The organism is Streptomyces sp. NPDC034037 (genome assembly GCF_055575715.1).
In genome coordinates this window covers 1-55,658 of sequence record NZ_JBVISC010000011.1, presented here as the reverse complement: position 1 = coordinate 55,658, position 55,658 = coordinate 1, and the positions used below count along the sequence as shown (strand labels likewise).

General features: G+C 71.3%; 55 protein-coding genes and 5 tRNA genes (1 of these 60 running past the window's edge). 21 read left to right on the top strand and 39 right to left on the bottom strand.

Going from position 1 to position 55,658, the window contains the following annotated elements; all coding sequences use genetic code 11:
- From ACZ516_RS30135 to nsdA, 3 genes are all read right to left on the bottom strand, one after another.
- Window positions 1–315 carry the 5' portion of a P-II family nitrogen regulator gene (locus ACZ516_RS30135; protein ID WP_358589193.1) on the bottom strand. It extends 24 nt beyond the left edge of the window, so 315 of the gene's 339 nt are visible here — the first part of the coding sequence; it begins with the start codon at window positions 313–315; the stop codon falls past the left edge of the window.
- Complete coding sequence (locus tag ACZ516_RS30130; RefSeq protein WP_469012694.1) at window positions 312–1,670, bottom strand: ammonium transporter; 1,359 nt, start codon at window positions 1,668–1,670, stop codon at window positions 312–314. Before ACZ516_RS30130 ends, ACZ516_RS30135 begins: the two co-directional genes overlap by 4 nt.
- 331 nt (window positions 1,671–2,001) lie before the next feature.
- The gene (gene nsdA, locus ACZ516_RS30125; RefSeq protein ID WP_469012692.1) at window positions 2,002–3,474 is read right to left on the bottom strand and encodes a transcriptional repressor NsdA; all 1,473 of its coding nucleotides are present in this window, start codon (window positions 3,472–3,474) and stop codon (window positions 2,002–2,004) included.
- A gap of 431 nt (window positions 3,475–3,905) precedes the next feature.
- On the opposite strand from nsdA, the gene ACZ516_RS30120 reads away from it, so the two are divergent.
- The gene (locus ACZ516_RS30120) at window positions 3,906–4,568 is read left to right on the top strand and encodes a bifunctional DNA primase/polymerase (protein WP_358589199.1); all 663 of its coding nucleotides are present in this window, start codon (window positions 3,906–3,908) and stop codon (window positions 4,566–4,568) included.
- A 156-nt stretch (window positions 4,569–4,724) separates the two neighbouring features.
- Here ACZ516_RS30120 and ftsY read toward each other — a convergent pair whose 3' ends face one another.
- On the bottom strand, window positions 4,725–5,945 hold the full coding sequence (gene ftsY / locus ACZ516_RS30115) for a signal recognition particle-docking protein FtsY (RefSeq protein ID WP_469012690.1): 1,221 nt from the start codon (window positions 5,943–5,945) through the stop codon (window positions 4,725–4,727).
- A gap of 198 nt (window positions 5,946–6,143) precedes the next feature.
- Here ftsY and ACZ516_RS30110 point away from each other — a divergent pair, with 198 nt between their 5' ends.
- Together ACZ516_RS30110 and ACZ516_RS30105 are read left to right on the top strand one after the other, a co-directional pair.
- Window positions 6,144–7,589 (top strand): purine-cytosine permease family protein, encoded by a 1,446-nt coding sequence (locus ACZ516_RS30110; RefSeq protein ID WP_361083244.1) that lies wholly within the window; start codon window positions 6,144–6,146, stop codon window positions 7,587–7,589.
- 139 nt (window positions 7,590–7,728) lie between these two features.
- A complete protein-coding gene (locus tag ACZ516_RS30105) occupies window positions 7,729–8,712 on the top strand; it encodes an LLM class flavin-dependent oxidoreductase (protein WP_361083242.1) in 984 nt (327 codons plus the stop codon).
- 52 nt (window positions 8,713–8,764) lie between these two features.
- Here ACZ516_RS30105 and ACZ516_RS30100 read toward each other — a convergent pair whose 3' ends face one another.
- From ACZ516_RS30100 to ACZ516_RS30085, 4 genes are all read right to left on the bottom strand, one after another.
- Window positions 8,765–10,189: a sugar porter family MFS transporter gene (locus ACZ516_RS30100; protein WP_361083240.1), complete on the bottom strand. Its 1,425-nt coding sequence runs from the start codon at window positions 10,187–10,189 to the stop codon at window positions 8,765–8,767.
- A 236-nt stretch (window positions 10,190–10,425) separates the two neighbouring features.
- Window positions 10,426–13,992, bottom strand: coding sequence for a chromosome segregation protein SMC (gene smc / locus ACZ516_RS30095; RefSeq protein WP_469012688.1), 3,567 nt, complete (start codon window positions 13,990–13,992; stop codon window positions 10,426–10,428).
- A 213-nt stretch (window positions 13,993–14,205) separates the two neighbouring features.
- Window positions 14,206–14,409 (bottom strand): hypothetical protein, encoded by a 204-nt coding sequence (locus tag ACZ516_RS30090; protein WP_030787543.1) that lies wholly within the window; start codon window positions 14,407–14,409, stop codon window positions 14,206–14,208.
- A 407-nt stretch (window positions 14,410–14,816) separates the two neighbouring features.
- On the bottom strand, window positions 14,817–15,098 hold the full coding sequence (locus ACZ516_RS30085) for an acylphosphatase (protein ID WP_358589777.1): 282 nt from the start codon (window positions 15,096–15,098) through the stop codon (window positions 14,817–14,819).
- Window positions 15,099–15,267: 169 nt separating this feature from the next.
- On the opposite strand from ACZ516_RS30085, the gene ACZ516_RS30080 reads away from it, so the two are divergent.
- Both ACZ516_RS30080 and ACZ516_RS30075 read left to right on the top strand, forming a co-directional pair.
- Window positions 15,268–16,194, top strand: a complete 927-nt coding sequence (locus ACZ516_RS30080) for a CAP domain-containing protein (RefSeq protein WP_469012685.1) — start codon at window positions 15,268–15,270, stop codon at window positions 16,192–16,194.
- 77 nt (window positions 16,195–16,271) lie between these two features.
- Window positions 16,272–16,652 carry a winged helix-turn-helix transcriptional regulator gene (locus tag ACZ516_RS30075; RefSeq protein WP_469012683.1) on the top strand — a complete coding sequence of 127 codons (381 nt, stop codon included), beginning with the start codon at window positions 16,272–16,274 and terminating at the stop codon, window positions 16,650–16,652.
- Here the strand turns inward: ACZ516_RS30075 and mutM are convergent.
- The 9 genes from mutM to ACZ516_RS30030 form a co-directional block, all read right to left on the bottom strand.
- Complete coding sequence (gene mutM, locus ACZ516_RS30070; RefSeq protein ID WP_358589783.1) at window positions 16,625–17,485, bottom strand: bifunctional DNA-formamidopyrimidine glycosylase/DNA-(apurinic or apyrimidinic site) lyase; 861 nt, start codon at window positions 17,483–17,485, stop codon at window positions 16,625–16,627. The two genes, ACZ516_RS30075 and mutM, sit on opposite strands and share 28 nt — an antisense overlap.
- A gap of 66 nt (window positions 17,486–17,551) precedes the next feature.
- Window positions 17,552–18,370 carry a ribonuclease III gene (gene rnc, locus ACZ516_RS30065; protein WP_469012680.1) on the bottom strand — a complete coding sequence of 273 codons (819 nt, stop codon included), beginning with the start codon at window positions 18,368–18,370 and terminating at the stop codon, window positions 17,552–17,554.
- Between the two features lie 7 nt (window positions 18,371–18,377).
- A complete protein-coding gene (rpmF, locus tag ACZ516_RS30060; protein WP_026165248.1) occupies window positions 18,378–18,551 on the bottom strand; it encodes a 50S ribosomal protein L32 in 174 nt (57 codons plus the stop codon).
- A gap of 2 nt (window positions 18,552–18,553) precedes the next feature.
- On the bottom strand, window positions 18,554–19,237 hold the full coding sequence (locus ACZ516_RS30055; protein ID WP_358589787.1) for a YceD family protein: 684 nt from the start codon (window positions 19,235–19,237) through the stop codon (window positions 18,554–18,556).
- Window positions 19,238–19,366: 129 nt separating this feature from the next.
- Window positions 19,367–20,470, bottom strand: a complete 1,104-nt coding sequence (locus tag ACZ516_RS30050) for a cell division initiation protein (protein WP_469012679.1) — start codon at window positions 20,468–20,470, stop codon at window positions 19,367–19,369.
- Window positions 20,471–20,569: 99 nt separating this feature from the next.
- Entirely contained in the window at window positions 20,570–21,049 is a 480-nt protein-coding gene (gene coaD / locus ACZ516_RS30045; protein WP_358587932.1) for a pantetheine-phosphate adenylyltransferase, read from the bottom strand.
- Between the two features lie 26 nt (window positions 21,050–21,075).
- Window positions 21,076–21,669 carry a 16S rRNA (guanine(966)-N(2))-methyltransferase RsmD gene (gene rsmD / locus ACZ516_RS30040; RefSeq protein ID WP_469012677.1) on the bottom strand — a complete coding sequence of 198 codons (594 nt, stop codon included), beginning with the start codon at window positions 21,667–21,669 and terminating at the stop codon, window positions 21,076–21,078.
- 52 nt (window positions 21,670–21,721) lie between these two features.
- Window positions 21,722–23,968, bottom strand: coding sequence for an ATP-dependent DNA helicase RecG (recG, locus tag ACZ516_RS30035; protein WP_361083225.1), 2,247 nt, complete (start codon window positions 23,966–23,968; stop codon window positions 21,722–21,724).
- A gap of 61 nt (window positions 23,969–24,029) precedes the next feature.
- Window positions 24,030–25,715 carry a DAK2 domain-containing protein gene (locus ACZ516_RS30030; protein WP_469012675.1) on the bottom strand — a complete coding sequence of 562 codons (1,686 nt, stop codon included), beginning with the start codon at window positions 25,713–25,715 and terminating at the stop codon, window positions 24,030–24,032.
- A 239-nt stretch (window positions 25,716–25,954) separates the two neighbouring features.
- Between ACZ516_RS30030 and rpmB the strand changes: the two genes are divergently transcribed.
- Entirely contained in the window at window positions 25,955–26,140 is a 186-nt protein-coding gene (gene rpmB, locus ACZ516_RS30025; protein ID WP_016642993.1) for a 50S ribosomal protein L28, read from the top strand.
- 89 nt (window positions 26,141–26,229) lie between these two features.
- Here the strand turns inward: rpmB and thiD are convergent, their stop codons facing one another.
- Together thiD and ACZ516_RS30015 are read right to left on the bottom strand one after the other, a co-directional pair.
- Window positions 26,230–27,024 (bottom strand): bifunctional hydroxymethylpyrimidine kinase/phosphomethylpyrimidine kinase, encoded by a 795-nt coding sequence (gene thiD, locus ACZ516_RS30020; protein ID WP_469012674.1) that lies wholly within the window; start codon window positions 27,022–27,024, stop codon window positions 26,230–26,232.
- A complete protein-coding gene (locus ACZ516_RS30015; protein WP_469012672.1) occupies window positions 27,021–27,989 on the bottom strand; it encodes a thiamine-phosphate kinase in 969 nt (322 codons plus the stop codon). The genes thiD and ACZ516_RS30015 overlap by 4 nt, the downstream gene beginning before the upstream one ends.
- A gap of 209 nt (window positions 27,990–28,198) precedes the next feature.
- On the opposite strand from ACZ516_RS30015, the gene ACZ516_RS30010 reads away from it, so the two are divergent.
- Entirely contained in the window at window positions 28,199–28,432 is a 234-nt protein-coding gene (locus tag ACZ516_RS30010; RefSeq protein WP_016642988.1) for an Lrp/AsnC family transcriptional regulator, read from the top strand.
- A gap of 20 nt (window positions 28,433–28,452) precedes the next feature.
- A complete protein-coding gene (locus ACZ516_RS30005; protein ID WP_358587920.1) occupies window positions 28,453–28,950 on the top strand; it encodes a DUF3515 domain-containing protein in 498 nt (165 codons plus the stop codon).
- 26 nt (window positions 28,951–28,976) lie between these two features.
- Here ACZ516_RS30005 and ACZ516_RS30000 read toward each other — a convergent pair whose 3' ends face one another.
- Genes ACZ516_RS30000 through ACZ516_RS29990 form a run of 3 tightly spaced genes read right to left on the bottom strand, consistent with a single transcriptional unit; the run spans window position 28,977 to window position 32,012 of the window.
- Complete coding sequence (locus ACZ516_RS30000) at window positions 28,977–30,158, bottom strand: D-alanine--D-alanine ligase family protein (protein ID WP_361083218.1); 1,182 nt, start codon at window positions 30,156–30,158, stop codon at window positions 28,977–28,979.
- A gap of 34 nt (window positions 30,159–30,192) precedes the next feature.
- Complete coding sequence (locus tag ACZ516_RS29995) at window positions 30,193–31,221, bottom strand: NAD(P)H-dependent glycerol-3-phosphate dehydrogenase (RefSeq protein ID WP_361083216.1); 1,029 nt, start codon at window positions 31,219–31,221, stop codon at window positions 30,193–30,195.
- On the bottom strand, window positions 31,218–32,012 hold the full coding sequence (locus ACZ516_RS29990) for a lysophospholipid acyltransferase family protein (RefSeq protein WP_361083214.1): 795 nt from the start codon (window positions 32,010–32,012) through the stop codon (window positions 31,218–31,220). The genes ACZ516_RS29995 and ACZ516_RS29990 overlap by 4 nt, the downstream gene beginning before the upstream one ends.
- 149 nt (window positions 32,013–32,161) lie before the next feature.
- Here ACZ516_RS29990 and cofC point away from each other — a divergent pair, with 149 nt between their 5' ends.
- Window positions 32,162–32,797: a 2-phospho-L-lactate guanylyltransferase gene (gene cofC / locus ACZ516_RS29985; RefSeq protein ID WP_358587908.1), complete on the top strand. Its 636-nt coding sequence runs from the start codon at window positions 32,162–32,164 to the stop codon at window positions 32,795–32,797.
- Between the two features lie 13 nt (window positions 32,798–32,810).
- Window positions 32,811–33,014 carry a hypothetical protein gene (locus tag ACZ516_RS29980; RefSeq protein ID WP_361083210.1) on the top strand — a complete coding sequence of 68 codons (204 nt, stop codon included), beginning with the start codon at window positions 32,811–32,813 and terminating at the stop codon, window positions 33,012–33,014.
- Window positions 33,015–33,110: 96 nt separating this feature from the next.
- Here ACZ516_RS29980 and ACZ516_RS29975 read toward each other — a convergent pair whose 3' ends face one another.
- The 4 genes from ACZ516_RS29975 to leuC form a co-directional block, all read right to left on the bottom strand.
- A complete protein-coding gene (locus tag ACZ516_RS29975; RefSeq protein WP_358587905.1) occupies window positions 33,111–33,818 on the bottom strand; it encodes an HU family DNA-binding protein in 708 nt (235 codons plus the stop codon).
- A 162-nt stretch (window positions 33,819–33,980) separates the two neighbouring features.
- The gene (locus ACZ516_RS29970) at window positions 33,981–34,217 is read right to left on the bottom strand and encodes an SCO5555 family protein (protein ID WP_358587902.1); all 237 of its coding nucleotides are present in this window, start codon (window positions 34,215–34,217) and stop codon (window positions 33,981–33,983) included.
- A 250-nt stretch (window positions 34,218–34,467) separates the two neighbouring features.
- Window positions 34,468–35,061 carry a 3-isopropylmalate dehydratase small subunit gene (gene leuD / locus ACZ516_RS29965; RefSeq protein ID WP_469012666.1) on the bottom strand — a complete coding sequence of 198 codons (594 nt, stop codon included), beginning with the start codon at window positions 35,059–35,061 and terminating at the stop codon, window positions 34,468–34,470.
- A 5-nt stretch (window positions 35,062–35,066) separates the two neighbouring features.
- Window positions 35,067–36,491 (bottom strand): 3-isopropylmalate dehydratase large subunit, encoded by a 1,425-nt coding sequence (gene leuC / locus ACZ516_RS29960; RefSeq protein WP_361083204.1) that lies wholly within the window; start codon window positions 36,489–36,491, stop codon window positions 35,067–35,069.
- Between the two features lie 181 nt (window positions 36,492–36,672).
- Between leuC and ndgR the strand changes: the two genes are divergently transcribed.
- Window positions 36,673–37,389 carry an IclR family transcriptional regulator NdgR gene (gene ndgR, locus ACZ516_RS29955; protein ID WP_058942291.1) on the top strand — a complete coding sequence of 239 codons (717 nt, stop codon included), beginning with the start codon at window positions 36,673–36,675 and terminating at the stop codon, window positions 37,387–37,389.
- Window positions 37,390–37,500: 111 nt separating this feature from the next.
- Here ndgR and ACZ516_RS29950 read toward each other — a convergent pair whose 3' ends face one another.
- Window positions 37,501–37,986, bottom strand: a complete 486-nt coding sequence (locus ACZ516_RS29950; protein ID WP_469012665.1) for a DUF4188 domain-containing protein — start codon at window positions 37,984–37,986, stop codon at window positions 37,501–37,503.
- 121 nt (window positions 37,987–38,107) lie between these two features.
- Here ACZ516_RS29950 and ACZ516_RS29945 point away from each other — a divergent pair, with 121 nt between their 5' ends.
- On the top strand, window positions 38,108–38,758 hold the full coding sequence (locus ACZ516_RS29945; RefSeq protein ID WP_469012662.1) for a MerR family transcriptional regulator: 651 nt from the start codon (window positions 38,108–38,110) through the stop codon (window positions 38,756–38,758).
- Between the two features lie 65 nt (window positions 38,759–38,823).
- Here ACZ516_RS29945 and ACZ516_RS29940 read toward each other — a convergent pair.
- From ACZ516_RS29940 to ACZ516_RS29900, 9 genes are all read right to left on the bottom strand, one after another.
- Window positions 38,824–38,896: transfer RNA gene (locus ACZ516_RS29940), tRNA-Glu, on the bottom strand.
- Between the two features lie 22 nt (window positions 38,897–38,918).
- Window positions 38,919–38,990, bottom strand: a tRNA-Gln gene (locus ACZ516_RS29935).
- A 24-nt stretch (window positions 38,991–39,014) separates the two neighbouring features.
- A tRNA-Glu gene (locus ACZ516_RS29930) sits at window positions 39,015–39,087 on the bottom strand.
- 62 nt (window positions 39,088–39,149) lie between these two features.
- A tRNA-Glu gene (locus ACZ516_RS29925) sits at window positions 39,150–39,222 on the bottom strand.
- A gap of 41 nt (window positions 39,223–39,263) precedes the next feature.
- Window positions 39,264–39,335, bottom strand: a tRNA-Gln gene (locus ACZ516_RS29920).
- An 88-nt stretch (window positions 39,336–39,423) separates the two neighbouring features.
- The gene (locus tag ACZ516_RS29915; protein ID WP_361083428.1) at window positions 39,424–40,152 is read right to left on the bottom strand and encodes an HAD family hydrolase; all 729 of its coding nucleotides are present in this window, start codon (window positions 40,150–40,152) and stop codon (window positions 39,424–39,426) included.
- A gap of 85 nt (window positions 40,153–40,237) precedes the next feature.
- Window positions 40,238–41,716 carry a glutamate--tRNA ligase gene (gltX, locus tag ACZ516_RS29910; RefSeq protein ID WP_469012660.1) on the bottom strand — a complete coding sequence of 493 codons (1,479 nt, stop codon included), beginning with the start codon at window positions 41,714–41,716 and terminating at the stop codon, window positions 40,238–40,240.
- Window positions 41,709–42,506: a fumarylacetoacetate hydrolase family protein gene (locus tag ACZ516_RS29905; protein ID WP_358698020.1), complete on the bottom strand. Its 798-nt coding sequence runs from the start codon at window positions 42,504–42,506 to the stop codon at window positions 41,709–41,711. Before ACZ516_RS29905 ends, gltX begins: the two co-directional genes overlap by 8 nt.
- A 179-nt stretch (window positions 42,507–42,685) precedes the next feature.
- Window positions 42,686–42,886 (bottom strand): hypothetical protein, encoded by a 201-nt coding sequence (locus ACZ516_RS29900; protein WP_358589751.1) that lies wholly within the window; start codon window positions 42,884–42,886, stop codon window positions 42,686–42,688.
- A 576-nt stretch (window positions 42,887–43,462) separates the two neighbouring features.
- Here ACZ516_RS29900 and ACZ516_RS29895 point away from each other — a divergent pair.
- From ACZ516_RS29895 to ACZ516_RS29860, 8 genes are all read left to right on the top strand, one after another.
- Window positions 43,463–47,323 (top strand): sensor histidine kinase, encoded by a 3,861-nt coding sequence (locus tag ACZ516_RS29895; protein WP_469012656.1) that lies wholly within the window; start codon window positions 43,463–43,465, stop codon window positions 47,321–47,323.
- A 9-nt stretch (window positions 47,324–47,332) separates the two neighbouring features.
- Window positions 47,333–47,746, top strand: a complete 414-nt coding sequence (locus tag ACZ516_RS29890; RefSeq protein WP_030787430.1) for a roadblock/LC7 domain-containing protein — start codon at window positions 47,333–47,335, stop codon at window positions 47,744–47,746.
- 143 nt (window positions 47,747–47,889) lie between these two features.
- Window positions 47,890–48,291, top strand: a complete 402-nt coding sequence (locus ACZ516_RS29885; RefSeq protein WP_358589646.1) for a DUF742 domain-containing protein — start codon at window positions 47,890–47,892, stop codon at window positions 48,289–48,291.
- Window positions 48,272–48,871, top strand: coding sequence for a GTP-binding protein (locus ACZ516_RS29880; protein WP_469012654.1), 600 nt, complete (start codon window positions 48,272–48,274; stop codon window positions 48,869–48,871). The genes ACZ516_RS29885 and ACZ516_RS29880 overlap by 20 nt, the downstream gene beginning before the upstream one ends.
- 340 nt (window positions 48,872–49,211) lie before the next feature.
- Window positions 49,212–52,430, top strand: a complete 3,219-nt coding sequence (locus ACZ516_RS29875) for a nitrate- and nitrite sensing domain-containing protein (RefSeq protein WP_469012652.1) — start codon at window positions 49,212–49,214, stop codon at window positions 52,428–52,430.
- A 10-nt stretch (window positions 52,431–52,440) separates the two neighbouring features.
- Window positions 52,441–52,854 carry a roadblock/LC7 domain-containing protein gene (locus ACZ516_RS29870; RefSeq protein WP_062779227.1) on the top strand — a complete coding sequence of 138 codons (414 nt, stop codon included), beginning with the start codon at window positions 52,441–52,443 and terminating at the stop codon, window positions 52,852–52,854.
- Window positions 52,855–52,949: 95 nt separating this feature from the next.
- On the top strand, window positions 52,950–53,540 hold the full coding sequence (locus tag ACZ516_RS29865) for a DUF742 domain-containing protein (RefSeq protein WP_358589643.1): 591 nt from the start codon (window positions 52,950–52,952) through the stop codon (window positions 53,538–53,540).
- Window positions 53,521–54,105: a GTP-binding protein gene (locus tag ACZ516_RS29860; protein ID WP_030361923.1), complete on the top strand. Its 585-nt coding sequence runs from the start codon at window positions 53,521–53,523 to the stop codon at window positions 54,103–54,105. Before ACZ516_RS29865 ends, ACZ516_RS29860 begins: the two co-directional genes overlap by 20 nt.
- Window positions 54,106–54,278: 173 nt before the next feature.
- On the opposite strand, the gene ACZ516_RS29855 is transcribed toward ACZ516_RS29860, so the two are convergent.
- The gene (locus tag ACZ516_RS29855) at window positions 54,279–54,554 is read right to left on the bottom strand and encodes a hypothetical protein (RefSeq protein WP_469012650.1); all 276 of its coding nucleotides are present in this window, start codon (window positions 54,552–54,554) and stop codon (window positions 54,279–54,281) included.
- Between ACZ516_RS29855 and ACZ516_RS29850 the strand changes: the two genes are divergently transcribed.
- Window positions 54,549–55,064 (top strand): LysR family transcriptional regulator substrate-binding protein, encoded by a 516-nt coding sequence (locus ACZ516_RS29850; protein ID WP_469012649.1) that lies wholly within the window; start codon window positions 54,549–54,551, stop codon window positions 55,062–55,064. The genes ACZ516_RS29855 and ACZ516_RS29850 overlap by 6 nt on opposite strands.
- Before the next feature lie 48 nt (window positions 55,065–55,112).
- Here the strand turns inward: ACZ516_RS29850 and ACZ516_RS29845 are convergent, their stop codons facing one another.
- Both ACZ516_RS29845 and ACZ516_RS29840 read right to left on the bottom strand, forming a co-directional pair.
- Complete coding sequence (locus ACZ516_RS29845) at window positions 55,113–55,307, bottom strand: acyl-CoA carboxylase subunit epsilon (RefSeq protein ID WP_358589636.1); 195 nt, start codon at window positions 55,305–55,307, stop codon at window positions 55,113–55,115.
- Window positions 55,308–55,355: 48 nt separating this feature from the next.
- The coding region (locus ACZ516_RS29840; RefSeq protein ID WP_358589634.1) for a carboxyl transferase domain-containing protein at window positions 55,356–55,658 on the bottom strand (303 nt) is incomplete at its 5' end.

Here is a 55,658-nt window from a genome sequence, read left to right as displayed (position 1 = left end):
CCCCGTGCGCACCCGGATGGCCGTGTCGACCGGGACGCTCCAGACCTTGCCGTCGCCGATCTTCCCGGTGCGGGCGGCCTTGACCACGACCTCAAGGACCTGATCGGCGTCGTCGTCCTCGACGAGTACCTCGATACGGATCTTCGGCACGAGGTCCACCGTGTACTCGGCGCCCCGGTAGACCTCGGTGTGTCCGCGCTGGCGTCCGTACCCGCTGGCCTCGGTGACCGTCAGGCCCTGGACGCCGAAGGCCTGCAGCGCCTCCTTGATCTCGTCGAGCCGGTGCGGTTTGACGACCGCCGTGATGAGCTTCATGCGTCCACCTTCTTGTTCCGCTGAACCTGGGTGCCGGCCACGACCGGGCCGGGGAGCGCCGTCGTACGCGGGGCGGTGCCGCCGCCCGCGCCGCTGAAGTCGTAGGCGGTCTCGGCGTGTTCGATCTGGTCGATGCCCGCGACCTCGTCATCCTCGCCGACCCGCATGCCGATCGTCTTGTCGATCAGGAGGGCGAGCACCGCCGAGGCGACAAAGGAGTACGCGAGGACGGCGCCGACGCCGGCGAGCTGCTTCCCCAGCTGCTCCAGGCCGCCGCCGTAGAACAGGCCCCGCGCCTTCGACTGCCCGCCGCCGGTGGCGAAGAACCCGACGAGGAGGGAGCCGGCGATCCCGCCGACCAGGTGGACCCCGACGACGTCGAGCGAGTCGTCGAAGTCGAACCGGTACTTGAGGCCGACGGCCATAGCGCACAGCAGACCGGCGATCGCGCCGATGGCGATGGCGCCGAGCGGCGAGCAGGAGCCGCCGGCCGGGGTGATGGCGACGAGGCCGGCGACCGCGCCGGAGGCCGCGCCGAGCGTGGTGAAGGCGCCGTGGCGGATCTTCTCGTAGGTGAGCCAGGCGAGCATGGCCGCGGCGGTGGCGACCTGCGTGTTGACGAACATGAGCGCGCCGACGCCGTCGTCGTTGCCGAGCCAGGAGCCGGCGTTGAAGCCGAACCAGCCGAACCACAGCAGGGCCGCGCCGAGCATCACGAGCGGCAGGGAGTGGGGTCGCATCGGGTCCTTCTTGAAGCCGACGCGCTTGCCGATGACGAGGATCACGCCGAGCGCCGCGGCACCGGCGTTGATGTGCACGGCCGTGCCGCCCGCGAAGTCGATGACGCCCATCTCGAAGGCCCAGCCGCCGGTGCCCCACACCCAGTGCGCGACGGGGAAGTACACGACCGTCACCCACAGGGCGACGAACAGCGCCCAGGCGGTGAACTTCACGCGGTCCGCGAGGGCGCCGCTGATCAGCGCGGGCGTGATGACGGCGAACATCAGCTGGAAGACGGCGAAGACGTAGACCGGGATGGTGTAGCCGTCCCAGAGCTGGTTGATGCCGAGGCCGCTGAGCCCGACGTAGTCGCCCTCCCAGCCGAAGAGGCTGCCGTGGTCGGTGCCGAACGCGACGGAGAAGCCGTACAGCACCCAGAGGATGGTGACGATCCCCAGGCTGATGAAGCTCATCATCAGCATGTTCAGCGTGCTCTTGACGCGGACCATGCCTCCGTAGAAGAAGGCCAGTCCCGGTGTCATGAGCATCACCAGGGCGGAACAGATGAGCATGAACCCGGTGTTCGCGGCAGACAGCTCGGGGGCGTCTGCGGCGATCGTGATGCCTGGGGGCATCGGCGTCTCCTCGTCGTATGCGGCCCGTGCGGGCGAAGCCTGTGCGGTACCGAGGGGGCCCGTGCTCCTGGGGAGGTCGGGGCTGTGGGCCGGTTATGCGCCAAGAGATTGGCGCAGCGCGGTTTCGGCGGGCGCCCCTCGATGTTTCACCTCGGTGACGAAGAGGTCGTGCGTGTTACGCGTCCATGAACTGCCGGGTCACGCGGGGTGCGGTTTCCTACCCTGCCCACGGCACGAGAACCGGCCGCGGCGGCCATCCGGCTGACCTGGCGGGGGAGCCGAGTCGGGCGTTCGGGATGGTCTCCGCGGCCGGGGCCGGTCGTGCCGGGACTCAGACCGCCTCCGCGGTCTCCGGCATCTCGATGGCGAGACGTTCGGTGAAGCGGACGACTTCGGAGACGTCCCCGAAGTCCCGTACGGCGGTGTCGACGGTCTTGCGCAGGCGGGTGTTCACCCGCTCGGAGCGGACCTTCTTGGCGATGTCGAGGGCCTGCCCGGCGAGGACCGTGCACTGCTCGGGCTCGCGTTGCAGCAGGTGGACGGTGGCCTTGCCGATGAGGTTCAGGGCGTAGGAGCGCTGGTGCTCGGCGTCCGCCCCGAAGAGTTCCACGGCACGGTCCATGACGGGCTCGGCGAGCGAGGCGTACGTGGGGCTGCGGCCCGCCACATAGGCCAGGTCGCGGTACGAGTGGGCGTTCTCGCCGTTCAGCTCGGCCTCGGAGAAGAAGCGGATCCAGTCCGGCTCGGGCTCGTCGAACTCCTCCGCGTCGGCGAAGGTGTCCTCGGCCATCCGCACGGCCCGCTTGCACTTGCCGGGCTGGCCCATGTTGGCGTAGGCGCGGGCCTCCATCGCATACAGCATCGCCTGGGTGCGCGGGCCGGCGCAGTCCCGGCTGCCGTACTGCGCGAGGTGGATCAGTTCGAGCGCGTCGTCCGGCCGGCCCAGGTGGATCATCTGGCGGCTCATGCTGGAGAGGATGTACGACCCGAGGGGCTTCTCGCCCGCTTCTTTCGCGGCGTGCAGGGCCAGGACGAAGTACTTCTGGGCGGTCGGCTGCAGGCCCACGTCGTAGCTCATCCAGCCCGCCAGCTCGGCCAGCTCGCCCGCGACCTTGAACAGGCGCTTGGCGGTGGCCGCGGACTGGGGCTCCTGCAACAGGTCCGTCACCTCGTGCAGCTGGCCCACGACGGCCTTGCGCCGGAGCCCTCCCCCGCACTGGGCGTCCCACTGGCGGAACATCACCGTGGTGGACTCCAGCAGGTCCAGCTCGGGCTTGGACAGGCGCGCGGGGCGGCGCTGCGCGGCGGGCTCGGGCTCCTCGCGGGGCGCCGGCGGCGAGGGCACGAGCCAGCGCTGCATGGGCTCGATGAGGGCGGGTCCCGCGGAGAGGGCGAGGGAGGTGCCGAGGAAGCCCCGGCGGGCCAGCATGAGGTCGCTGCGCGAGAACTCGCTGATGAGCGCGACGGTCTGCGGCCCGGTCCAGGGCAGGTCGACCCCGGAGGAGGCGGGGGTGCGGTGCGCGGCGCGCAGCCCCAGGTCCTCGACGGCGACGACGCAGCCGAACCGCTCGGAGAACAACTCGGAGAGGATGCGCGGGATCGGCTCGCGGGGATTCTCGCCGTCCAGCCAGCGGCGCACCCGGGAGGTGTCCGTGGAGATGTGGTGGGCGCCCAACTGCCGCGCCCTGCGGTTCACTTGGCGCGCCAGCTCGCCCTTGGACCAGCCGCTGCGCGCGAACCAGGACGTGAGCATCTCATTGGGGCGCTTCTCAGCGTTCGTACCGCTTCCGCCACTGCCGCCCACTGGAACGCCCCCATCCTTGAAGACACCGCGCGCAATCCGCGCTGCGCACTGTCCAAGCCCTAACAGAATGCCGCCTGTCTCGGCCGTCCGTCCGGAGAATGTCACCCGTCGAACAGGAAACCGACTTGCCTCCGGCATACCCGCGGGTGCTCGAAATCCGAGGGACGTGTACCCAAAGTAATCCTACGATCACTGCTCCGGCGAGGGCGATCGCGGAAACGCCACCATTCGCCACCCCTTCGAATGAACTCCCGTCCCACTGCGCGCGATTGACTTGACACCGGACGACGGAAAGTGGCGGAAAGGAGTGCGCCGGGGCGCATGTAGCCGGGCGCACCACCCCTGAGACCACCAAGCGCCGTCTCAAGAGCAGAGGGTCACGTTCCGATTCCCTCACGTAACCGCGGCACGCTCGACCCGTTGGAGGGGGCATGGGCTTCACGATCGGCGGCACCCGGGGGACCGACAGGCTCCGGACCGGTTCAAAGCGGCGCGGCCGCCCCTCGGACTGCACGGCGGTGGCGGAGTACACGGGGCTGTGGGGCTGGGCCGCGGTGCCCGGTGCCCGCGCCCTGGACGGCGCCTGCTCGTGCGGCACCCCGGACTGCGCCGCCCCCGGTGCGCACCCCTTGGGCTTCGCCCCGGAGGTCCCGGCCGGGGCCACGCTCGACGAAGTGGCGGACGCCTGGGCCGAGTTCCCCGGCGCCGCCGTGCTGCTGCCGGTGGGGCGGGCCTTCGACGTGATCGAGGTGGCGGAGACGGCGGGGCGGCGGGCGCTGGTCCGGCTGGAGCGGATGGGCCTGCCGCTGGGGCCGGTGACGGTCACGCCCGAGGGCCGGGCGCAGTTCTTCGTCGCCCCGGGCGCCGCCGCCGAACTCCCCCGGCTGCTCTACCGCATGGGCTGGGACGACGCCGACCTCGACCTGCACGGCCTCGGTCCGGGGGAGCACATCACGGCGCCCCCGTCCGACCGCGGCGGTCTCGGCCCCGTCCGCTGGCTGCGCTCCCCCGCGCTCGACACGGCGACGGTCCCGCCGCAGGCCCGGCTCCTGCTCGGCACGCTGGCGTACGTGGCGCACCGCTCCCCGGCGTAGACGCCGGAAGGGCCCCCTCGCGCCTGCGCCGTGCGAGGAGGCCCTGCTGTTCTTGCGTACGCCCCTGAGGGGCGCGAGTACTGCGCGACCGGCCACGACGCGCCCGCGGCGCATCCACGGGCGGGCCGCGGCCGACGCGCCTGACGTCCCGCCGGCTTAGTCGCCGATCAGCGCGTCCACGAACGCCTCCGGCTCGAACGGCGCCAGGTCGTCCGCGCCCTCGCCGAGGCCGATGAGCTTGACCGGCACGCCCAGTTCGCGCTGGACGGCGACGACGATGCCGCCCTTGGCGGTGCCGTCGAGCTTGGTCAGGACGATGCCCGTGATGTCCACGACCTCGGCGAAGACCCGCGCCTGCACCAGGCCGTTCTGCCCGGTCGTGGCGTCCAGGACCAGCAGCACCTCGTCCAGCGGGGCGTGCTTCTCCACGACGCGCTTGACCTTGCCCAGCTCGTCCATCAGGCCGGTCTTGGTGTGCAGGCGGCCGGCCGTGTCGATGAGGACGACGTCCGCGCCCTCGGCGATGCCTTCCTTGACGGCGTCGAAGGCGATCGACGCGGGGTCGCCGCCCTCGGGGCCGCGGACCGTGCGGGCGCCGACGCGCTCGCCCCAGGTCTGCAGCTGGTCGGCGGCGGCCGCGCGGAAGGTGTCGGCGGCGCCGAGGACGACGGAGCGGCCGTCGGCGACCAGGACGCGCGCGAGCTTGCCGGTGGTGGTGGTCTTGCCGGTGCCGTTCACCCCGACGACCATCACGATGCCGGGCGTCTCCAGGCCCGACTCGGTCCGCACGGTCCGGTCGAAGTCCGTGCCGGCGCCCGTGCCCAGCAGCGCGATCAGCTCTTCGCGCAGCAGCGTGCGCAGCTCGTCCGGAGTGCGGGTGCCGAGCACGCGCACGCGCTCGCGCAGCCGCTCGACCAGCTCCTGGGTGGGTGCGACGCCGACGTCCGCCGTCAGCAGGGTGTCCTCGATCTCCTCCCAGGTGTCCTCGTCGAGGTGCTCGCGGGACAGCAGCGTGAGCAGCCCCTTGCCGAGCGCGTTCTGCGAGCGGGAGAGCCGGGCGCGCAGCCGGATCAGGCGGCCGGCGGTGGGCTCGGGGGTCTCGATCCGCGGGGCGGCCGGTTCCTCCACGACGACCGGGGCCGTCGCCGAGGGCTCGACGAGCGGGAGTTCCACCTCCTCGATCGTGCGGCGCGGTTCGTCGCGCGGCGTCTCGGCCTCGTCGCCGACCTTCGGTTCGGCGGGAGGGGCGGTGATGGTGGGCGCGGAGGACGGGGCCTGCGAGGGCAGCTGCTTCTTCTTGCGGCTGCCGATCACGAGCCCGCCGAGCGCGCCGATCACGACCACGGCGATGACTACAGCAAGGATGACGATTTCCATAACCCACCCAGTATCCGCCATGGCCCTCCCGGGGGCCCAGATTGTGTCTTCCTCCAAAGAACATATGCCCCTAGAAGCCACTACTCGGATTAAAGTACGATGGATGTCCCCGCATCAACGCGCGTAGAGTCCATCGCGATTACCCCCACCGACGGATCGCGACGTTGCGAGCCGAGCGAGAGGCACGGACCCACCCCCATGAGCAGCACCACCGCCGAACCCGAAGGCGCCCTCGAAACACGCGGCCTCGAACCCGTCCCGGACGCCGAGCGCACGGGCCGCACCCGCGAGCTGTTCCCCACCTGGGTGGCGGCCAACATCAGCGTCCTGCTGCTCACCATGGGCGCGGGCCTGGTGGTCTCCAACGGCCTGAACTTCTGGCAGGTCCTGGTCGTCGCGCTCGTCTCCCCCCTGCTGAGCTACGGCATGGTCGGCCTGATCTCCATCTCGGGCAAGCGCGGCGGCTCGCCGGGCATGACGCTCTCGCGCGCGGTCTTCGGCCAGCGCGGCAACCTCTTCCCCGGCGCGCTGATCTGGGTCGCCCGCTGGGGCTGGGAGACGATCAACGCGGTCACGGGCGCCTACGCGATCATCACGGTCCTGGACATCTGCTTCGGCGTTCAGTCGAGCACCTGGCTGACCGTCGTCACGCTGGTCGGCTTCGTCTCCTGCACGTTCCTGATCAGCGGCCTCGGCCGCAAGATCCTGCACATCTGCAGCACGTGGTCGACGTACGCCTTCGGGGCGTTCAGCGTGCTGGTGCTGATCTACCTCCTGGCCGAGACCGACTGGTCGGCCGTCTTCGACAAGCCCGCGGGCTCCACCGCGATGATGGTCGCGGGCGTCGGCACCATCGCCGCCGGCGGCATCAGCTGGGTTCCCACCGGCCCCGACTTCACCCGCTACCTCCCGCGCAACGCCTCGAACAGGCCGCTGGTCGGCCACGCGGTCGGCGGCGCCGCCATCGTGGTCGTCCCGATGGTCCTGATGGGCGCCGTCATGGCGGTCTCCGCGCCGAAGCTCTCCACCGCGCAGGACCCGGTCTCCTTCCTCGGCTCGCTGCTGCCGACGTGGATCGCGGTGCCGTACCTGATCATGGCCCTGGTCGGCATGCTGCTGATCAACTCCATGTCGATGTACTCCGCGGGCTTCACCGCGATGACCCTCGGCATCAAGGTCCCGCGCGCGTGGGCGGTCAGCGTGAACGCCGTCATCAGCCTGGTCTTCGGCTACATCCTGATGAACGTGGCCACCAGCTTCATGGGCTCGTTCATCTCCTTCCTCACCCTGCTCGCCGTCGCCTTCTCCGCCTGGATCGGCGTCTTCGGCGTCGACATGCTGCGCCGCACGACGTACGACGGCCGGGCCCTGATGGACACCGGGCGCACGAGCGCCTACTGGTACAAGGCGGGCTTCGCCTGGCAGGCCATGACCGCGTGGGCGCTCGCCCTGATCGCGGGCCTGCTCTTCACGAAGGTCGACTGGTTCAGCGGTCCGCTCGCCACGTCCTGGATCGGCCGCCACGGCCTCGGCTGGCTGGCCACGATCCTCGTCGCGGCCGTGCTGTACGCGCTGCTGCCCAAGACCCCGCCGGTCGAGAAGGACGCGGCCGGCAAGGGCGAGACGGAGCTGGTCTCCGCCTGAGGCCCGGCGCCCCGCGGCCGCCCGATCCCCGCCAAGTTCCGCGCGGGGCGGGGCGAGTCCCGTACGAGGCTATCCATCTGACATCACGTCAGCTAACGTCCCCCTTCGCCGCCCACGCACGGTGAAGGGGGACGTTCCCATGCCCACCACAGTCGTACGGTTCAACCTCGTCGATCCCGCGCCGACGCCCGCCTCGCTCAGCGAGCGTTACCAGGCGGCGCTGGAGATGGCCGCGTACGCGGACGACCGGGGTATCGCCACCATCCAGACCGAGGAGCATCACGGCGCCGGGAACAACTGGCTGCCCTCCCCCTTCGTCTTCGCCGGCGCGGTCCTCGGGGCGACGCGGCGGATCGCGGTGACGGTCTCCGCGATCATCGGCCCGCTGCACGATCCGCTGCGGCTGGCGGAGGACGTCGCCGTCCTCGATCTGCTCAGCGGCGGCCGGCTGGTCACCGTGGCGGGGATCGGCTACCGGCCCGAGGAGTACGAGCGGGCCGGCGTCGACTTCAGGCACCGGGGGCGGCTCCAGGACGAACTGCTCGACACGCTGCTCAAGGCCTGGACGGGCGAGCCGTTCACCTTCCGCGACCGCACGGTGCGCGTCACCCCGCGCCCCTTCACCCAGCCCCATCCGCTGCTGCTGGTCGGCGGCTCATCGAAGGCGGCGGCCCGGCGCGCGGCCCGCCTCGGTCTGCCGTTCTTCCCGAGCGCGCACCTGCCCGACCTGGAGGCGTACTACCACGAGCAGCTGGCGGAGCACGGCACCGAGGGCTGGACGATGATGCCCGCCGCGAAGACCCCGCTGCTGCACATCGCCGACGACCCCGACCGCACCTGGGCCGAACAGGGCGAGCACTTCCTCCACGAGGCCCGCACCTACGCCTCCTGGCAGTCCAAGGACATCCGCTCGGCGGTGAGGTCGGCGGCGACCACGGTGGCCGAGCTGCGCGCGGAGGGCGTCTACCGCGTCCTGACGCCCGAGGAGTGCGTGGCGTACGCGCAGGAGGACGCGGCGAGCCTCGTCCTGCATCCGCTCGTCGGCGGGATGCCGGTGGACGAGGGGTGGCGCAGTCTGCACCACTTCTGCGAAAACGTACTGCCCCGGCTGAAGGACAAGTGAGCACGAGTCCGTCGGCCGGGGCAGCTTCCTGATGAGGAGGGGGCAGCGGGGTTTAGCCCATCTCCTCCAGGGCCTTGCCCTTCGTCTCCTTGACGAACTTCATGACGAAGGGGATCGAGATCGCGGCGAACGCGCCGTAGATGATGTACGAGCCGCTCAGCGACCACTCGGACATGCTCGGGAAGGTCTTGGTGATCGCGAAGTTGGCGAGCCACTGCGCGGAGGCGGCCACACCGAGCGCGGCGGCGCGGATCCGGTTGGGGAAGATCTCGCCGAGCAGCACCCAGACGACCACACCCCAGGACAGGGCGAAGAAGAGCACGAAGGCGTTGGCGGCGATGATCGCGGTCAGGCCCTGCGCGTTGGGCAGCGAGACGTCGTCACCGGAGCCGGTCCGGTAGGAGAACGCCCAGGCCATGGTGAACAGCGCCGCGGCCATGCCCGCCGAGCCGATGATCGCCAGCGGCTTGCGGCCGATGCGGTCGACGAAGATCATCGCGATGACCGTGCCGACGATGTTCACGATCGAGGTCTCGAACGAGTACAGGAACGAGCTGGAGGGGTCCTTGCCGATCGACTGCCACAGCTGGTTCGAGTAGTAGAAGATCACGTTGATGCCGACGAGCTGCTGGAAGACCGAGAGGCCGATGCCGATCCAGACGATCGGCAGGAAGCCGACCTTGCCGAGCAGGTCCTTGAAGGACGGCTTGTGCTCGCGGTGCAGGCCGTGCTCGATCTCCGCGACGCGGGCGTCCAGGTCGATGGCGTGGCCCTCGACCTCGCCGAGCACCTTCTTCGCCTCGGTCTGGCGGTTGGCCGAGACCAGGAAGCGCGGCGACTCGGGGATGATGAAGGACAGCAGGCCGTACAGGACGGCGGGGATCACCATGACGCCGAGCATCCACTGCCAGGCCTCCAGGCCCATCAGCTTGCCGCGCTGGTCGCCGTCGGCCATGTTCAGGATGCCCCAGTTGACCAGCTGGGAGACGGCGATGCCGATGACGATGGCGGCCTGCTGGAACGAGGCGAGCCGGCCGCGGTAGGCGGGGGGCGCGACCTCGGCGATGTAGGCCGGGCCGATCACCGAGGCCATGCCGATGCCGATGCCGCCGATCAGGCGCCACATGGTCAGGTCCCAGGCCGCGAAGGGCAGGGCGGAGCCGATGGCGCTGGCCGCGAAGAGCAGGGCCGCGATCTGCATGCACCGGATGCGGCCGATGCGGTCGGCGACCCGGCCGGCGACGGCGGCACCGACGGCACAGCCGAGCAGCGCGGTGGCGATGATCCAGCCGAGCGTGTTGGCGTCGACGTCGAAACGGTGCTGGATGGCGACGGTCGCGCCGTTGATCACCGAACTGTCGTAGCCGAACAGGAAGCCACCCATCGCGGCCGCCGCCGTAATGAAGATGACATGGCCGAGATGGTCCGGATGGGCCTCTCTGGCTCCGGACCCTGGCGCCTGCGATGTGCTGGTCACATGTACTCCTCGGGCCACCGGCTGCACTGCCGGGGGTGGGGGCGAGCTCTTCAAGTGGCGCACAACTTCACGCCGCCCACCACCTGAAGGTAAAAGCAACGTTGCAGAGACTATGCCTTCAAGTTTCGAAGTCAATAGTTGTTGAGCTGTGAATTTTCAGGCACCGTGAGGCTGCTCATGTTCAAGTCTTGAAGGCAGTTCCTCGTTGACGGCAGGGCGGAGCGAGCCGGCGGCGGCTAGCGGAGCCGCTGGCTGATCACCTTGGAGACGCCGTCGCCCTGCATCGAGACGCCGTAGAGCGCGTCCGCGACCTCCATCGTGCGCTTCTGGTGCGTGATCACGATGAGCTGCGAGGCCTCCTGGAGCTCCTGCATGATCCGGATCAGCCGCTGGAGGTTCGTGTCGTCCAGCGCCGCCTCGACCTCGTCCATGACGTAGAACGGGCTGGGCCGCGCCTTGAAGATCGCGACGAGCAGCGCCACGGCCGTCAGCGACCGCTCCCCGCCCGAGAGCAGCGAGAGCCGCTTGACCTTCTTGCCCGGCGGCCGGGCCTCGACGTCCACGCCTGTCGCGAGCATGTTGTCCGGGTCGGTCAGCACGAGCCGTCCCTCGCCGCCGGGGAACAGCCGCGAGAAGACGCCCTCGAACTCCCGGGCCGTGTCCCGGTAGGCCTCGGTGAAGACCTGCTCGACGCGCTCGTCGACCTCCTTCACCACTTGGAGGAGGTCGGCCCTCGTCTTCTTCAGGTCCTCCAGCTGCTCGCTGAGGAACTTGTGGCGTTCCTCCAGCGCCGCGAACTCCTCCAGGGCCAGCGGGTTCACCTTCCCGAGCTGCTGATACGCCCGTTCGGCTGACCTGAGCCGCTTCTCCTGCTCGGCGCGGTCGAACGGCACCGGCCTGTTGCGCGGGTGCTCCGGATCCTGCGGCAGCTCCTCCCCCTCGGCGGGGGGCGAGGGCGGCACGAGCTGGTCGGGGCCGTACTCGGCCACGAGCCCCGCCGGTTCCACACCGAGTTCCTCCAGTGCCTTGGCCTCCAGCTGCTCGATCCGCAGCCGCTTCTCGGCACCGAGTACCTCGCCGCGGTGGACTGAATCCGTCAGTTTGTCGAGTTCCGCCTTCAGCTCGCGTCCCCGGCCCCGCTCGGCGGCCAGCTCCCGCTCCCGCACATCCTTGGCCCGCTCGGCCGCGGCGCGCTCCTCGTCGGCGCGTACGAGGGAGACCTCGACGTGGGCGAGGAGCTGGCGCCCTGCGGAGGCGACGGCTTCGGCGACGGCGGCCTCATGGCGCAGCCGTGCCGTGCGCTGCTCGGCACGCGCGCGTGCCTCGCGCTCGGCGCGGGCGGCCCGGTCCAGGGAGTCGGCCCGCCCGGCGAGCCCCTTCACCCGCTCCTCGTGCGTACGCGCCTGCAGCCTGGCCTCCATCTCGGTCTGGCGGGCGTTGGCCCCGTCGGCGGCGAGCCGGTCGCGCACGGAGGTGTCGGGCTCCTCCTCCCCACCCTCGGTGGAGGCGGCCGCCTCCTCGGCCACCGCGAGGCGCTCCGCGAGTTCCTCGGCCTCCTCGACCGCGCGCTCCAGCGCCTCCTGGGCCCTGGCCGCCGCGGCGGCGGACCGCTCGGCCTCGCCCGAGGCGCCCCGCGCCTGCCCCGCGAGCCGCCCCAACTGCTGGGCGACGGACGACTTCTCCCGGTCGGCGGCCCGGCGCCGCTCCCCCAACTCCTCCACGAGGGCGGCGCATGTCGCCCGCCGCTCCGCGGCCCGGCTCTGCTCCGCCGCCAGTTCCTCGCACCGCACGGCCAGTTCGGCCAGCTCCGCCGCGGCCTCGTCCACGGAGGCCCGCACCTCCAGCAGGCTGGGCGCCCCGGCGGAGCCGCCCTGCGCGAAGTGCGCGCCGAGCAGGTCGCCCTCGGCGGTGACGGCGGTCAGCTCCGGGTGGACGTAGACGAGGTCCTCTGCGTCCTCCAGCGTGTTGACGGCCACGATGCCGCGCAGCAGCCGCCGCACGGCCGGCATCAGCTCCTCGGGTCCCCGCACGAGATCCGCGACGTACGGCGGACCGCCGGCGCGCCGCTGTCGTGCCTCGTCCGGGGCGCCGGCCAGCAGCAGCCCCGCCCGTCCCGCGTCCTGCTTGCGCAGCAGCCGGATGGCGTCGGCCGCGGCGCCCGGTCCGCTCACCGCGAGGGCGTCGGCGCCGGCGCCGAGCGCGGCGGCGACCTGCACCTCGTATCCGGGGGCGACGCTGAGGAGTTCGGCGGCGGGGCCGAGGAGCCCCGTCAGCTGGTCCTTGGCGGCGAGCAGCGCGCCGGTGCCGTCCTTGCGCCGCAGTCCGAGGGCGAGCGCCTCGCGGCGGGCGGCGACCGCGGCCCGCTCGCGCTCGGCGGCGGTCGCCTCCTCCCGTGCCGCGGTGAGCGCGGCCTCGGCCTCGGCGAGGTCCCGCTTGGCCGCGTCGTGCCGCGCGCCCAGCTCGGCGTCGTCCGCGTCGAGCCCGTCCACCTCGGCCTTGAGCTGCTCGTACTCCTCCTGGGCGCCGACCGCGCGCTCGGCGGCCTCGTCCCTGGCCACGGCCAGCCGGTCGATCTCCGCCTGGGCGGAGGCGGCGCGCGAACGGGCCGCGTTGACCTGGCCGCCGAGGCGGGCGAGGCCCTCGCGCCGGTCGGCGATGGCCCGGGCCACGTCCTTGAGCCGCCGCTCCTCGACCGCCAACTGCCGCTCCAGCTCGGCGCGGTGGGCGACCGTGTCGTCCAGGGCCCGCTCGGCGGCCTCCAAGGCGGCGGTGAGCTCGGCCTCCTGTTCCCGGATCCGCGCGGCCTCGCGCTCCATGTCCTCGGGGTCGCGTCCGCGCCGCTCCTCGGGGGGCGCGGCGGTGGCGCTCCTGACCCGGGCGTCGGCCAGCGAGACGGTGCCGCGCACCCGTTCGGCGAGCTGCGAGAGTTCGTACCAGGTCTGCTGGGCCCGCTGGAGGCGCGGGGTGAGGCGCCGCACCTCTTCCTCCAGCTGTGCCTCGCGCTGGAGGGCGGCCTTGAGCAGGGACTCGGCGCGTTCCTTGCGTTCCTTGAGGGCGGCCTCGTCGGCGATCTCGGCGTTCAGCGCCTCGCGCAGCCGCATAAGGTCGTCGGCGAGCAGCCGCAGCCGGGCGTCGCGCAGATCGGCCTGGATGACCGCGGCCCGGCGGGCCACGGCGGCCTGCCGGCCGAGCGGTTTGAGCTGGCGGCGCAGCTCGTCGGTCAGGTCCTGGACGCGGGCGAGGTTGGCGCGCATCGCGTCCAGCTTGCGCAGGGCCTTCTCCTTGCGCTTGCGGTGCTTGAGGACGCCCGCGGCCTCCTCGATGAAGGCGCGGCGCCCCATGGGGTCGGCGTGCAACACGCCGTCGAGCTGGCCCTGGCCGACGATGACGTGCATCTCGCGGCCGATGCCGGAGTCGGAGAGCAGTTCCTGGATGTCGAGGAGGCGGCAGGTCTCGCCGTTGATCTGGTACTCGCTGCCGCCGTTGCGGAACATGATCCGCGTGATGGTGACCTCGGCGTACTCGATGGGCAGGGCGCCGTCGGAGTTGTCGATGGTGAGGGAGACCTCGGCGCGGCCGAGCGGGGGGCGCCCAGTGGTGCCGGCGAAGATGACGTCCTCCATCTTCCCGCCGCGCAGGGATTTGGCGCCCTGCTCCCCCATGACCCAGCTGAGCGCGTCCACGACATTGGACTTGCCGGAGCCGTTCGGTCCGACGACGCAGGTGATGCCCGGTTCGAACTTCAGCGTCGTGGCCGACGCGAAGGACTTGAATCCGCGCAGGGTCAGGGCCTTGAGATGCACGCCGTCGGACTCTACCTTTCACTGACCGTTTCACCGATGAGGGTGCAGGGCACATCAGACGGTAAAGGAAGCGCGTATGCGGGGGAAAAGAAAGAAGGGACGCCGAAGCGTCCCTTGCAGATCTGGAGACAGCAGCTGACAGGGCAGCCTGACCACGTGCTTGTCGCGCGGTACCTTCACAGGAAGGCGCCGATGCCACTGGATCGAGTGCGGTCAGGTGAGCGCAGGCTCCGCCTGGGGTACGTCGATGCTCTCCATGAGCGATTCGTGAGAAGCGGCAGCCGCGAGCGCGTCGTTCTCCTGCTGGATCCGAACGAGCTCGGATTCCAGGTCCTGGACGCGCTGCTGGAGCCGTCGCATCTCGGCGAGGAGTCGCGGGTCGCTGCCGCCGACGTAACCGAGAAGCGCCTTTGCCATGATGGATGGTCCTCCACAATGAGTGACCGACCGAAGCGGTGCGGTGTGGGTCGTGAGGGATTGGCACCCGCGGTGCTTGGCACTCGTTGTTCTGCTGGTCTTGCTGGCCGTTCTCACATGCCAAACAGTTAAGGTGCGCGGGGCTTCCAGAGTCTCACCAAAAAGTTTGACGGTCAACACGATCACACCCCGTATCGGCGGGCGGCCCGGGGGCGCGCGGCCCGGGATCAGGCGGCGCTGCTTCTCCTGCGGGGCCCTGGGGGCGTGGAGATCATCGTTATCCGCGGAGCCTGCCACGCCCTGCCGTTCTTGGCAACCACCAGGTCTTTCCTGCCTCGGGCAGTTGCCCGGGACACCGGGACGGGGACCTCGCCGTACCCGTCCGGTGACGTCCGTCCGGGTCAGGGTCAGCGGATGGCGAAGCTGTCGTATATGCCGCGCGGTGTGTCCCAGATCTCGGTGACACCGTCGACCCGGCCGGGTGTGTCGCCCTCACGGAGCCAGTCGAGCAGTGCCTGGCAGCCGGCGCGGGGGCCTTCGGCGACCACTTGGACGCGGCCGTCCTCCAGATTGAGAGCAAAACCACTCAGGCCGCCGATCTCCAGGGCCTTGGCCCGGGTGAACCAGCGGAAACCCACAGCCTGTACGCGCCCTCGCACCCAGGCGGTGAGTCGCACTTCTTCATTCATGGGTGCACGCTAACCGGCCCATTGCCCTGAGAGCACTTCGGCCCCATAAGCCATCGCGTACAGTCGCGACTCGATGAACCTCACCCGAATGGGTGAGTCGCCTTGATCATAAACATTGATCATAAAGCTTGATCATAAAGATCGTCGCGAAAGAACGAAAGGCCAGGAGATGGGACGCCACCGACGCTCCGGCGCTGCGAGGGCCGCCGCCACCCCCGACCGCCGTCCGGCGACGGTGTCGCACCGCCGCAGGGGCGGGACCGGTGCCCCCCTGCGCACGGGCCTGCTCGGTGTCTCCGCCGCCGTCGCGATGGGCGCCGTCGCGGTCGCCACGGGCGTACTGCCCGGGACGGACGGCTACCGCCTCGGTGGCTCTGACGGTTCCGGCGAGGTGCGCTCGGCGAGCGCTCCCGCCGAGGTCACCGCCCAGGGCGGCTCGGGTGGTGGCGCCGAGCGCGGTGAGCCGTCGCCGAGCCGAAGCACCGACCGCTCCCGCAGTCCTGAGCCCGCGCCCTCGAAGGCCGCCCCGAAGCCGTCGCGGACTCCGTCCGAGAAGCCCGCGGGGAAGCCCTCGGCGAAGCCGTCGCAGAAGCCGTCGTCCCGAACCCCGAAGCCCGAGGACGCCAGGACGCCGACGGCGGCGCCCTCCCGCAAGCCCACCGAGCCGCCCGCCCGCAAGCCGCGGGTTCCCTCGCCGAGGGTGCCGTCGCCTTCCGGGGAGAGCGCCGCCGAGGCCGAGGTGCTCACGCTGGTCAACGTGGAGCGGGCCAAGGCCGGCTGCCGTCCGGTGACCGCCGACGGCCGTCTCGCCGCGCTGGCCGGCCGCTTCAGCGAGGACATGGCCGAGCGCGGCTTCTTCGACCACACCGACCCGGACGGCGCGACGCCGTGGGACCGCGCCGAGAAGGCGGGCATCACGAACCTGGGCGGCGAGAACATCGCCCGGGGCCAGGCCGACGCCCGCGCGGTGATGGCCGCCTGGATGGGCAGCCCCGGCCACCGCGCCAACATCCTGAACTGCGACTACAGGACCATGGGAGTCGGCGCCCACTTCGCGCCGGGCGGCCCGTGGTGGACGCAGGACTTCGGCTTCTGAGTCCTGCGCGGACGCCGTGAGGCACCGGCGCAGGGCACTAACCCGCGGTGAGCGCTGCGCGGGAGTAAGGTGCCCTCATGGACGCCACGGACCTGCCGTACGACGTGTTCTCCCGGCAGTGCACCTCCCGGAGCACGCTGGAGCACGTCACCGGACGCTGGGGCGCGCTCACCCTCGGCGCGCTGCACGACGGCACGTTCCGCTTCAACGAACTGCGCCGCCGTGTCGACGGGGTGAGCGAGAAGATGCTCTCCCAGACCCTGCACGCCCTGGAGCGCGACGGCCTGGTGCGGCGTGACGCCCAGCCGACCAACCCGCCGCGCGTGGACTACGAACTCACCGCGCTGGGGCGGGAGATCGCCGGGCGGCTGGTCGAGCTGATCCGGTGCGTGGAAGACCGCCAGGACGAGGTCCTCCAGGCGCGGGAGCGCTACGACGCCACGCGCGGCGGCCGCTGACAGCGCGGACAGAAGTAGCTGGACCGGTTCATCCAGGGGCGGCGGCGGATCGCGGTGCCGCAGCGGCGGCAGGGCCGGTCCTCGCGGCCGTAGGCGTCCAGCGACCGCTCGAAGTAGCCCGATTCGCCGTTCACGTTGACGTAGAGGCTGTCGAAGCTGGTGCCGCCGACGGCGAGGGCCGCGTTCATCACGTCCCGCACGTGGCCGAGGAGTTCGGCCGTGCGAGGGCGGGTGAGGGTGGCGGTGGGCCGCTCGTAGTGCAGGCGGGCGCGCCACAGCGCCTCGTCCGCGTAGATGTTGCCGACGCCGCTGATCAGCGACTGGTCGAGCAGCGCCCGCTTGATCGTCGTACGGCGGCGGCGCAGCGCGAGGTGGAAGGCGTCGTCGTCGAACGCGGCGTCGAGCGGGTCCCGCGCGATGTGCGCGATGACGTCGGGCAGGCCGTCGGCGGTGTTGTCGTGGAGGGAGAGCCCGCCGAAGGTCCGCTGGTCGACGAAGCGCAGCTCGGTGCTCTGGACGTCGTCGAAGCGGACCCGGATCCGCAGGTGCTTCTCGTCGGCGGCGTCGTGCGGCTGCACCAGGAGCTGGCCGCTCATGCCGAGGTGGGCGAGGACCGACTGCCCGGAGTCGGCGAGCGGCAGCCACAGATACTTGCCGCGCCGCCGGGCGAGCCCGATCCGGTGCCCCTTCAGGCGGGCCCCGAAGTCCTCCCCGCCCGCGAGGTGGCGCCGCACGGCGCGCGGGTGCAGCACCTGCACGTCGGCGACGACCCGGCCGCTGACCCAGCGCTCCAGGCCACGCCGGACGACTTCGACTTCGGGCAACTCGGGCATTGGTCTCCTCCAGCACGATGCCGGCCGCCCCACGAGGGGCGACCGGCATCAAAGGATAGGCGGCCGTCAGACCGAGGGGGTGTCGACGATCCCCTCGGGCCGCTCGGCAGCGACGGCCTCGGCCGCCTTCTTCCGCTCGTCCGCCGCGGCGCGAATCGCACGCCAGGCGGACTCCGCGGCCTGCTGCTCCGCTTCCTTCTTGCTGCGGCCGGTGCCGGTGCCGTACGAGACGCCTCCGACGCGGGCGGCAGCAGTAAAGGTCTTCTCGTGGTCGGGGCCGCTCTCCGTGACGAGGTACTCGGGCACGCCGAGGCCCTCCGTCGCGGTCAGCTCCTGGAGACTGGTCTTCCAGTCCAGGCCCGCGCCCAGGTTCGAGGACTTTTCGATCAGCGGGTCGAAGAGCCGGTGCACCAGCTCGCCCGCCGCGTCCAGACCCTGGTCCAGATAGACCGCGCCGATCACCGCTTCCAGGGTGTCGGCGAGGATGGATGCCTTGTCCCGGCCGCCCGTGCCCTCTTCGCCCCGGCCGAGCCGGATGAAGGAGCCGAGTTCGAGGCCGCGGCTGACCTCCGCCAGCGCACGCGAATTGACCACCGCGGCCCGCAACTTGGCCAGCTGGCCTTCGGGCAGATCGGGGTGGGTGCGGTACAGCGTGTCCGTGACGACGAGGCCGAGCACGGAGTCCCCGAGGAACTCCAGACGCTCGTTCGTCGGCAGGCCGCCGTTCTCGTACGCGTACGAACGGTGGGTCAGCGCACGCACCAGAAGGGCGGACTCGAGCTTGTACCCGAGCCGCCCTTCCAGAAGCGTGTGGGACGAGGCCGTTGTCTCCGCCAATTTCTTGGCGTCTTCCGCCTTCTTGGGGCTAGACACGGTGCCTCTCACCAGCCGCTCAGACCTCGAGGACCTGGCGCTTGTTGTAGGTGCCGCAGCTCGGGCACGCGATGTGCTGCTGCTTGGGCTCCTGGCAACGCTCACACGAAACCAGGGTGGGGACCGCAGCCTTCCACTGCGACCGGCGGTGGCGCGTGTTGCTGCGCGACATCTTCCGCTTCGGAACAGCCACGGCTACTTCTCCTGCTTCTCGTCGACGCCCGCTTCGCCGGCGCCGCTCATCTCGTCCTTCTCGCCGTCCTGGATGGTCCCGGCGAGTCCCTGCAGTGCCGCCCAACGAATGTCGACGGCGTCATGGTGGTGGTCCGGGTCGTCCGCGAGCCGCACTCCGCACTGGGAGCACAGGCCCGGGCAGTCTTCCTGGCACACCGGCTGCATCGGCAGTGCGAGCACCACCGCATCGCGCAGCACAGGCTCGAGGTCGAACAAGCCGTCCTCGAGGAAGAGCCTGTCCTCGTCTTCCTCGGCGTCGTCGGCCGGCTCCGCACTGCTGCGGCCCCGGTCGTCGGCGTCAGGGTACGAGAACATCTCCTGGAAGTCCGCGTCGAGCTCCAGCTCTAGCGGCTCCAGACACCTTACGCACTCCCCCTGCGCCGACGCACGGGCGGTGCCTGTGACAAGCACCCCGTCCATGACCGACTCAAGGCGGATCTCCAGCTGGACCGGCGCGCCCTGCGGCACTCCGACGACCCCTTCGATGCCGAAGGTGCCCGGCGGGCCGGGCGCCTCGATCTCACGGGTCAGCCGCTGCAGCGCACCGGGACGCCGGCCCAGCTCGTGTGTGTCGAACACGAGAGGGTTGCGGTGGTCAAGGCGAGCACTCAGGGCTTTTCCTGCTTTCGAATCCTGGAAGTTCATGAGGAGGGGCCGCCGCGTCCAGTGCCTCGGGACCGAGGCTTGGGCGGGCAGCCGAAGTCGCGGACGTATGCGCGACCGAAGAGCCAGGATACTTGACCTTTCGCCCACGGCCCAATCCGGGCCGGTGCGCTACTGGCGGCCCTGCTCGTACCGGCGCAGCTGCTCGGCGCTGATCATGGTCGTGTCGAAGAGGCTGGCCTCCTCCAACGCGGCGGGCTCCTCGTACGCGGGCTGCTCGTAGCCCTGCTGCGCGTATCCGTACTGGTGCTGCGGGTCCTCGTGCTGCCGCGGCTCCTGGTACTGCCGGGGGTCCTGGTGCTGGTAGCCGTAGGGGTCCTGCTGGCCGTACTGCTGCTGGTAGCCGTACGGGTCCTGGTGCGCGTCCTGGTGCTGGTAACCGTACGGGTCCGGCTCGGGCTGCTGGGCCTGCTGGGGCACGTACGGCTGCTGGGGCGGGAGCGGTGGGGCCTGCGGCGGCTGCTGGGGCGCCGGGGCCTGCCGGGGGGCCGGGGCGGCGGCCGGGCCCGCGAGGTCCGCGAGGTACTCCGCGTCGGTGGTGTGCCCCTGGGTGGTGTGGATGTCCCCGAGCGCGCTCAGCTCGTCGGCGGGCGCCCGGCCGTGCAGGGTCTGGCGGCCCCGGCCGACCGCCTCCAGGGTCTTGGCGAGGACCGCCTCGAAGGCGGCCAGCTTGGCGTCGACGTACGCGTCGGCGTCGCGGCGCAGGGTCTCGGGGTCGTGGCTGCGCTCGGGGGCGTCCTCGTCCTCGTAGCCGTGCTCGTCCAGGCCGGGACCGGTGCCGAGGAGCTTTTCGCGGCCGCGGCCCACCGAGCCGAGGGTCTTGGTGAGGACGACCTCGAAGTTGGCGAGCTTGCCGTCCACGTAGTCGTCGGCCTCGGCGCGGACCTCCTCGGCGGCCCGGCGGGCCTCGGCGAGGATGCGGTCGGCCTCGTCCTGGGAACGGCGGGCGACCTCGGTGTCGGAGATCAGGGAGCCGCGTTCGGCGTGCGCGCTCTCGATGATGCGCTCCGCCTCCTGGCGGGCCTGCTCTACCAGCTGCTCGCGGCCGCCGATGAGCTGCTCGGCCTGCGCGAGGGAGCCGGGCAGGGCCTGGCGCACCTCTTCGAGCATCGAGAGCAGATCGGCGCGGTTGACCACGCACGAGGCCGACATGGGCATGGACCGGGCGCTGCCGATCGCCCGGACGATCTCGTCGATCTTCTTCTGCACGTCCACCGTGTGCTCGCCACTCTCTACAGCTGGTTGGGAGACGGACGGGACGACTGTAAGGCCGATGGGCGCCCGCCCGACACCGGATGACGAGCCGTCAGGGAGTCACCTCTCGCCCAGGCGTTCGACCAGGGCCGCGTGGACCACCGGCGGCAGCAGGTGCGCGACGTCGCCGCCCCAGGCCGCGACCTCCTTGACCAGCGAGGAGGAGAGGAAGCTGTAGGTGGGGTTGGTCGGGACGAACAGGGTTTCGACACCCGAGAGGCCGTTGTTCATCTGGGCCATCTGGAGTTCGTAGTCGAAGTCGCTGACCGCGCGCAGGCCCTTCACGATGGCCGGGATGTCGCGCTGCTTGCAGAAGTCGACGAGGAGGCCGTGGAAGGACTCGACCTCGACGTTGCCGAAGTCGGCGGTGACCTGGCGGATCAGGTCGATCCGCTCCTCGATCTCGAACAGGCCCTTCTTCGACTGGTTGATCATCACCGCCACGTGCACCACGTCGTACAGCTTGGAGGCGCGGGCGATGATGTCGAGGTGTCCATTGGTGATGGGGTCGAAAGACCCCGGACATACGGCGCGGCGCAACGTGAGTCCCTCGCTCTCCGGTCCGGTCATGGCGCGATCACTGAGTCGTCGCACGTAGAGGCGGCGCGACCGTACCAAAACGTCCCTTCGCCGTAGCGACGGGACCTGAGGGACTCGAAACCCTCCGGCCAGCCGAATTCCCCGCCTCTTGTACTGCGTTCAACGGTGACGAGCGCGTCCGCCGTGAGCCACCCCTCCGAGCGGAGTGTGAGCAGGATCTCCCGAAGATCGTCGTCGGTGACGGCGTACGGCGGATCGAGGAAGACCAGGTCGTACGGGGTGGAGGGCGTCCCCTGCCGGACGATCTGGGCCGCTTTGCCCGCTCGGACCTCGGCGCCGGGCAGGCCGACCGCCCGCACGTTCTCCCTGATGGTGCGGGCCGCCCTGGCGTCGGCCTCGACGAGCAGGGTGTGCGCGGCGCCCCGGGAGAGCGCCTCCAGGCCCACGGCGCCGGAGCCCGCGTACAGGTCGAGCACGCGCGCTCCGTCGAGCGTGCCCTGGAGGGCCTGCCAGGTGGAGAAGAGGCCCTCGCGCGCGCGGTCGGACGTGGGGCGGGTGCCGTTCCCTGGCGGGACGGCGAGGCGGCGTCCGCCGGCCGCACCGGCGATCACGCGGGTCATCTGAGTCCTTCTGCTGGGCGGTGGTCCTCCCACGATATGGCGTGCGCGGGTGTCACCCCTTGTCGAGGTACTGCTCGCGCTCGGCGTCGAGCAGGGCGTCCAGGGCGGTGCGCAGCTCCGGCAGGTGCTCCAGGTCCGGGTCCTCGGCGACCACGGCGACCGCTTCCTCGCGGGCGGCGGCGATGACCTCCTCGTCGTCGATGACCGCGAGCATCCGCAGCGAGGAGCGCACCCCGGACTGGGCCTGGCCCAGCACATCGCCCTCACGCCGCTGCTCCAGGTCGATGCGGGACAGCTCGAAGCCGTCGAGGGTGGCGGCGACGGCGCCGAGGCGGGCGCGGGCGGGGCTCGCCTCGGGCATGTCGGTGACCAGCAGGCACAGGCCGGGGGCCGAGCCACGGCCGACGCGGCCGCGCAGCTGGTGCAGCTGGGAGACGCCGAAGCGGTCCGCGTCCATGATCACCATGGCGGTGGCGTTCGGTACGTTCACCCCGACCTCGATGACCGTCGTCGCGACCAGGACCTGCGTCTCGCCGGCGGCGAAGCGGCGCATCACGGCGTCCTTGTCGTCGGGCTGCATGCGGCCGTGCAGGACCTCCACCGCCAGCCCCTGGAGCGGGCCGCGCGCGAGCTGCTCGGCGACCTCGAGCACGGCGAGCGGGGGCCGCTTCTCGGCGGTGGCCGCCTCCTGGGCCTTCTCCTCGGCGGACTTCTTCCCGGCGCCCTTCTTGGCTCCCTTCGCGGGGTCGGCGGCTTCGTCGGGGTCGTCGCCGATGCGGGGGCACACCACGTACGCCTGGTGGCCCTTCTCCACCTCTTCGCGCACGCGCTCCCACGCGCGGGCGAGGAAGTGCGGCTTCTCCTCGGCCGGCACGACATGGCTGGCGATCGGTGAGCGCCCGGCGGGCAGCTGGTCGAGGACGGATGTCTCCAGGTCCCCGAAGACGGTCATCGCGACCGTGCGGGGAATGGGCGTGGCCGTCATGACCAGCAGGTGCGGGGGCTGCTTGCCCTTGCCGCGCAGGGCGTCGCGCTGCTCCACGCCGAAGCGGTGCTGCTCGTCGACGACGACCAGGCCGAGGTCGTGGAACCGCACCTTGTCCTCGATGAGCGCGTGGGTGCCGATGACGATGCCCGCCTCGCCGGTGACCAGGTCGAGCAGGGCCTGGCGGCGGGCGGCGGTGCCCATGGAGCCGGTGAGCAGCGTGACCTTGGTGGCCTGGTCCGCGCCGCCGAGCAGGCCGCCCTCGGCCAGCTCGCCCATCATCTCCACGATGGAGCGGTGGTGCTGCTGGGCGAGGACCTCGGTGGGCGCGAGCATCGCGGCCTGGCCGCCCGCGTCCACGACGGCGAGCATGGCGCGCAGGGCGACCATCGTCTTGCCCGAACCGACCTCGCCCTGGAGGAGGCGGTGCATCGGGTGCTCGGTGGCGAGGTCGTCGAAGATCTCCTTGGAGACCTTCTGCTGGCCCTCGGTGAGCGTGAAGGGCAGCTTGGCGTCGAAGGCGTCGAGCAGGCCGCCCTCCTTGGGCCTGCGGGCGACGGCGGGCAGTTGCCCGTCGGCGTGCCTGCGCCGGGCCAGGGCGACCTGGAGGACGAAGGCCTCGTCCCACTTCAGCCGGTCGCGGGCGGCGGCGATGTCCGCCTTGGAGTGCGGGCGGTGGATCTTCAGGAGCGCCTCGGGCAAGGGGATGAGGGCGCGGCCCTCCCTGAGGGAGGCGGGCAGCGGGTCCAGGGCCTCCGGGGCGCTGGGCAGGACCGTCTCGACGGACTTGGCGATCTTCCAGGATTCCAGCTGCTTGCAGGCGGGGTAGATCGGGATGAGCGCGCCCGCCCAGCTGTCCACCGCGTCCGGGTCGCCGCCGCGCAGCGGCTCGTAGGCGGGGTGGGCGAGCTGGAGGCGGTGGTTGAAGACGGAGACCTTGCCCGCGAACATCGCGCGGGTGCCGGGCAGCAGCTCCGTGTGCGGCTTGTGGACCCCGCGGCCGAAGAAGACCAGGCGCAGCTCGCCGCTGCCGTCCGTGATGGTGACCTCCAGGCGCTGGCCCTGGCCGCGGGGCGCCTTGGCGGACGCGAAGGTGTGCAGGCGCGCGCTCGCGACCTGGGCGACCACCGTGACGTGCTCGTCCAGGGGGAGATCGGCGAGGCGGGTCAGCTCGCCCCGCTCGGCGTACCGCCGGGGGTAGTGGTGCAGGAGGTCGCCGACCGTGTGCAGGTCGAGGTGCTCGGCCATCACCTTCGCGGTGGCGGGGCCGACCACTTTCTTCAGGGGTTCTTCGAGCGCGGGCACGAGATCCATTGCACACCACGCCACTGACAATCCGCCGCAGGTCCCCCCTGCCCGCCGCCCGGCGAGGGGGTCACTCCACGCCGATCAGCATCAGCGCGGACTGCCGGCCGCCGCGGTAGACGACCGTGTCGACGGCCAGGTACGTCTCGCGCACGTGCTTCTCCAACCGCCCGGCGACGGAGTCCGGGACGGATTCGCCGAGGACGAGCGTGACCATCTCGCCGCCCCCCGACAGCATGCGGTCCAGGACGGCGGTGGCGGTGGGGGCGACCTGCGAGCCGATCACCGCGACGTCGCCGTCGATCAGGCCGAGGACGTCGCCGGCCTGGCAGATGCCCGCCATGGTCCAGGACTGCCGTTCGGCGACGGTCAGCTCGCCGTAGCGGGTCGCGCCGGCCGCGGACGTCATGGCGACGACGTCCTCGTCGAAGGGGCGGTCGGGGGCGTGCACGGCGAGGGCGGCGATGCCCTGCACCGCGGAGCGGGTCGGGATCAGGGCGACGCGCACGCCCTCGGTCCTGGCCTGCTGGGCGGCGGCGGCCGCGGTGTGGCGCAGCTCGGCGTCGTTGGGCAGGAGCACGACCTCGTGCGCGTGCGCCCTGCGGATGGCGTCGACCAGCTCGCCGCTCGCGGGCGGCTCCCCCACGCGCGCGGGCACGGTGGTCGCCCCGGCCTCGGCGTAGAGGCCGGCGAGGCCCTCCCCGGGGACGACGGCGACGATGGCCCGCTGGGTGCGTTCCCGGGGCGGCCGCGGGGTGGTGTGGACGTCGTCCGCCCCGAAGTGGGTGATGCGGATGCGGTGCGGGCGGCCCGCCTCGACGCCCGCCTCGACGGCGGCTCCCGCGTCGTCGACGTGGACGTGGACGTTCCACAGCCCGTCGCCGCCGACCACGACGAGCGAGTCGCCGAGCCGGTCGAGCCGGGCCCGCAGCCGCGCCACCGCGCCGTCGTCGGCCTCCAGGAGGTAGATCACCTCGAACGCGGGGCCGCCCCCCTCGGCCGGGGTCTCCTCGCACTCGGCGCCCTCCTCGGCGCTCACGCGCGCGTGGCCGCCGTCGGCCGCCCTGTGCGCCACGGTGCCGCCCGACAGGGCCCGCACGAGTGCCCCGAGCACCGCGACGAGGCCGCGCCCGCCGGCGTCCACCACTCCCGCGCGCCCCAGCACGGCGAGCTGGCCCGGGGTCGCGTCCAGGGCCGCGCAGGCGCCCTCGTACGCGGCTTCGGCCACCGTCGCGCAGTCGGCGCCCTGTGCCGCCCCGGCCGCCCGGGCCGCCGCGGTGGCCACCGTGAGGACGGTGCCCTCGACGGGGTGCGCCACGGCTTCGTACGCGGACTCCGCGGCCCGGTGCAGGGCGAGCGCGAGGGTGGGGGCGTCGACGTGATCCGCGTCACCGGGGGCGTCGGCCGGGAAGTCGCCGCCCTCCTGGCCGCCGGCGGGCCCCGCGAGGACCTGGGCCATCCCCCGCAGCAGCTGGGACAGAATCGTCCCCGAGTTCCCGCGGGCCCCGATGAGCGCCCCGTGCGCCATCGCCCGCACCGTCTCCGCCAGCGAGGGAAGTGCCGGTTCGTGCCCCGTGAAGGCCGCGTCGACCGCCTGGGACGCCGACTCCACGGTCAGATAGAGGTTCGTGCCCGTGTCCCCGTCCGCGACGGGGTAGACGTTGATGGAGTCGATCTCCTCGCGGGCCCTGCCGAGGGCTTCCAGAGCCAGTCGGCACCAGGCGCGCACCGCGACCGCGTCGAGGTTCTGCGGCACCTGTTCGCCTCCTTGACCATCCGGAATGGACGCAGCGTAGACCGAGGGTGAACACGGGGCCCGGGGCGGGGGCCGGGCGAGCCGTGGTAGTTTCGTTGTACCGAAGCAGTCGTTGTATGCTGCTCCGGTTGCCCGATACTCATCGGGACATTCCTCCTGGCAACGCCACTTCGATCATTGCACTGATCTCGGCATGCCGGGATTAACCGTAAGTGCATCTGAAGTCTTTGGAGTGACCCGTGGCTGCCAACTGCGACGTCTGCGGCAAGGGGCCGGGCTTCGGCAACAACATCTCGCACTCGCACCGCCGTACGCCCCGTCGCTGGAACCCGAACATCCAGCGTGTGCGTGCCGTGGTGAGCGGGACGCCGAAGCGCCTCAACGCCTGCACCTCGTGCATCAAGGCCGGCAAGGTCTCGCGCTGACGTCAGCGCGGCACCTAGCTGGTTGCTGAATCAGCCGGCTCCCCTCGGGGAGCCGGCTTTTTCGTGCCCGCACGCGCGTGGGGCGCGGCCTAGGCCTGCCGGAACCGCCAGCCGTGATCGACGGGGCCGATCCCGCCGCCGAGCGCGAACCCGGCGGCGATCGCCCCGGTGACGTACTCCTTGGCCGCCGCCACCGCCTGCGGCACGTCCCACCCCCGCGCCAGGTGCGCCGCGATCGCGGCGGCCAGGGTGCAGCCGGTCCCGTGGGTGTGGCGGTTGTCGTGGCGCGGGGCGCGCAGCAGGTGCTCCTCGGAGCCGTCGGTGAGCAGGTCCACGGCGTCGCCGCGCAGATGGCCGCCCTTGATGAGCACCCACTTCGGGCCGTACGCGAGGACGGCGGCGGCCGCGCGGCGCAGGTCGTCCTCCGACGCGACCTGGACGCCGGTGAGCTGGGCGACCTCGTCCAGGTTGGGGGTCGCGACCGTCGCCACCGGCAGCAGCTTCGTGCGGACGGAGTCCAGGGCACAGGCCGCGAGCAGCGGGTCGCCGTGCTTGGAGACGCCGACCGGGTCGACCACGGCGGGCGCGTCGGTGCCCGCCAGCAAGTCGGCGACGGTCTCGACCAGTTCGGCCGAGGCGAGCATGCCGGTCTTCACGGCCTGGACGCCGATGTCGTCCACGACGCTGCGGTACTGGGCCCGCACCGCCTGGGCGGGCAGCTCCCAAGAGCCCTGCACGCCCAGGGAGTTCTGCGCGGTGACGGCCGTGACGACGCTCATGCCGTGGGTGCCGAGGGCGAGCATGGTCTTGAGGTCGGCCTGGATGCCGGCGCCGCCCCCGGAGTCGGACCCGGCAACGGTGAGCACCCGGGGCGGCGCGCTCACTCGGCGTCCCCGTTGTCCCCGAAGTGGTCCCAGCCCTTGCTGGTCCAGGGCGCGCCGTCCACGGTCACCTGGGGCAGCGCCGAGGGGTTGAGGACCTCGCCGATGACCTTCCAGCGGGCGGGCAGCTTCACGTCGGGCGGGAACGTCGCGACGATCGCGTGGTCCTCGCCGCCGTTGAGCACCCACTGGAGCGGGTCGACGCCGACGGCCTGGCCGATGTCGTTCATCTGGGTGGGCACGTCGACGTCACCGGAGCGGATGTCGATGCGTACCTTGCTCGACTCGGCGATGTGGCCGAGGTCCGCGATGAGCCCGTCGCTGACGTCCGTCATGGAGGTGGCGCCGAGTCCGGCGGCGGCGGGGCCCGCGTGGTAGGGCGGCTCGGGCCTGCGGTGGGCCTCCACGAAGGCGCGCGGCGAGCGGAAGCCCCGGGAGAGCACCGCGTGGCCGGCGGCGGACCAGCCCAGCCAGCCGGTGACGGCGACGACGTCGCCGGGCCGGGCGCCCGCGCGCGTGACCGGCTCGTGGTTGCGCAGATCGCCGAGGGCCGTGATGGCGACGGTGATGGTGTCGCCGCGCACCACGTCACCGCCGACGACGGCCGCGCCCGCGACCTGGCACTCGTCCCTGAGGCCGTCCATCAGCTCGGTGGGCCAGCTGGCGGGGAGGTCGGCCGGCACCACGAGGCCGAGCAGCAGCGCGGTCGGCACCGCGCCCATGGCGGCGATGTCGGCGAGGTTCTGCGCGGCGGCCTTGCGGCCCACGTCGTAGGCGGTGGACCAGTCGCGGCGGAAGTGCCGCCCCTCCAGGAGGATGTCGGTGCTCGCCACGACCCTGCGGTCCGGAGCGGACACGACCGCGGCGTCGTCGCCGGGGCCGAGCCGTACGGCCGGAGTGGAGGTGAGCCGCGAGGTGAGCTCTCTGATGAGCCCGAACTCCCCCAATTCGCCCACGGTTCCCTTCACCGAGTCTCACCATGCCCTTTCGCGCTGCCCGGCCCCCGGTCGCGAGCCGTCACTGTCGTCGGTACGGTCGACGTGACCGTCGAGTCGTGTTGTCCGTCCATCACGATGTGCACGCCGCGGTTCGCCCGGGTCTCCCCGTGACGCGCGGCGACGCGGTACCGTGGCGTCCCTTCTCCCCACATGATCCTCGTCGGCGCCCTGGAGGTTCCGTGGTACAGGCGTACATCCTGATCCAGACAGAGGTCGGCAAGGCGTCGACCGTCGCCGAGCTGATCGGCAAGATCCCGGGAGTGATCCAGGCCGAGGACGTCACCGGTCCCTACGATGTCATCGTGCGCGCCCAGGCGGACACGGTCGACGAGCTCGGCCGCATGGTGGTCGCCAAGGTCCAGCAAGTGGACGGCATCACCCGCACCCTGACCTGCCCGGTCGTGCACTTGTAGCCCCCGTCTACCCTGACCCGGTGAATATCGCTCGTCTCCGGCGCCGCCGCCTTGTCGCCACGTCCGCTCTCGCCCTGTCGCTCACGACGGCGGCCTGCTCGGCCACGGACGATCGGGCGTCGGTGGTGGTTCCGTCCCCGGGTGCCAAGGCGGCGGGGCTCTGCCGGGACCTGCACGAACAGCTCCCGAAGAAGATCGACGGGCTGGAGCGCACCGACCCCGGGCCGAAGTCGGAGCTGACCGCCGGGTGGGGAGACCCGGCGATCATACTGCGCTGCGGCGTCGAGCGGCCCCCCGAGATGATCGATCCCGCCTACGCCGGGCAGAACGGTGTGCGGGTGAACGGCGTCGCCTGGCTCCTGCAGAAGCGCGAGGACGGGTCGTACACGTTCACCACCGGGGCGCGGCTCGCCTACGTGGAGGTCACGCTGCCCAAGGAGCGGGCGGGGGACGGCCTCGGCCCGCTCACGGACTTCGCCGCCCCCATCAAGAGGACCATCCCCAAGGGCATCGCCTGACGCCCTCGGGCCGATGGACCAGTGGACTAGCGCAGGCCCGTGGAGCGGTTCAGCGCCGCCTGGATGAGGCGGTCCACCAGCTCCGCGTAGGGGACGCCGCTCTTCTCCCACATCTGCGGGTACATGGAGATCGGCGTGAAGCCCGGCATCGTGTTGATCTCGTTGATCACGAACCGGCCGTCCTCGGTGAGGAAGAAGTCGGCGCGCACCAGGCCCTCGCAGGACGCCGCCTCGAACGCCTCGACCGCGAGCCGCTGGATCTCCTCGGTCTCCTCGGGCGTCAGCGGGGCGGGCACGATACCGGGCGTCGAGTCGATGTACTTCGCCTCGAAGTCGTAGTAGTCGTGCGTCTGCACCGGCGGGATCTCGGCCGGGACGCTCGCGCGCGGGCCGTCCTCGAACTCCAGGACGCCGCACTCGATCTCGCGGCCGCGCAGCAGCGCCTCGACGAGGATCTTCGGGTCGTGGCGCTGCGCCTCGGCGATCGCCTCGTCAAGGCCCTCGAAGGAGTCGACCTTGGTGATGCCGATCGAGGAGCCGGCGCGCGCGGGCTTGATGAACAGCGGCCAGCCGTGCTCGCCGGCGAAGTCCGCGATGCGCTGCCGGGCGCCCGCCTCGTCCTGGCGCCACTCGCGCGGGCGGATCACCAGGTAGGGGCCGACGTTCAGCCCGAAGGAGGTGAACACCCGCTTCATGTAGTCCTTGTCCTGGCCGACGGCCGAGGCGAGGACACCGGAGCCGACGTAGGGCACTCCGGAGAGTTCGAGCAGTCCCTGGAGGGTGCCGTCCTCTCCGTAGGGGCCGTGCAGCATCGGGAAGACGACGTCGACGTCGCCGAGCGCCTTGGGCACGGAGCCGGGCTCGCTGTAGACGACCTCGCGGTTGCCCGGGTCGAGCGGCAGGACGACGCCGCCCTCCATGGACTCGGCGATCTCGGCGACGCTCGGCATCCTGCGGTCGGTGATGGCCATCCGCTCCGGCTCGTCCGCCGTCAGGGCCCAACGGCCGTCGGTGGTGATGCCGATGGGCAGGACGTCGTACTTGGTGCGGTCGATGGCGCTCAGGATGGCACCGGCCGTCACCACGGAGATGCCGTGCTCCGAGCTGCGGCCGCCGAAGACGACGGCCACGCGCGGCTTGCGGAGCTGCTGCCCGGAGCTCGACTCGGGGCTCGCTTCAGGGCTCGGGGGGAGGTTCTCGCTGCTCATATCGCGTTGAGCGTACCCGCTGCCCGGGGAACAGTCAGCGACGCTCGGGGCCCGCGCTGCGCGCCATCAGCTCCTTGAGGGCCACCACCGGGGGCGTGCCGTCGTGCACGATGCCGACGACGGTCTCCGTGATCGGCATGTCGACGCCGTGCCTGCGGGCCAGATCCAGCACGGACTCGCAGGACTTGACGCCCTCGGCGGTCTGCCGGGTGACCGCGATGGTCTCCTCCAGCGTCATGCCCTTGCCGAGGTTGGTGCCGAAGGTGTGGTTGCGCGAGAGCGGCGAGGAGCAGGTGGCCACCAGGTCGCCGAGGCCCGCCAGTCCGGAGAACGTCAGCGGGTCGGCGCCCATCGCCCGGCCGAGCCGGGTGGTCTCGGCGAGGCCGCGGGTGATGAGGGAGCCCTTGGCGTTGTCGCCGAGGCCCATGCCGTCAGCGATGCCGACCGCGAGGCCGATGACGTTCTTCACGGCGCCGCCCAGCTCGCAGCCGACCACGTCGGTGTTGGTGTACGGGCGGAAGTACGGCGTGTGGCAGGCCCGCTGCAGGCGCTGGGCGACCGCCTCGTCCTCGCAGGCGACCACGGCGGCGGCGGGCTGCCGGGCGGCGATCTCCCGGGCGAGGTTGGGTCCCGTGACGACGGCGACGCGGTCGGCGGGGACCTTGGTGACGTCCCCGATGACCTCGCTCATGCGCATCGCGGAACCCAGCTCCACGCCCTTCATCAGGGAGACGAGGACGGTGTCGGGGGCCAGCAGCGGGGCCCACGCGGCGAGGTTGCCGCGCAGCGTCTGCGAGGGCACGGCGAGCACGGTGAAGTCGGCGCCCTCGGCGGCCTCGGCGGGGTCGGTGGTGGCCCTGAGGTTCTCGGGCAGCTCGACGCCGGGGAGGTAGTCGGGGTTGGTCCGCGTGGAGTTGACCGCCTCGGCGAGTTCGGCGCGCCGCCCCCACAGGGTGACGTCGCACCCCGCGTCGGCGAGCACCATGCCGAAGGCCGTACCCCAGGAGCCCGTTCCGAAGACGGCGGCCTTCACGGCCCCTGCCGGGTGCGCGGGGTTCGTCACTTGCTGTCCTCCGAGGTGCTGTCCGTGGTGCTGTCCGCGCTGCCCCGCCGGGCCCTGCGGGCCGCTGCCTTGCGTCGCTGCTCCAGCCGGGCCCGGCGGGGGTCGTAGGGCCGGTCGGGGGCCTTCTCGCCGCGGATCTCCTCCAGGAGTTCGGTGATCGCGGCCATGATGGCCTCGGTCGCCTCGCGGAGCACCTCGGGCGTCGGCTCCTTGTCGTGGAAGCGCGACAGGTCGACGGGGGCCCCGGCCTTCACCTGAAGGGTCTTGCGCGGGAAGAGGGAGGGCTTCTTGCTGTACGGGGGCAACGCGAGGTTGGCGCCCCACTGCGCCACGGGGATCACCGGGCACTTGGTCTCCAGGGCGACCCGCGCGGCACCGGACTTCGCGGTCATCGGCCACATGTCGGGGTCCCGGGTGAGCGTGCCCTCGGGGTAGAACGCGACGCACTCGCCGCGCTCGATGGCGTCGACCGCGGCGCGGAAGGCGTCCAGCGCGTTCGTGGTCTCCCGGTAGACCGGGATCTGGCCCGTGCCCTTCATGACCCTGCCGACAAAGCCGTCCCGGAAAAGGCCGTCCTTTGCCAGGAAACGCGGCACCCGTCCCGTGTTGTACTGGTAGTGGGCGTACGACAACGGGTCGATATGCGAGTTGTGATTCACCGCCGTGATGAATCCGCCGTCGGCCGGAATGTGTTCCATTCCACGCCAGTCCCGCTTGAACAGAACCACCAGCGGCGGTTTTGCGATCACCGCCGCAAGGCGGTACCAGAAGCCGATTCTGCGGCGGGACACGCGGACACCTTTCCTCCATGAACCTGGGCGGCCGCACAAGTGTCACTCCAGGCTGCCGGTCTGTCGAGAACACCGTACGCCCACCCGTCTGCCGCCACCCCCCGCGGCGAGCGGGTCACAATGGGCGCGACGACAAGGACGGAGCGCCCGTGCAGTGGACCCTGGTCATACCCCTGAAGCCGCTGGCGCGCGCCAAGAGCAGGCTCGCCGCCACCGCCGGCGACGGTCCGCGCCCCGCCCTGGCCCTGGCGTTCGCGCAGGACACCGTGGCCGCCGCGGTGGCCTGCCCCGCGGTACGGGATGTGGCGGTCGTCACGGATGACGCCCTCGCGCGCCGCGAGCTGTCGGCACTGGGGGCCCGGATCCTGGCCGATGAACCCGGAAACGGTCTGAACGCCGCGCTGCGGCACGGCGCCGCGGCCGTGCGCGCCGAACGGCCCGAGGCGCCCGTCGCCGCTTTGAACGCCGATCTGCCCGCGCTGCGCCCCATGGAATTGGGCAGGGTCCTCGACCGGGCCGCGCAATTTCCCCGGGCATTTCTGCCGGACGCCGCCGGAATCGGGACGACGCTGCTGGCCGCGGCGGCCGGTGTGGAATTGCGCCCCGCATTCGGCACGGCGTCCCGCGCGCGGCACACGGCGTCCGGAGCCGTGGAACTGACGCTCGCCGACGTCGATTCCGTACGCCAGGACGTGGACACCGGCGAGGACCTGCGGGCCGCGCTCGCGCTGGGCGTGGGACCCCGGACCTCCGCGGCCGCCGCCCGACTGCTCATCGCGGACTGAGTACGCTGCTGCCATGCAGGCGACCGCGTACACGTACGACTCCGAGACCCGCAGCGGCAGCGTGCTGCTCGACGACGGCACGCCGGTGCCCTTCGCGGCCCCCGCGTTCGACGCGGGCGGGCTGCGGCTGCTGCGGCCGGGGCAGCGGGTGCGGATCGAGGTCGAGGGCGCGGGCGAAGCGCGCCGCATCACCCTGGTGACGCTCCAGACCTTCTAGGGCGTGGCCGGCGCGGGCCGCCCCTTGGGCACACGACGCGGGCCGGGCTCCCCCGTGGGAGTCCGGCCCGGCGCGTGAGTGCCCCTGTGCCCGCTCTTACTTCTTGCGGGCGGTGGCCTTCTTGGCGGTCGTCTTGCGCGTGGTCGCCTTCTTGGCGGGCGCGGTCTTCTTCGCCGTGGCGGCCTTCTTGGCGGCCGGCGCGGTCTTCTTCGCGGTGGCGGCCTTCTTGGCGGCCGGCGTGGCCTTCTTGGCGGTGGTCTTCTTGGCCGTCGCCGTGGTCTTCTTCGCCGCGGGCGTCGCCGTGGCCTTCTTGGCGGTGGTCTTCTTCGCCGTCGCCGTGGCCTTCTTGGCGGTCGCCGTGGTCTTCTTCGCCGCCGGGGTGGCCTTCTTGGCGGTGGTCTTCTTCGCCGTCGCCTTCTTGGCGGTGGTGGCCTTCTTGGCGGCCGCCTTCTTGACCGTCGCGGAAGCGCCGCCGGTCAGGCTGCCCTTGGGTGCCTTCTTGACCGCGACATCGTTCTTCGGGAGCTTCTTGGAGCCGCTCACCAGGTCCTTGAAGCCCTGACCGGCGCGGAAACGCGGGACCGAGGTCTTCTTGACCCGCACGCGCTCCCCGGTCTGCGGGTTGCGGGCGTACCGGGCCGGGCGGTCGACCTTCTCGAACGAGCCGAAGCCGGTGACCGAAACGCGGTCACCGCCGACCACGGCACGGACGATGGCGTCCAGGACCGCGTCCACGGCGTCGGCGGCCTGCTGACGGCCCCCCACCTTGTCGGCAATCGCTTCTACGAGCTGCGCCTTGTTCACGTCTTCCCCTTCGGAGACATTGCCGGGAGCGAAATACTCCGGCTTTTTCGCACGTTAGGCAGATATATACCGCAAATCAAACACGAAACGGGCTAATCACCCTTGTGCCGCAACGAACTGGCCCATCTCGGAGTTCCGCGAAGGCCCGTTGAGGCTCGACACTCAGGTGTCTTCGGGGAATCGGCCCTCGTCCGCTTCGTCGAGGGAAGCCATCAAACGCTCCAGACGCCTTGCCGCATCGGCGAGATCGTGTTTGGCCGCGGCCGTAATGACCAGCAGCTTCCGGGTCAGCGCCATCCGTACGCCCTCCGGGACTTGCAGTGCGCGCACTCGGGAGTGCGCTTCCTTCAGTTGGTCCGCGACGAGCCCGTAGAGCTCGAGTTGGCTGTCGCGTTCCATGCACCGATTGTGCCATCTGGGGCGAGTTGTCGCCTCCGCAGGGGGTAACTACCGCCGTCCGGCGCCCTCATGAGGGTACCCGGTCCAGCCGAGTACAAGGGGATTTCCGGCCTCTTCTTCCGGCCGAATCACGGGAGTTGACTCCACCCGTTCAGGCCATCGGGGCCCTTCCCGGGGGCAGACACAGATGTACCCCCAACCGTCCACGATTGGGGGTACATCAGGGCTTTGCGGGGTGCCGCGCGGGGGGTCAGACCCGGGTGGTGCGCGGCTTGTACGAGGGCCGCTTGGTCTCGTAGGCGGCGATGTCCGGCTCGTTCCGCAGCGTGATGCTGATGTCGTCCAGGCCGTTCAGCAGCCGCCAGCGGGCGTTCTCGTCGAGTTCGAAGTCGGCGGTGATGCCCTCGGCCCGGACCTGGCGGTCGCGCAGGTCGACGGTGATCTCGGCCTTCGGGTCGTTCTCCGTCAGCTCCCACAGCGCGTCCACGACCTGCTGGTCGAGCACCACGGTGAGCAGGCCGTTCTTCAGCGAGTTGCCCCGGAAGATGTCGGCGAAGCGGGAGGAGACGACCGCCTTGAAACCGTAGTTCTGCAGGGCCCACACGGCGTGCTCGCGGGAGGAGCCGGTGCCGAAGTCGGGTCCGGCGACCAGCACGGTGGCGCCCTGGCGCTCGGGCTTGTTGAGCACGAACTCCGGGTCCTTGCGCCAGGCCTCGAAGAGGCCGTCCTCGAAGCCGTCCCTGGTGACCTTCTTCAGCCAGTGGGCGGGGATGATCTGGTCGGTGTCGACGTTGCTGCGGCGCAGCGGGACGGCCCGGCCGGTGTGCGTGGTGAATGCTTCCATGGTTCTCAGACTCCGGCGGTCACGGGGGCGTCGGACAGATCGGCGGGCGAGGCCAGATGGCCGGTGACGGCGGTGGCGGCGGCGACCTGCGGGGAGACCAGATGGGTGCGGCCGCCCTTGCCCTGCCTGCCCTCGAAGTTGCGGTTGGACGTGGACGCCGAACGCTCGCCGGGGGCCAGTTGGTCGGGGTTCATGCCGAGGCACATCGAGCAGCCCGCGTGCCGCCATTCGGCGCCGGCGGCGGTGAAGACCTTGTCCAGGCCCTCCGCGACGGCCTGCAGGGAGACCCGCACCGAGCCGGGCACGACCAGCATCCGTACGCCGTCGGCGACTTTGCGGCCCTCGACGACGGAGGCGGCCGCGCGCAGGTCCTCGATGCGGCCGTTGGTGCACGAACCTACGAAGACGGTGTCGACCTTGATGTCGCGCAGCGGCTGCCCCGCGGTCAACCCCATGTACTCCAGGGCCTTTTCGGCGGCGTTGCGCTCCGAAGCGTCTTCGTACGAAGCCGGGTCGGGGACGCGCGACGAAAGCGGTGCTCCCTGGCCGGGGTTGGTGCCCCAGGTGACGAACGGCGCCAGCGAGGCGGCGTCGATGCGGACCTCGGCGTCGAAGACCGCGTCCTCGTCCGTCTTCAGGGTCTGCCAGTACGCCACCGCGGCGTCCCAGTCCGCGCCCTCGGGGGCGTGGGGGCGGCCCTGGATGTAGTCGAAGGTGGTCCGGTCCGGGGCGATCATGCCGGCGCGGGCGCCCGCCTCGATGGACATGTTGCAGATGGTCATGCGGGCCTCCATCGAGAGCTTCTCGATGGCCGGGCCGCGGTACTCCAGGACGTAGCCCTGGCCGCCGCCGGTGCCGATCTTCGCGATGACGGCGAGGATCAGGTCCTTGGCCGTGACGTCCGCGGGCAGTTCGCCGTCGACGGTGATGGCCATGGTCTTGGGGCGGGCCATCGGCAGCGTCTGGGTGGCCAGGACGTGCTCGACCTGCGAGGTACCGATTCCGAAGGCCAGCGCCCCGAAGGCGCCGTGCGTGGAGGTGTGGGAGTCGCCGCAGACCACGGTGGTGCCCGGCTGCGTCAGGCCCAGCTGCGGTCCCACCACGTGGACGACGCCCTGCTCGACGTCGCCCAGCGGGTGCAGGCGTACGCCGAAGTCGGCGCAGTTCTTGCGCAGCGTCTCCAGCTGGGCCCGCGAGACGGGGTCGGCGATGGGCTTGTCGATGTCGAGGGTCGGGGTGTTGTGATCCTCGGTCGCGATGGTGAGGTCGAGCCGCCGCACCTGGCGGCCGGCCTGGCGGAGGCCGTCGAAGGCCTGGGGGCTGGTCACCTCGTGCAGCAGGTGCAGATCGATGTAGAGGAGGTCGGGCTCGCCCTCGGCGCGCCGGACGACGTGGTCGTCCCAGACCTTCTCCGCGAGTGTCCTACCCATCGCTTTCCCTCCGACCGGCCGCTTCGCCGGCCCAACTAGAGAATCTGTCCGCCGACGCCCGTACCCCTCGTGCCGTACGTCGGCCGCGAAATCCGTTGGTCCGCGGATCGCTCCTACAGAGTGGCGCGTTCCACGGAAAATTGAACTTGCGTTTCACAGAGTGAGACGCGAGTATCGACGCATGGACAACTCTAGCGGCGTCGGCGTTCTCGACAAGGCGGCTCTCGTCCTGAGCGCCCTGGAGTCCGGTCCGGCCACCCTCGCGGGGTTGGTCGCGGCCACCGGGCTCGCACGACCCACGGCCCATCGGCTGGCCGTGGCACTGGAACACCACCGGATGGTGGCGCGGGACATGCAGGGCCGTTTCATCCTCGGCCCGCGCCTCGCGGAGCTCGCGGCGGCGGCCGGCGAGGACCGCCTGCTCGCCACGGCGGGCCCGGTCCTCACGCATCTGCGCGACGTCACGGGCGAGAGTGCGCAGCTCTACCGCCGCCAGGGCGACATGCGCATCTGCGTCGCGGCGGCGGAGCGCCTCTCGGGTCTGCGGGACACCGTCCCGGTCGGCTCGACGCTCACCATGAAGGCGGGCTCCTCCGCGCAGATCCTGATGGCCTGGGAGGAGCCGGAGCGCCTGCACCGCGGCCTCCAGGGCGCCCGCTTCACGGCGACGGCCCTTTCGGGGGTACGGCGCCGGGGCTGGGCCCAGTCGATCGGCGAGCGGGAGCCGGGCGTCGCGTCCGTCTCCGCGCCCGTGCGGGGGCCCTCGAACCGCGTGGTCGCCGCCGTGTCGGTCTCCGGGCCGATCGAGCGCCTGACCCGCCACCCGGGCCGCATGCACGCGCAGGCGGTCATCGACGCGGCCGGGCGGCTCTCCGAGGCCCTGCGCCGCTCCGGCTGACACACCGCCTTCCCCGAGCGTTCGACGGGGCCGCCCCAACGCCGCGTGGGCCCCTTCGAGCGCTCATTTCTTTCGCGGGCGCCCTTGCGCCCGCCCCCGCAGGCCGGCCCCTCAGACCGTCCCGAGGCGGTCGGCCGCCCGGCCCCCGCGGCGCCCCACCGGGACCACGCCGGTGGCCTTCGCCAGGCCGAACGGCGGCATGTTGAGGTAGACCGCCTCGTGCGCGCCGGCCGGCACGACATATGTCTCGTGCCAGAAGCCGACCTTGCCCCTGCCTTCCCGGACGCGCCGGTTGAAGGCCGCCCAGGCGGGCCGGTGGGCCTTGTCCCGCGCCGCCGAGTAGGCGAGCAGCTTCTCGCTCGACTCCCAGTACTGCACCACGTACAGCAGGCGCGGGCCGCCGTACAGCAGCCGGAAGCCCAGCATCCCGCTCCCCGGGTCCTTCGACAGTTCCTTGAGCATCCGCGGCATGGCCAGGAAGACGGGCCACCAACTGCGCACGGCGAGAAAGTTGTTGACGCGCATCCCGATGTGGAAGACGACCACCTCCCCCGTCGCCTCCGCGGTCATGCGCCCTTCGATCGGCTTGTCGCTCATGGCGGTCCCCCTTGGTAGAGCCCTGGCCGAACATTGGATAGTCCCGCTATCCATGATTGGATAGTGCCACTCTCCAATCCGGGCCGCAAGGAGGGGTGCACAGGAAGAAAGGCGTGAACCGATGAGACTGGCGGAGTTGAGCCGGCGCAGCGGGGTTCCCACGGCCACGATCAAGTACTACTTGCGTGAGGGGTTGCTGCCGGCGGGTCGCCGGGTGACGGCGACGCAGGCCGAGTACGACGAGACGCATCTGCGGCGGCTGCGGCTCGTGCGGGCGCTGATCCAGGTGGGCCGGGTGCCGATCTCCTCGGCGCGCGAGGTCCTGGCCGCCCTGGAGGACGAGGAGCTGGACCACAACTCCCGTCTGGGCGCGGCGGTTTGGGCCCTGCCGCACGGCCCGGAAGGCACCCGGGACGAGCCGGCCGAGGACGCGGCGCGGCGCACGGTGGACGCGCTGCTCGCCCGTCTCGGCTGGGAGGCGGCCCGCGCCTACGGGGACGAGTCGCCGGCGCACCGGATGCTCGTGACGGCGGTCGCCAGCCTGACGCGGCTCGGATATCCGTGCGCGGTCGAGGACTTGGCGCCCTATGCCCGCTCGGGGCACCAACTGGCCGTCGCCGACCTGGACTTGCTGGAGCGGTACGAGTCGCCCGACGAGCAGCTGGAGGCGGCGGTGGCGCTCACGGTGCTGTACGAACCGGTGCTGCTGGCCCTGCGCCGGCTCGCGCACGGCGAGGAGTCGAACCGCCGCTACACACGGCGGGACGGGTGAGAGGAGCGGGACGGGCGGGAATGACGAAGAGGCCCTCCCAGTGGGAAGGCCTCTCGTCTCTTCTGTACCCCCGACCGGATTCGAACCGGCGCTACCGCCTTGAGAGGGCGGCGTGCTAGGCCGCTACACAACGGGGGCTAGCTGATGCTGCTGTACTGCGCTGGGCTACCAGGACTCGAACCTAGAACAAAGGAACCAGAAACCTTCGTGTTGCCAATTACACCATAGCCCACTGGTGGTCTAGACCAGACCACAGTACCCCCGACCGGATTCGAACCGGCGCTACCGCCTTGAGAGGGCGGCGTGCTAGGCCGCTACACAACGGGGGCCCTAGCGATCCTGCATCAGGGACAGTGGGTGCGACCCGAGCTGTCCCCGTGGGAAGGATCTGTACCCCCGACCGGATTCGAACCGGCGCTACTGCCTTGAGAGGGCAGCGTGCTAGGCCGCTACACAACGGGGGCTTCGTGGACATGATCCACATTTTGCAGATGAGCTCTGCGAGCTGGCCTACCAGGACTCGAACCTAGACTAACGGAACCAGAAACCGTCGTGCTGCCAATTACACCATAGGCCATCAAACCGCAACCCCCTGGGGGGATTTTGTTTTGATGTGCGCTTCCCGGCCGGACCTTTCGGCCCTCTCGGGCGGCGCAGGAAGAACATTACCCGAAGGTGGACGGCGCTCCAAAACGGGTATCGGCGCGCAGCAGCGCGGGCAGCTCGGAGAGGTCCCTGATGCGGTGCACGCCGGTGGGGCCCTCCCCTCTCGTGCCGTCGCGGTCGAGCCAGACGGCGACCAGGCCCGCGTCCCGGGCGCCCCGGGCGTCGATCTCCGGCTGGTCGCCGACGTAGGCGATCTCGGCGGGGGCCAGCCCCAGCGCCGTACAGGCCGCGAGGAAGGCCTCGGCGGCCGGTTTGGAGACTCCGAGGTCGGCGGCGCACAGGACGGCCTCGAAGCGGTCGCGCACGCCGAGGAGGCGCAGCTTGCGGTCCTGGACCGCCAGCGCGGAGTTGGACAGGACGGCGTGGCGGTAGCCGTCGGCGAGGGCGTCCAGGGCGGGGAGCGTGTCCGGGAAGAGGGACCAGGCCGACTCGTAGTGACCGACGTAACGGTGGAACCACGCGTCGGCGTCGGCGTCGCTCAAACCGGGGGCGTCCAGGAAGTCGCGTACGCGGTCGCGGCGCTGCGCCTCGAAGGTGATGCCGCCCGCGCCGAAGCGGGCCCAGTGCCGCTCGGTGAGCAGCCGCCAGCGCTCCAGGGCGCGCTCGGCGGACTCATGCCCCTCCAGGAGGCCTTCGGCGGTGAGGTGCGCGTGCATGCCGGTCGTGTCGGCGCTCGCGTAGTCGAAGATCGTGTCGTCGATGTCCCAGACCACGGCTTTGACGGGCACGGCTTTGGCGGGCATGGCATCGACGGTAGGCGAAGGGCCCGGGAGCCGTCTCGGCTTCCGGGCCCTTCGTGCACGTATCCGCTGGTCAGGCGGTCAGCTTCGCCAGCGCCGCGTCGATGCGGGCCAGCGCCTTGTCCTCGCCCAGGATCTCCAGGGACTCGAAGAGGGGCAGGCCGATCGTGCGGCCGGTGACGGCGACGCGGACCGGGGCCTGCGCCTTGCCGAGCTTGAGGCCGTGCTCCTCGCCGGCGGCCAGGACGGCCTCCTTGAGGGACTCCGGAGAGCTCCAGTCGGCCGCCTCCAGCTTGGCGCGGGCCGTGCGCAGCAGGGCGTCGGAGCCCTCCTTCATGGCCTTGGTCCAGCTGGCCTCGTCGAAGACCGGCTCCGGCAGGAACAGGAAATCGACGTTGTCGGTGATCTCGGAGAGGACCTTGAGGCGGGTCTGCGCGTGCGGCGCGATGGCCTGCCAGGCGGCCTCGTCGAAGTCCTCGGGCGCCCAGTTGGCGTGCGGGGCCCTCAGCCAGGGCTCGCAGGCCTCCGCGAACGCCTTCACGTCCAGCATGCGGATGTGGTCGGCGTTGATCGCCTCGGCCTTCTTCAGGTCGAAGCGGGCCGGGTTCGGGTTCACGTCCGCGACGTCGAACCGCGCCACCATGTCGGACATCGAGAAGAGGTCCTGGTCCGCGGAGAACGACCAGCCGAGGAGGGAGAGGTAGTTCAGCAGGCCCTCGGGGAGGAAGCCGCGCTCGCGGTAGACGTTGAGGGAGGCCTGCGGGTCGCGCTTGGAGAGCTTCTTGTTGCCCTCGCCCATGACGTACGGGAGGTGGCCGAACTCGGGGATCGTCTTGGCGACGCCCAGCTCGATCAGCGCCTTGTAGAGGGCGATCTGGCGGGGCGTGGAGGAGAGCAGGTCCTCGCCGCGCAGGACGTGGGTGATCTCCATCAGGGCGTCGTCGACCGGGTTGACCAGCGTGTACAGCGGGGCGCCGTTGGCACGGACGATGCCGTAGTCGGTGACGTTCTCCGGCTGGACGGTGATCTCGCCGCGCACCAGGTCGGTGAAGGTGGTCGCCTCGTCCGGCATCTTGAAGCGGACGATGTGGCTGCGGCCCTCGGCCTCGTACGCCTGCTTCTGCTCGTCGGTGAGGGCGCGGCACAGGCCGTCGTAACCGGACGGCTTGCCGGCGGCGCGGGCGGCCTCGCGGCGGGCGTCCAGCTCCTCGGTGGTGCAGTAGCAGGGGTAGGCGTAGCCGCCGTCGAGGAGCTTGGCCGCCACGTCGCGGTAGATGTCCATGCGCTGCGACTGGCGGTACGGCGCGTGCGGGCCGCCGACCTCGGGGCCCTCGTCCCAGTCGAGGCCCAGCCAGCGCATCGAGTCCAGGAGCTGCGCGTAGGACTCCTCGGAGTCGCGCGCCGCGTCGGTGTCCTCGATGCGGAAGACCAGGGTGCCCTCGTTGTGCCGGGCGTAGGCCCAGTTGAACAGGGCGGTGCGGACCAGGCCCACATGGGGGTTGCCGGTCGGGGAGGGACAGAACCGTACGCGTACGGGGGTCGCGTTAGCCACGCTTGATCACCTTGTTGGTGAGAGTGCCGATGCCTTCGATGGTGACGGCGACCTCGTCGCCGACGTTGAGGGGCCCGACGCCGGCCGGGGTGCCCGTGAGGATGACGTCGCCGGGGAGCAGCGTCATGGCCTCGGAGATGTTGACGATGAGGTCCTCGATGGAGTGGGTCATCTCGCTGGTGCGGCCGAGCTGGCGCTGCTGGCCGTTGACCGTGCACTGGATGGTGAGGTCGTTCGCGGCGGCCAGGTCCAGCCCCGTCTCCACCCAGGGGCCCAGCGGGCAGGAGCTGTCGAAGCCCTTGGCGCGGGCCCACTGCTTCTCGCGGCGCTGCACGTCGCGCGCGGTGACGTCGTTCGCGCAGGTGTAGCCGAAGATCACGTCCTTGACCCGCTCGCGCGGGACCTCGCGGCACATGCGGCCGATGACCACGGCCAGCTCGGCCTCGTGGTGCAGCTCCTCGGAGAACGAGGGGTACGTGATGGCGTCCCCGGAGCCGACGAGCGAGGTGGACGGCTTCAGGAAGGCGAAGGGGACGTCCGGCGTCTCGTTGCCGAGCTCCGCCGCGTGCTCCGCGTAGTTGCGGCCGAAGGCCACGATCTTGTTGGGGAGCACCGGCGGCAGCAGGCGGACCTTGCTCAGCGGGACCTTGGTGCCGGACAGCTCGAAGTCGGCGTACGGGATGCCCTTGATGATGTCGAGGACGAGGCCGCCCTCTTTGCCGGGGGCGCTCTCCCCCTCGACCGCGCCGTAGCCGACATTGCCGTCGATGGAGAACCTGGCGATGCGCACGCTCTTGCCTCTTGAGGTGGTTGCGGTGTGACACCCCAGGCTAACGCGGGGGCCTGCGGCCTGCTTACGGGCGTGTCTGCCGTGGCCCCCGTCTTCGCCTCGGTCTGTCGCCGCTTCGCGGCTCGTCCTCAAACGCCGGACGGGCTGGAGTTCTCTGGCCCGGGCTCGTCGTCAGAGCGTCAGGCGCCGGAGGGGGTGAAGGTCTCGGGGGTTTCCATGAGGATCGTGCGCTTGGGGTTGGCGGTCTGGGTGGGGAGGTCGACGGCGTGCTCCGGGAGCTCGGCCGCGCGCTGGACGTCGTCGGCGTCCTTCAGATGCGCGAGAGTGGTGCGGCGCGGGTTGGCTATGTTGCGGAACATGGTGGACTTCACAGTCTTCATCTGCTGTTCGGACCTTGTCGGTTGAGGCGTCGTCTGACGGACGCGGGTTTGTCGGTCTCGCCATCCCTGTAAAGCGTCAGGCTAAACATCCAATTCCCGGCGAAAGTCCGGAAGAGGCCATGATCTTCATGTGAGTTTGCTCACGAATGAGCGGGCAAAAGGGTCAAACCAGGCCCCTCCTACGGCAGTTGGAAACGGACATTGCGCCACTGAAGGCACCATTCCGCTCCTGATCATGAAGACTGGGACACCCCCTCTCGGTAGCGCCTTTGCGGGGATGCGCCCGTTTTGACCCGGATCACTTTCTACGTCTCGTGACCCTGCCCTCACACGGTGTCACCCGGTCGGGGGGCCGACACGCGGGCCTTGTTGGAGATCCGGCACTGTGCTGGAATTCCCGGGACCGCCGCGGGATCGAACCGGCGCGCAGAGGCGCAACGCAGCGCCGAGTGGCGGCGGGAAGGGGGAGCAGCGCCGGTCACTCAACGACCACCCATGGGGCGCCTGACGCCCCACGACGCCGACACCGTCCCGCCGTCAAGCGGCAGGACGCCTGGTCCAGAGGTTGCGACGCTAGTGCAGGGACGTTTCAAGAGGGATGGCAAGGGGTCTCCCCAGGCCGGTCGCGGCCGAGGGGATGCCTCGGCGGAGCCGGAGCGCGGCGGCGACCGCGGCTCCTCGCCCCAGCACGCCCAGAACCCGGGACCGGGCGCGCCCGGCGGCACGGCCGGCGCCGCGCGCCAGGGTGCGACGGGCACCGGCCCGACGGCCGCCCCGGCCAAGGGCAAGGGCAAGGGTGCGTCCGACGCCAAGACTCCCCCCGGCCCCGGCTCACGAATAGCGCTGCGCAACTGGCGCATCTCCACCCGCCTGGTGTCGCTGCTCGCGCTCCCCGTGATCACCGCGACCTCGCTCGGCGCGCTCCGCATCAACTCGTCCATGGACGAGATCCAGCAGCTCGACAACATGAAGCTGCTGACCGACATGACCAAGCAGGCCACGGCGCTGGCCGCGGCGCTCCAGGAGGAGCGCGACAAGTCCGCGGGCCCCCTCTCGCACGGCGCGACGGCCTCGGACTACACGGTCAAGGGCGCGCGCGCCAAGACCGACCGGATCTACCGCAACTTCCTCCAGGGCACCCAGGACCTGAACGACTCGGACGGCGAGAAGGGTCTGCTCGGCGTCCGGCACAGCGCGGTCCAGATCACCCAGCAGCTCCAGCAGATCAACAAGGTCCGCAAGGACGCCTACAAGAAGGGCACCTCGACGTCGCAGACCGTCGAGGCCTACAGCCAGCTCGTCGAGCAGCTGCTCGCGCTGTCGCAGGACATGGCCCAGGCGACCAGCAATCCGGACATGATCCAGCGCACCCGCGCCCTGGCCGCCTTCTCCTCGGCCAAGGAGTACGCCTCGGTGCAGCGGGCGATCATCGCCGCCGCCCTGCCCGCGAACGACTCCGAGTACGGCAAGCTCAGCGAGACGGACCGCACCTTCGGTCTCAGCGCCAACGAGAAGGAGCGCTCGCAGCTCCAGACGTTCAGCAAGATCTACGCGGGCAACGCCGGTGACCTGACCAAGCCCATCGACGGCGGAAACTCCTCGATCAAGTCCTCCGACGAGTACGCCAAGCGCGTCCTCGAACAGGAGGGCGGCATCAAGCTCCAGGACAAGAAGTCGTACAAGGACTGGGTCGACAACGACGCCACCAAGATCGACGCGATGTCCAAGATCGAGCTGACGCTGCTCGGCGAGATGGAGCAGAAGGCCCGCGAGCTGCGCAACGAGTCGGAGCAGTCGGCCATCCTCAACGGTGCGCTGATCCTGCTCGTGCTCGGCGTCTCCCTCGTCGGCGCCTTCGTCGTGGCCCGGTCCATGATCCGCTCGCTGCGCCGGCTCCAGGACACCGCGACCAAGGTCGCCCAGGACCGCCTGCCCGAGCTGGTCAAGCAGCTCTCGGAGTCGGACCCGCAGGACGTCGACACCTCGGTGGAGTCCGTCGGTGTGCACTCCCGGGACGAGATCGGCCAGGTGGCCGCGGCCTTCGACGACGTGCACCGCGAGGCCGTCCGCCTCGCCGCCGAGCAGGCCCTTCTGCGGGGCAACGTCAACGCGATGTTCACCAACCTCTCGCGCCGCTCGCAGGGCCTCATCCAGCGCCAGCTCTCGCTCATCTCCGAGCTGGAGTCCCGCGAGGCCGACCCCGACCAGCTCTCCTCGCTCTTCAAGCTCGACCACCTCGCGACCCGCATGCGCCGTAACGGCGAGAACCTCCTCGTGCTCGCCGGTGAGGAGCCGGGACGGCGCTGGACCCGGCCCGTGCCGCTCGTCGACGTGCTGCGCGCCGCCGCGTCCGAGGTGGAGCAGTACGAGCGGATCGAACTGTCCGCCGTGCCCGCCACCGAGGTCGCCGGCCGCGTCGTCAACGACCTCGTGCACCTGCTCGCCGAGCTGCTGGAGAACGCCACCTCGTTCTCCTCGCCGCAGACCAAGGTCAAGGTCACCGGTCACGCGCTGCCCGACGGCCGCGTCCTGATCGAGATCCACGACACCGGCATCGGCCTCTCTCCCGAGGACCTCGCCGCGATCAACGAGCGGCTCGCCTCGCCGCCCACCGTGGACGTCTCCGTCTCCCGCCGCATGGGTCTGTTCGTGGTCGGCCGCCTCTCGCAGCGCCACGGCATCCGCATCCAGCTGCGCCCCTCCGACTCCGGCGGCACGACCGCGCTGGTCATGCTCCCCGTCGACGTCGCCCAGGGCGGCAAGAAGATGCCCGGCAAGCCCGGTCCGTCCGGTGGTCCCGCGGCCGCTCAGGCCGCCGCGGGCGCCGCGGCCGCACGCCGCGGGGTCGGTGCCGGCAACGGCGGCCCGGCGCTCGGCAGCGGCCCCGGCGGTGCCGGTGGCCCCGGCCGCGGTGGTCCCGCGCTCGGCGGTGGGCCTGGTGGCCCCGGCCTGGGCGGCCCCGGTGGCGCGGGCAGGCCCGGTGCCCCGGCGCCGCGCCAGCAGGTCGCCGGTTCGGGTCCGCGCGCCGCGCTGCCCGCCCGGGACACCGGCCAGCAGCGTCCGCCGGCCACGCCTCAGGGTCAGCAGGGGCAGCAGGGCCGTAAGGCTCCTCAGCAGCCCCAGCAGGCGCAGGGGCACCAGCAGCAGGCGCCGCAGGGCGGCCGTGGCGGCGGTGTCCAGCAGCCTCCGGTTCCCCAGCAGCGTACGAACGCCATGCCCCCGCCGGCCGACGGCGACCCGGGGCGCCGGCCTCAGCTGCCGCCCCGTGGCGGGCCCCGCGCCGAGCTGCCCGGGGGCACCCCCCAGCCCCGCGTGCCCAGCTGGAGCGAGGAGAACGCGCGGCCGCAGTCGCGCGAGCCCTTCGACGCGCCGCGCGGTCACGAGGAGCACGAGTCCACCGGCCAGTTCGCGCAGCCCACCGCGGCCCCCGACGACCGGCAGGGTCCGGGCTCCACCGCGCAGTTCCCCCGCCCCGACTTCGACGCGCCGCCCCCGGGCACCCCCGCGCCGCAGGACCAGGGCACCGGCCAGTTCGTCCGCTCGGACGTCTTCGGCGGCCAGGGCGACGCCCAGCAGGGCGCACCGCAGCACCAGCAGCCCCAGCACAACCCGCAGCAGGGTCAGCAGGGTCAGCCGCGCCGGCCGCAGGGCCAGGCAGGCGGCCCCGCGCAGCCCGGCGGCCCCGCTCAGCACGGCAATCGGGAGATGCCCGACTACACCGTGCCGCGTCCGCCCGCCCCGCGCCGCGGCCAGGGCGGCGACCCGCACCAGGGCCTGCCGCACCAGCCGCAGGCCGCCGAGCAGCAGCCGGGGTCCGCGCGGCCCGAGGACCTGCTGCCCGCCGCCGGCCCCGGTGACGGCCGTACGCCGCTGTACGACACGCTGGAGACCAACTGGTTCCAGCAGCAGCAGGACCAGCGCGCCCAGGCCGAACAGCAGAGCCGTCAGCCGGACCAGCAGCAGGCCCGGCACGGCCGCCCGGACGGTGGCCGCGCCGCGGAGCCCGCGCAGCAGCAGGCCGCGGAGCAGGCGCCCCAGGGCCCCGGCCCGCAGCGTCCGCTGCCCTCGCGGTCCCCGCGTCAGGCCGCGCCCGGCGCGCCGGGCAACGCCAACACCCAGAACGGCGCGACCCCCGCCACCCCGGCCGGCTGGCGCTCCTCCCCCAACGACGAGCTGGGCCGCCAGGCCGAGCGCGTCCGCCAGCCCACCGCGGGCGGCGTCACCACATCCGGACTGCCGCGTCGCGTCCCGAGGGCCAACCTGGTCGCGGGCACGGCCCAGCAGCAGCAGGACAGCGCAGGTCCGCAGGTCTCGCGTGCGCCCGACGACGTGCGCGGCCGGCTGACGAATCTCCGTCGGGGCATTCAGCAGGGTCGACAGGCCGGTACCGGCCAGACCGGCAGTTTCCCTCGCCCCACTCACCAGCAGGAGCGTTAGTTGAGTCCGATGAGCCAGGCGGCACAGAATCTGAACTGGTTGATCACCAACTTCGTGGACAACACCCCAGGGGTGTCCCACACGGTCGTGGTCTCCGCCGACGGCCTCCTTCTGGCCATGTCCGAGGGGTTCCCGCGCGACCGCGCCGACCAGCTGGCCGCGGTCGCCTCCGGGCTGACCTCGCTCACGGCCGGGGCCTCCCGGATCTTCGAGGGGGGCACCGTCACCCAGACCGTGGTGGAGATGGAGCGGGGGTTCCTCTTCATCATGTCGGTCTCCGACGGCTCCTCCCTGGCCGTGCTGGCGCACCCCGAGTGCGACATCGGCCTCGTCGGGTACGAGATGGCGCTGCTCGTCGACCGCGCGGGGGCGGTTCTCACCCCGGACCTGCGCGCCGAGTTGCAGGGCAGCCTGCTCCACTAGCGCGGCGCCGGCCCAGCCGCGCTCCCGCCCCTTCGGCCGCCCCACCGACCGAACGTACTGACCAACCGTCCGGCCGCCACATGCCCCCACCGGCTCTGTCAGACGGCACACGCAGATGACCTGCTGTCCCGCCCGGAGGATCCATGACCCCGCCCACCGCCTCTCACAACCCGTACGGCGACGCCTCGTACGGAATGGAGGGCGACCAGCCGCTGGTGCGTCCGTACGCGATGACCGGCGGCCGGACCCGGCCCCGCTACCAGCTCGCCATAGAGGCGCTGGTGAGCACCACGGCCGACCCGGCCCAGCTGATGGGGATGCTTCCCGAGCACCAGCGGATCTGCCACCTGTGCCGTGAGGTCAAGTCGGTGGCCGAGGTCTCGGCCCTCTTGTCGATGCCGCTCGGTGTGGCCCGGATCCTGGTGGCGGACCTGGCCGAGGCCGGGCTCGTCGCCATCCATCAGCCCGGCGGCGACGAGTCCGCCGGCGGCCAGCCTGCCGTGACACTGCTCGAAAGGGTGCTCAGTGGACTTCGCAAGCTCTAACGGCTCGGCCGGCTCAGGCTCCGGTTCCGGCCGTTCCACCACCTCCGCCAAGATCGTGGTGGCGGGCGGCTTCGGCGTGGGCAAGACCACGTTCGTCGGGGCGGTCTCTGAGATCAACCCGCTGCGCACCGAGGCCGTCATGACGTCCGCGTCCGCGGGCATCGACGACCTCACCCACACCGGGGACAAGACCACCACCACGGTGGCCATGGACTTCGGCCGCATCACCCTGGACCAGGACCTGATCCTGTACCTCTTCGGCACCCCCGGACAGGACCGCTTCTGGTTCATGTGGGACGACCTCGTCCGCGGCGCCATCGGCGCAGTCGTCCTCGTCGACACCAGGCGCCTCGCCGACTGCTTCCCCGCCGTCGACTACTTCGAGAACAGCGGCCTGCCCTTCGTCATCGCCCTCAACGGCTTCGACGGACACCAGCCCTACACCCCCGACGAAGTCCGCGAAGCCCTGCAGATCGGCCCCGGGACGCCGATCATCACCACCGACGCGCGACACCGTGCAGACGCAAAGAGTGGCTTGATCACGCTGGTGGAGCACGCACTTATGGCACGTCTCAAGTAGGCAGGTGTATACGGAAGTTGTCGTAGCCTGATCGGAGGGGTCTGTGTCCTTAGACACGGGCCGACGCCGTATTCATAACGTTTCGACAGAGAATTGTCCGGTGACCGCCACGCGTCGCGGTCGCCTGGTGCCACTGTGCTCACAAGAGCCCCGCCTTTTGGCGGGGCTCGCTCTTTATGACCGATTTATCTGAGGCTTACACCACTCGGGACTTGTGCATCCCACTGTTTGGAAGAGCGGCGCCTGACGTGCTGGAATGCGCTGAACTGCCCAGTAGCACGGGCCTTGGAGACGACAGCGGCACGAGAGTGAGTGCCGCCGCCGAGAGGTTGTTGGTCGAGTGAGGCGAAGCAAGACGAGCCCCGCGGCACCCCCCACCGGGGACGCGCGGGGCAACTTCACCCCGCCGCCGCGCACAGCGGCGTCCCCCGTTGACGTGAGCGGCGCCCCCGGCAACGAGCCCCCGGCTCCCTCCGGCGGCCGGATGTCGCCCCGCAACTGGCGCGTGCCGACCAAGCTGAACGCCATCCTCCTCATACCCGTGCTCGTCGGCCTGGTCATGGGCGGCTTCCAGGTGAAGGGCTCCATCGACACCTGGAACGAGGCCCAGGACGCCGAGAACACCGCCCGCCTGGTGCGGGCCTCCCTCGACTACGGCAACCGCCTCATCGAGGAACGCGACATCTCCGCCGTCCCGCTGCTGAACGGCAAGCGCGACGACCCGGCCGTCCTGCGGGCCCGCAAGGCCACCGACAAGGCGGCCGCCGCGTTCAAGGACGCCACGGAGAAGATGCCGGACAAGGAAGGCCTCAACCGTCGTCTCGACGCCTTCCACAAGGTGGAGCCCAAGCTGGTTCCGCTGCGTCAGGCCGCCTACACCACCAAGCTGAGTGGCGCCCAGACCGAAGAGGGCTACGTCGCCATCCAGCACCCCCTGATGGAGTTCGCCAACGAACTCGGTCTGGGCACCGGCAACATCACCAGCTACGGCCGTACCGTCTACGCGATCTCGCTCTCCAAGGCCGCGCTGTCGCTCCAGCGGTCCCTCGGCACCCACCTGCTGGTCAAGCCGGGCCCCGGCACCGGTTCGCTCACGCTCCAGCGCACCTCGCTCTCCTCGTACGCCTACCTGGAGCGCATCGCCATCGAGGAGTACACCGGTGGTGGCACCCCCGAGGACGTCGCGAAGCTGGAGCGGGCGAAGAAGGAGCTGACGGCCGCCGCCGAGAAGCAGGCCAATCCGCCGCCGTCGCAGGAGAAGATGGTCGCGGCGCTCGCCACCATGGAGAGCACGCAGCCGAGCACCCGCGTCGAGCTGGCGAGCCGGGGCATCACGCGCCAGGCCTGGTGGGCGACCACGAGCGCCAAGTTCGACGCCTACCGCACGATCGAGTCGGACCTCGCCGACAAGGCCGTGGACGAGGCGTCCGACATCGCCGCCACCGCGCAGCGCAACGCCTACATCACCGGCGCCATCGTGGTGCTCGCCCTGCTCGCCGCCTTCATCCTGGCCGGGATGATGGCGCGCCAGATGTCCCGTGCCATGCGCCGGCTGCGCACCGCCGCCTTCGGCATCGCCGAGCAGCGCCTGCCGATGCTGGTCGACCAGCTCTCGCGCACCGACCCGGGCCGCGTGGACACCCGCGTACAGCCCATCCCGATCTCCACCACGGACGAGATCGGTGAGGTCGCCCGCGCCTTCGACCAGGTGCACCGCGAGGCCGTGCGGCTCGCCGCCGAGCAGGCCCTGCTCCGGGGCAACATCAACGCGATCTTCACCAACCTCTCGCGCCGCAACCAGTCGCTGATCGAGGGCCAGCTGACCCTCATCACCGACCTGGAGAACAACGAGGCCGACCCGGACCAGCTGGAGAACCTCTTCCGCCTGGACCACCTGGCGACCCGTATGCGCCGCAACGGCGAGAACCTCCTGGTCCTCTCCGGCGAGGAGCCGGGCCGCCGCTGGGACCAGCCGGTCCCGCTGGTCGACGTGCTGCGCGCCGCCTCCTCCGAGGTGGAGCAGTACGAGCGCATCGAGCTGGAGGGCGTCCCGGAGGCCGAGATCCACGGCCTGGCCGTGACCGACCTCGTGCACCTGCTGGCCGAGCTGCTCGAGAACGCCACCACGTTCTCCTCGCCGCAGACCAAGGTCCGCGTCACCGCGACCCGGCTGCCCGACGGCCGCGTCATGGTCGAGATCCACGACAAGGGCATCGGCCTCACCGCCGAGGACTTCGCGGACATCAACCACAAGCTGGCCAACCCGCCGACCGTGGACGCCGCGATCTCGCAGCGCATGGGCCTGTTCGTGGTCGGCCGCCTCGCCGACCGGCACGGCATCCGCGTCCAGCTGCGTCCCTCGGGCGAGCAGGCGGGCACGACCTCGCTGGTCATGCTGCCGGACGGCATCACGCACGGTGGCGGTGGCGAGCACGCGCAGGACCCCGAGTTCACCGTCTCCTCGATCATCCCGGAGCAGCAGGTCCTGGCGGCCGAGCCGCAGCGCACCGCCGCGGAGCTGGGCTTCGACGACAGCCGCTACCACGGTGACGGCGGCGAGCCGCAGGGTCTCGACCCGGTCGGCCGCTCGCTGATGCGCGAGGAGCGCAGGGCGGCCCTGGAGGCGCAGGCCCACCAGCCGGGCGGCGGCCGCCCGCTCTTCCGCGACGAGGTCGAGCCGCAGCAGCAGCCGCACCAGCCCCAGCAGGCGTACCAGGCCCAGCAGCAGGACGCGTACGAGCCGCAGCACTCCCCCGCGTACGACGAGCAGCAGAGCTCGTACGACCAGGGCAGGCCGGCATACGGGGGCGACGACTACGCCGGTGAGCAGTACGCCGCCGCCCCGCACACCGACGCGCAGTACGCCGACGCGCAGTACGCCGAGGGACAGTACGCGGATGGTCAGTACGACAACGGCCAGTACGGCGAGGGCGGTTACGGCGAGCAGCGGCAGGCGCCCGCGTACGACGAGCGGTACTACCCGGCGCAGGACGGTTACCAGGACCCCCAGATCTCCTATCCGGAACGTACCGGCCAGGACGACTGGCCCAGCGGTGACGGCCACCAGCCTGATTACGGTCAGGAAGCGGAATCCGCTCAGGCCCCCGCGGCCGGTGCTGAGAGCGTAGGCTTCGAGCGGCCGGGACCGGGTCCGTCCGCCGTCCACGACCTGACCGACGCGGGTCTCCCCCGCCGCGGCCCCTCGGGCCCGAACGGAAACGGGAGCGCCCCCGCCACGGCCGACGGCCACGGCGGGCAGAACGGCCGTGACCTGCGTTCGTCCAACGACGAGCGCTGGCAGCGGGCCGAGCGCCTCAAGGAGCCGAAGGCGGGCGGAGTCACCTCGTCCGGGCTCCCGCGGCGGGTGCCCAAGGCCAATCTGGTCGAGGGCACCGCGGAACAGACCCCCCAGGGCGGCCCCCAGGTCTCCCGCGACCCCGAGGAAGTACGGGGCAGGCTGAGCAACCTGCGCCGCGGCGTCCAGCGGGGCCGCAACACCAGCAGTGACACGAATGGCCAGGGCTTCAGCCCTGATAGCACCTACAACCAGGAGCGTTAGTGTGAGCCCGATGAGCCAGGCGGCGCAGAACCTGAACTGGTTGATCACCAACTTCGTGGACAACACCCCAGGGGTGTCCCACACGGTGGTGGTCTCCGCCGACGGACTCCTTCTGGCGATGTCCGAAGGGTTCCCCCGTGACCGTGCCGACCAGCTCGCGGCCGTCGCCTCGGGTCTGACCTCCCTCACGGCCGGGGCCTCCCGGATCTTCGAGGGCGGCGCCGTGACCCAGACCGTTGTGGAGATGGAGCGAGGATTTCTCTTCATCATGTCCATTTCCGACGGTTCCTCGCTCGCCGTTCTCGCCCACCCGGACGCGGACATCGGCCTCGTCGGGTACGAAATGGCACTTCTCGTCGATCGTGCGGGCACCGTCCTCACGCCGGACCTGCGCGCGGAGCTCCAGGGGAGCCTTCTCAACTAACAGACAGACGGTGCGTTTTCGCGTCCCGGCCCCGTAAGGTTTCGGGACGCGGCTCCACAGTGATGGTGCCCGGCACAGTCGGAGGAGGAAGCAACGTGGCAACACCCCCAGACAGTTCGTCATCGGCGAACTGGACCCCTGGTCATGGCCAGGGTGGTCAGCACGACGGCGGGCCGAACCGGTACAACTTCCCCTCCGCGCCGAGTCACCGCCGCCAGCCCTACGCGCCGTCCCAGCAGCCCGGTCCGCGCCCCTACGACCAGGGCACGCCGGGGCGCGCGCCCCGGATCCAGCCCGTGCAGCCCCAGCGGCGCGCCCCCGAACCGGCGCCCGCCGCGGCGGCGCACAACCCGCTGGTGCGCCCGTACGCCATGACGGGCGGCCGCACCAGGCCGCGTTACCAGCTCGCCATCGAGGCGCTGGTGCACACCACCGCACAGCCGCACCAGTTGCAGGGCCAGTTGCCCGAGCATCAGCGGATCTGCAACCTGTGCCGCGAGATCAAGTCAGTCGCTGAGATCTCGGCACTGCTCACCATTCCCCTCGGCGTCGCCCGGATCCTCGTAGCCGACCTGGCGGAGGCCGGACTTGTCGCCATCCACCAGCCCGGCGGCGACGAGTCCGCCGGCGGCCAGCCAGACGTGACACTGCTCGAAAGGGTGCTCAGTGGACTTCGCAAGCTCTAGCGGCGGAGCAACAGCCCGCTCCACCACCAGCGCGAAAATCGTGGTGGCGGGCGGCTTCGGCGTGGGCAAGACCACGTTCGTCGGGGCGGTCTCTGAGATCAACCCGCTGCGCACCGAGGCCGTCATGACGTCCGCGTCCGCGGGCATCGACGACCTCACCCACACCGGGGACAAGACGACGACCACCGTCGCCATGGACTTCGGCCGCATCACCCTGGACCAGGACCTGATCCTGTACCTCTTCGGCACCCCCGGACAGGACCGCTTCTGGTTCATGTGGGACGACCTCGTCCGCGGCGCCATCGGCGCAGTCGTCCTCGTCGACACCAGGCGCCTCGCCGACTGCTTCCCCGCCGTCGACTACTTCGAGAACAGCGGCCTGCCCTTCGTCATCGCCCTCAACGGCTTCGACGGACACCAGCCCTACACCCCCGACGAAGTCCGCGAAGCCCTGCAGATCGGCCCGGACACCCCCATCATCACCACCGACGCCCGCCACCGCGCGGACGCGAAGAGCGCGCTGATCACGCTGGTCGAACACGCCCTGATGGCACGACTGCGCTAGGGCGTGTTTCGAAAGTAGCGTCGTCCGCCCGCAGGGCGGACCTGGCGGCGTCTGGTGCGTGCGATCGCAAGGCGGAGGGTCGCCCCGATACTGGTGGTATCGGGGCGATCCCGACAACGCGGCGAGCGTGCGTGCCAGGCGTCGCCAGGCAGACGGGACTTTCGAAACATGCCCTAGCATCCCCCCGCTCCCCGGTAGTGCTCGAACTGGGTCACACCCCGATAGCCGTAGCTCTCGAGGTGCAGCTCGTGCAGGGCGACAGCGCCACGGGCGAGCGGGCCGAGCAGCTCGGTGAGCAAGGTGTGGGCCGCGGCGATGAAAGCCGCCTTCTGCGCCGCGCTGTTGGTGCCCGCCGTGAGGCTGACCTCCAGGTGCGCGTCGCGGGCGGCGCCCGTCAGGGGTTTTCCGGCGACGTGGTACCGGTCGGCGGGGACGAGGTCGAGGTGCACGATCGTGCGCGCCCTCGACTTGCCGAGGGCGGAGACGGCCAGGTCGGTCAGTCCTTCGGCGAGGTGATCGATCCGCCGCCCGGGCCCGGTGTGCCGCTCGCCGACGACGGCTACCGGGCGCTGCTCCCGCGCGATCACCCGCTGGCGGGCGAGGCGGCCGTCGACGTACGCGATCTGGAGGACGACGCGTTCCTCGTCTCGCCGGGCGGTTGCGAGGAGCGGGTGCGGGAGCTGTACCGCCTGGCCGGGGGGCGGGTGGGCCCGGTGCGGCGGGTGCGGGACCTGGCCACGCTGATCAGCATGGTGCAGGCCGGGATGGGGGTGAGCGTCCTGTCCGAGGTCTCCGAGGCGCTGGTCCCGGCCGACCTCGTCCTGCTGCCGGTCGAACCGCGGGCCGCGCGTCGGCTGGTCCTGAGCGGGCCGCGCGGCCGGCCCTGGCAGCCGGCGGTGCGGGCCCTCGCGGAGTCGGCCGCCGTCCATCTCCGGGAGTCCGTGGGCGCGTACACGTGAGACCCCGTCCTCCTGAGGGAGGTACGGGGCCTTGGTGAGGCGGTGGTGTCAGCCCTGCCAGCTGTGCGGGGCGCGGAAGCCGGGGGTGCGCTCCAGGCGGCGCCAGCCGGCCTTGTCGCGGCCGCGGCGGGCGGGGGCGTCGGCGGGCCGGGCTGCGGCGCGGGCCAGCAGGATCGCGGTGATGGCCGCGACTTCCTCGGGCTCGGCGTGCCCCTTCTCCACTCTGATGTCGGGCGGTGTCATCTGCGGCGTTCTCCTTGTGGGCTGCTGCGGCGCGGGCCGGTCCCGCCGTTACTGCGGGGGGTTGCCGTGCTTGCGCGACGGCAGATCGGCGTGCTTGTTGGCGAGCATCGCGAGGGAGTTGATGAGGACCTCGCGGGTCTCGGCGGGGTCGATGACGTCGTCGACCAGGCCGCGTTCGGCGGCGTAGTAGGGGTGCATCAGTTCGGCCTTGTACTCCTTGACCATGCGGGCGCGCATGGCTTCGGGGTCCTCGGCGGCGGCGATCTGGCGGCGGAAGATGACGTTGGCGGCGCCTTCGGCGCCCATCACGGCGATCTCGTTGGTGGGCCAGGCGTAGGTGAGGTCGGCGCC

Bases quoted from the DNA above. Each gene is read 5' to 3' on its own strand.
- ACZ516_RS29950 (WP_469012665.1), bottom strand. From the start codon at position 37,986: ATGAGCGACAAGCCGATCGAAGGGCGCATGACCGCGGAGGCGACGGGG.
- ACZ516_RS29885 (WP_358589646.1), top strand. From the start codon at position 47,890: ATGACCCCGCCCACCGCCTCTCACAACCCGTACGGCGACGCCTCGTAC.
- ACZ516_RS30130 (WP_469012694.1), bottom strand. From the start codon at position 1,670: ATGCCCCCAGGCATCACGATCGCCGCAGACGCCCCCGAGCTGTCTGCC.
- ACZ516_RS30080 (WP_469012685.1), top strand. From the start codon at position 15,268: ATGGGACGCCACCGACGCTCCGGCGCTGCGAGGGCCGCCGCCACCCCC.
- ACZ516_RS29980 (WP_361083210.1), top strand. From the start codon at position 32,811: ATGCAGGCGACCGCGTACACGTACGACTCCGAGACCCGCAGCGGCAGC.
- ACZ516_RS29890 (WP_030787430.1), top strand. From the start codon at position 47,333: ATGAGCCAGGCGGCACAGAATCTGAACTGGTTGATCACCAACTTCGTG.
- ACZ516_RS30110 (WP_361083244.1), top strand. From the start codon at position 6,144: ATGAGCAGCACCACCGCCGAACCCGAAGGCGCCCTCGAAACACGCGGC.
- leuD (WP_469012666.1), bottom strand. From the start codon at position 35,061: ATGGAAGCATTCACCACGCACACCGGCCGGGCCGTCCCGCTGCGCCGC.
- ACZ516_RS30090 (WP_030787543.1), bottom strand. From the start codon at position 14,409: ATGGCAAAGGCGCTTCTCGGTTACGTCGGCGGCAGCGACCCGCGACTC.
- ACZ516_RS30075 (WP_469012683.1), top strand. From the start codon at position 16,272: ATGGACGCCACGGACCTGCCGTACGACGTGTTCTCCCGGCAGTGCACC.
- ACZ516_RS30105 (WP_361083242.1), top strand. From the start codon at position 7,729: ATGCCCACCACAGTCGTACGGTTCAACCTCGTCGATCCCGCGCCGACG.
- rsmD (WP_469012677.1), bottom strand. From the start codon at position 21,669: ATGACCCGCGTGATCGCCGGTGCGGCCGGCGGACGCCGCCTCGCCGTC.
- ACZ516_RS30055 (WP_358589787.1), bottom strand. From the start codon at position 19,237: ATGAACTTCCAGGATTCGAAAGCAGGAAAAGCCCTGAGTGCTCGCCTT.
- ACZ516_RS29845 (WP_358589636.1), bottom strand. From the start codon at position 55,307: ATGACACCGCCCGACATCAGAGTGGAGAAGGGGCACGCCGAGCCCGAG.
- ACZ516_RS30085 (WP_358589777.1), bottom strand. From the start codon at position 15,098: ATGAATGAAGAAGTGCGACTCACCGCCTGGGTGCGAGGGCGCGTACAG.
- recG (WP_361083225.1), bottom strand. From the start codon at position 23,968: ATGGATCTCGTGCCCGCGCTCGAAGAACCCCTGAAGAAAGTGGTCGGC.
- ACZ516_RS29900 (WP_358589751.1), bottom strand. From the start codon at position 42,886: ATGAAGACTGTGAAGTCCACCATGTTCCGCAACATAGCCAACCCGCGC.
- ftsY (WP_469012690.1), bottom strand. From the start codon at position 5,945: ATGGAAATCGTCATCCTTGCTGTAGTCATCGCCGTGGTCGTGATCGGC.
- leuC (WP_361083204.1), bottom strand. From the start codon at position 36,491: ATGGGTAGGACACTCGCGGAGAAGGTCTGGGACGACCACGTCGTCCGG.
- ACZ516_RS29970 (WP_358587902.1), bottom strand. From the start codon at position 34,217: ATGGAACGCGACAGCCAACTCGAGCTCTACGGGCTCGTCGCGGACCAA.
- ACZ516_RS29945 (WP_469012662.1), top strand. From the start codon at position 38,108: ATGAGACTGGCGGAGTTGAGCCGGCGCAGCGGGGTTCCCACGGCCACG.
- ACZ516_RS30120 (WP_358589199.1), top strand. From the start codon at position 3,906: ATGGGCTTCACGATCGGCGGCACCCGGGGGACCGACAGGCTCCGGACC.
- ACZ516_RS29870 (WP_062779227.1), top strand. From the start codon at position 52,441: ATGAGCCAGGCGGCGCAGAACCTGAACTGGTTGATCACCAACTTCGTG.
- ACZ516_RS30000 (WP_361083218.1), bottom strand. From the start codon at position 30,158: ATGAGCAGCGAGAACCTCCCCCCGAGCCCTGAAGCGAGCCCCGAGTCG.
- ndgR (WP_058942291.1), top strand. From the start codon at position 36,673: ATGGACAACTCTAGCGGCGTCGGCGTTCTCGACAAGGCGGCTCTCGTC.
- mutM (WP_358589783.1), bottom strand. From the start codon at position 17,485: ATGCCCGAGTTGCCCGAAGTCGAAGTCGTCCGGCGTGGCCTGGAGCGC.